We start from the raw sequence: 57,671 nt of genomic DNA, 5'->3' as shown, positions 1-57,671 counted from the left end.
CCGTGAATGCGATATCGGACTTCGGCACGTGCCGGTCGGCTACGAGGTGGCGTCGTACGCCCGTCGCCAGGTCGCTCTCGCCGGCGACGAACGCGTAGAACGGGCCCTCTGGCAGGTCCGAGAAATCGGCGTTCGTGATCGCGTCCAGAGCCAGCGCACCCGGACGCGCGGTCGGGGACTTGCGCACCAGCCAGTTCAGGTCGACGTTGTCGCTCACCGGGACGTCCCGGGCGGCCGCGATGTCGTCGGCGTGGGGGATCTCGACGTACACGCGCACCCGCAGTGCGGGGTCGACCGACCGGAGGATTCCGGCGATCGCGGGCAGTGCGCTCTCGTCGCCGACCAGCAGGTGCCAGCCGGCGTCGGGGGTGGGGTTGTAGACCAGCCCCTCGTCGAGCAGGCCCACGGGATCGCCCGCCGCGCACGAGTTGGCCCACGCCGACGCCGGACCCAGGTCACCATGCGAGGTGAAGTCGATGTCGAGCTCTGGGGCCTCACCGAAGACCCCACCTTCGGGGCGGAACTCGCTGACCGTGTAGTTCCGCAGCGCCGGCCGCACGTCCTTCGGGATCAGCTTGAACTGGGCGTACCAGAGGTTGCCGGTGGCGGTCGGCAGCCGGAAGCCCGTCTGTTCGGGTCCGGGAAAGAACATCCGGAACCACTGGTCGAAGCCCATGGGGGTGAACGCGTGAAGGCCGTCGCCGCCGATCGTGACCCGGACGAAGTTCGGGCTGATCTGCTTGCTGCCCAGCACATGCGCCGAGACGATCTCGCGCTGTTCGGGTTTTACGAACTTTGAGCGTTTGGCCATGGCGTTCCGTCCCGTGAATCCGGTGTGAGTTTAGCCAACCCTAATGCGCGAGGGTCGTCGATGTTCAGCCAGGTGGCCCCGGGCGTGGGATCCGCCGTACCGGTGGCGGCGTACCCCATTCGTCGCGTCCGAGTCGGCTCAGCGGGGCCAGCGCCGCAAAGTTTGGAAGTCCATCGTCGGCGATCGCCTCGGGCCGCACCGCGACCGCCAGCACGTCCCCCATCACTACGAACGAGTTCCCCACCTCTATCACCTGCCGCAGCCGACACTCGATCGCGATGGGGGAGTCCGCGACCCGCTTCGGACGGACCCGCTCACTCGGCTCGGTCGCGATGCCGAGAGCAGCGAACTCATCGGTGCCGGGCTCGTATGGAGCCGAGCTCGCATTGACGTGCTCGACCATCGGTTCGGACGCGAGGTTGACGACGAACTCGCCGGTGGCCTCCACGTTGCGCAGGCTGTCCTTGCGGGTGACCGACGTGAACTGCACCACCGGCGGCTCCGCGCTCGACACAGTGAAGAAGCTGTATGGCGCCAGATTCGGCACCCCATCTTCCGACAGCGTCGACACCCACGCGATCGGTCGCGGCAACACCGACGCGGTCAACACCGGGTAGAAGGTGCCCGGATCCATCTCTGCGGGGTCGAAGATCGTGCGCATCATGCCAACCATCGTGGCAGCCCCTCCCGACGCGCGGGCCGCAACACCTGGCACTCTGGAGGACGTGAATCCGTCCACCGCACAGGCCGCAGCCGTAGTCGACGAACTGATCCGCGGCGGGGTGCGCGAGGCCGTGCTCTGCCCTGGTTCGCGCAACGCGCCGCTCGCCTTCGCGCTGCACGCGGCCGCCGCCGCCGGGCGGCTCCGCCTGCACATGCGTATCGACGAGCGCACCGCGGGATTCCTGGCACTCGGTCTCGCGGTCGCCGGCGGACGTCCCGTTCCGGTCGTCATGACGTCGGGGACCGCGGTGGCGAACCTCGGCCCAGCCGTGCTCGAAGCGAACTACGCGCGGGTGCCGTTGATCGTGCTCAGCGCCAACCGCCCGTACGAGATGCTGGGCACCGGTGCCAACCAAACCGTCGAGCAGTTCGGCCTGTTCGGCAGCCAGATCCGGGCCGCGATCAGCCTCGGGCTCGCCGAGGAGGCCGGCGACGAGTCGCTGCGGGGGATCCGTTTCGACGAACAGAACAGCCAGTGGCGGTCGGCGGTGTGCCGCGTTCTCGCCGCAGCCCGCGGCACTCGCTCGGGCAACGCCGGACCCGTCCATTTCGACATCCCGCTCCGCGAGCCACTCGTACCCGACATCCACGCCCAAGGGCCGGTCCCTCAGGGTCGCCCCGACGACGCGGCGTGGACCACGACCGTGCATGCGACGCTCGACGTCCCGATGGAGGTCGACATCACGCCCGACACTGTCGTCATCTCCGGGCACGGTGCGGCGTATCGGGCCGAATTGGCTGAGTTGCCGACCGTTGCCGAACCCACTGCTCCGCTGCATGGACTGCCATTGCATCCGCTCGCGTTGTCGCAGCTCAAGCCGCGACAGGCGATCATCACCGGGCGCCCTACCCTGCATCGTCCGGTGTCGAAGCTGCTCGCCGATCCGGCCGTCGCGGTGTACGCGCTCACCACCGGGCCGCGCTGGCCCGACGTCTCCGGCAACGTCCGCGCGACCGGCACCCGTGCCGTGGTGTCCGGCGCCCCGGACCCAGCGTGGATCGACCGGTGCCGGCACCTGTCCGAGCACGCAGACAAGGCGGTTCGCTCACAGCTCGCCGCGCATCCCCAGACGACGGGCCTGCACGTCGCGGCCGCCGTCATGGATGCGCTCTCGAGCGGTGACCAGTTGCTGCTGGGCGCGTCGAACCCGGTTCGTGATGCTGCCCTGGTCAGCTATCCGCAGCCTGGCGTGAAGGTGCTATCGAACCGCGGTGTCGCCGGCATCGACGGCACCGTCTCCGCTGCGGTGGGTGCGGCACTCGCGTACGAGACCGAGGGCCGCACAGTCGCCCTCCTCGGCGATCTGACGTTCCTGCACGATGCGTCGGGCCTGCTCATCGGCCCCGGGGAGCCGCGCCCGGCCGATTTGACGATCGTCGTCGCCAACGACGACGGCGGCGGCATCTTCGAGCTGCTCGAACAGGGTGATCCACAGTATGCGGGGGTCTTCGAGCGAGTCTTCGGAACACCGCACGGCATCGATCTGGCCGCGCTGTGTGCTGCGTACCGGGTCCCGCACACCCGGGTCGCTCTGGCTGATCTCGGCGCGGCACTCATCGCGCCCGCGGAGGGTATCCGCGTGCTCGAGGTGACCACCGATCGTTCCGGGCTGCGGGAACTGCACGCCGCCGTGCGAGCGCAGCTGTGAGTCCGTCGTGAGCCCCCGGACTGCGCGCCGCGCGCTGGTCGGCGTCACCGCCGTGGCCACCGGCATCTCGGTGCTTGCGGTCCTGCTGGTGCTCGCGGCATGGCGCAACGACCGCACCATCGAGTCGGACATGGGTACCGCGACCGCCGAGGTGCTCTCGGCGGGTTCGCTGCGGTCGGCGGTCAGCTTCGTCACCCCTGACGGCATTACCCACAACCCGAGGCTCGGAGTGCTCTATCCGACCAGGCTCACCGCGGGGCAGCGGATCGAAGTCGAGTACGCGCGCAACGAACCGGATCTCGTGCGTGTCGCCGGTCGCGACGCTCGGGTCGCAATCGTGCCGAGCGGTTCGGTCGTTGTCGGGACATGGCTCGTCGCCCTGCCAGTCCTGCTCGTGTTACGTGGGCGATCCCGCACCGAGAGTTCCTGAGAAATTCACTCAGGAAGGTTTCCTATGCTCGGACGAATGCAAGCGAGTACGGGTAGCGCAGAGGCTTCCGAACGCGCCGGGATGATGCTGATCGGTGCCGCGGTCGTCGTCGTAGCGCTGTACCTGCTGAGGGACGTCAGCGCCGTGATCTACCGCGCGATCGTCCCGCACACGTCGAGCCTGCCGGGCGTCAGCCTGATCGCCGACGGCGGTCTGCTCGTGCTCGTCGCACTGTTCGGGGTCCTCGCTGTACAGATGTGGCGAACTCGCTCGCCCTATCTGGGCGACCTGCTGATGGGTGGCTTCGGCGTGGTCGTCGCGTACGCCCTCAGCGAGGTTGTCAAGGTCTTCGTCGGCGAGAACCGGCCGTGCCGTGCGGAACTCACGCTCCCGGACTGCCCCGCAGTCAGCGACTGGTCGTTCCCGAGCAACCACTCCGCCATCGCGTTCGGTATCGCGACCGCCATCGTGCTCGCCTCCACACGAGTGCTCTCACCAGTGCAGCGTGGACTCGTGATCGGTCTTGCGGCTTTGGTCGGGCTAGCCCGAGTCTTGCAGGGCGCGCACTACCCGCACGACGTCCTCGCCGGGGCCGTCCTCGGTTCCGCCGTCACGACCGCCGTCGTCGTCATGCTCGTGCCGTGGGCCCGGCGAAGGGCGCGCGCTCGTCGTCGGCCCGCGCCGAGGACGGAGCAGCCTGGGGCGGAGGATGCGGCTGAGGCCGTCGAGCAACGACCCGGTTGGTAGCGTCTTCGACCGTGGCAGAAACACACGGATCGCGGGCCTCACTCGACAAGAAGCCGCGTGAGGTCGCGTCGATGTTCGACGGCGTTGCCAAGCGCTACGACCTGACGAACACGGTCCTGTCGTTCGGTCAGGACCGCGGCTGGCGCAAGGCTACGCGGGCGGCCCTCGACCTGAAGCCCGGAGAGCGAGTCCTCGATCTCGCCGCCGGAACCGGCATCTCCACGGTCGAATTGGGGCGCTCCGGCGCGTGGGTGGTCGCCACCGATTTCTCCAAGGGCATGCTCGAGGCCGGCATCGGTCGCCGTGTCCCGATGGTCGCCGGAGACGCGATGCACCTGCCCTACGCCGACGGCGTGTTCGACGCCGCCACGATCTCGTTCGGGCTGCGCAACGTCTCTGACTTCGACGCCGGGCTGCGCGAGATAGCGCGAGTCACCAAGCCCGGCGGCCGTCTCGTCGTGTGTGAGTTCTCCACCCCCGTGTTCGGCCCGTTCCGCACCGTCTACATGGAGTACCTGATGAAGACGCTGCCGCAGGTCGCGCGCGCAGTCAGCAGCAACCCCGACGCCTATGTCTACCTTGCCGAGTCGATTCGCGAGTGGCCCGCGCAGGAGGAGCTCGCGCTTCGTATCGAGGCAGCCGGCTGGAAAGACGTGCAGTGGCGCAACCTCACCGGCGGTGTCGTGGCGCTGCACCGTGCGACTCGGTGAGGGTGCTTGCCTCCAACTGGTGACATATGAGGTGACCCCGCTCAGCTGAACGGCGGCCGGGGATCCAGCCGTAGCGACACCCCACCGGACGCCCGCCAGGCGCGAGCCACCACATCGGCGTCCTCCTCGGTCACGAGATTGCCCATCACCCGCACCGCGACGGTCATTATCCCGCGGGAGCGCATAGCGACCGGGCCCGACGCCGGCAGGAATCGGGCCAGCGTCAGCAGCCCCGCGAGGCGGCGTGCGATCGAGAACGCCCGACCGTAATGGTCACGCAGGATCGATGGCCACACCTGTGTCAAATCGTCTTCGGCGAGTGCCCAGGACACCAACCGCCCGCCCTCGAGCCCGTAGTCGATGCCCTCACCGTTGAGCGGGTTCACGCACGCGGCCGCATCGCCGATCAGTGCCCAATTGCGGCCGGCGACGTTCGACACGGCACCGCCCATCGGCAGCAGCGCCGACGCCACCGAATGCACTCGACCGTCCAACTGCCACTCCGCGCGGCGCTGCGCTGCATACAGTTCGAGCAGGGGTCGCAGCGCGCCCGCCGCCGGACGCTTGGCCGTCGCGAGTGTCCCGACACCGATGTTGACCGCGCCAGTGCCGAGCGGGAACACCCAGCCGTAGCCGGGCTGCAGGGCGCCGGCGTCGTCGCGCAACTCCAAGTGCGATGTGATCCATGGATCATCGTGACGGCCGGACGATACGTACGCGCGTGCAGCAACCCCGTACGTGGTGTCGCGGTGCCACTCCCGGCCCAGCTGCTTGCCGACAGGCGACCGCACGCCGTCGGCGACGATGAGCTTCTCGCACGTGACTGTGTGCGGGCCGGCGGCGGTCTTCAGCGTCACCGCCCGCACCCGGTTGCCGTCACGCTCGACTCCGACAGCCTTGGCGCCCTCTATCATTCGCGCACCCGAATCGATCGCCGCCAGGCGTAGTCGGTTGTCGAGTTCGGCCCGGGGGACTGCGCTGCCGACGGTTGGGAGGGTGCCTCCGGGCCACGGCAACCGCAACTCCCGGCCCCATCCGGTCAGTCGCAGACCCCGGTTGACGGTACGTTCGCGGACCCAGTCACCGAGGCCGAGACAGTCGAGTTCGCCGACCGCCCGCGGAGTCAGACCGTCACCGCACGTCTTGTCGCGCGGGAACGTCGCCGCGTCGGCGAGGAGAACGTCGCGGCCGTCGCGCGCCGCCCAGGCCGCTGCTGCGGAACCCGCCGGACCTGCGCCGACAACCAGCACCTCCGTGCTCGAGGGGAGCTCCGGGATGTCGCTGAACCCAGCGTTCGAGGAATGTTCGGCCACCACCCCAGTATGTTCTCAGGCGAGATGGCCGACTGCGGCGAGGGCAGGTGATGCGACGGCTGGTGATAACGCTAGGTTCACTACCGTGGTAACCGAGGCGTCACCGACTACAGGAATGAGTACTGGCATCGTGAGCACTGAGGAGTCGAGCACTGTCATTGCCGGAGTCGATCTCGGCGACCAGCAGCTTGCCGACTTGGTGCGTGACCGACTCGCCCGCGTCGAGGAGCTTCTGGTCGGTGAACTGTCCGACGGTGAGGACTTTCTCACCGAGGCGGCGCTGCACCTCGCCAAGGCCGGCGGCAAGCGGTTCCGCCCACTGTTCACCGTCCTGACCGCACAGCTCGGACCCAAGGGCACAGACCCGGCCGTGGTCACCGCCGCCACCGTCGTCGAACTCGTCCACCTGGCGACGCTGTACCACGACGACGTCATGGACGAGGCCGCAATGCGCCGCGGCGCGCCCAGCGCCAACGCCCGCTGGAGCAACAGCATCGCGATCCTCGCCGGCGACTACCTGTTCGCGCACGCCTCACGACTGGTGTCCACACTCGGCCCGGAGGCCGTGCGAATCATCGCCGAGACTTTCGCGGAGCTTGTCACCGGCCAGATGCGCGAGACGATCGGCGCCCGTGACAAGAAGGACGCGGTGGAGCACTACCTCCAGGTCGTGTGGGAGAAGACCGGATCGTTGATTGCCGCCAGCGGCCGGTTCGGCGGCACCTGCTCCGGCGCCGACGCCGACCAGATCGCCCGACTCGAGCGCCTGGGCGACGCCGTCGGCACTGCGTTCCAGATCGCCGACGACATCATCGACATCTCGTCGGTGTCCGCGCAGTCCGGCAAGACGCCCGGCACCGACCTGCGTGAGGGCGTCCACACGTTGCCCGTGCTGTATGCGCTGCACGAGGACGGCCCCGACGCCGATCGGCTGCGGGTGCTGCTCGACGGTCCGGTCACCGACGACGCAGATCTCGCCGAGGCGCTCGCCCTGCTCGAGCGATCGCCGGGCATGGCCGCGGCCAAGGCGAAGCTCGGCGAGTACGCCGACCGGGCTCGTGCCGAGCTCGCGCAGTTACCGCAGGGTCCTGCCAACGAGGCGCTGGTCCGGCTCGTCGACTACACCGTCGAACGCGTCGGCTGATCACCCGCTGAACAGTCTGTGAACCAGCGCGGGAACCGTGCTCGAGGGCTGGTTCGTTGTAGTGTCAGGGCCGTTCCCGCATTGGGGCGGTGCTGGACAGGGAAGAGGCGAGTGGTGCACGGCTACGCAAACGGTGCCAAGACGTTCGGCCTGCTGGTCGGCATGTCGGCGCTCATTATCTTCATCGGCTCACTGTTCCAGAACCAGACCATCTTGATCTTCGCGATCTTTCTGGCTGTGGCGACCAACGCGTGGGCCTACTTCAACAGCGACAAGCTCGCGTTGCGGGCGATGCGTGCCCAGCCGATTACCGAGGTTCAGGCACCCGTCATCTACAAGATCGTCCGCGAACTCGCGACCACCGCTCACCAGCCGATGCCGCGGCTGTACATCAGTCCCACCGCGGCGCCCAATGCATTCGCGACCGGTCGCAATCCTCGGCACGCGGCAGTCTGCTGTACAAGTGGCATCCTCGACATCCTCGACGAGCGGGAACTGCGCGCGGTGCTCGGCCACGAACTCTCGCACGTCTACAACCGCGACATCCTGATCTCGTCGGTTGCTGGTGCGATGGCAGCCGTCATCTCGGGCCTGGCGAACATGGCGATCTTCGCGAACCTGTTCGGTGGCGGGCGTGGACAGGGTGGTGCCAATCCGATAGCGCTTCTGGTGGTATCGCTGCTGGGTCCGATCGCGGCGACCATCGTCAAGCTGGCGGTTTCCCGTTCGCGGGAGTACCAGGCCGACCAGTCCGGCGCCGAACTCACGGGGGACCCGTTGGCGCTCGCGTCGGCGCTCCGCAAACTCGAACGCGGCACCCAGGCAGCGCCACTGCCGCCGGAACCGAAGATCGCGGCCCAGTCGCACATGATGATCGCCAACCCGTTCCGCGCCGGCGACCGGATGAGCAAGCTGTTCTCCACCCACCCGCCGATGGCGGAGCGCATCGAGCGGCTCGAGCGAATGGCGGGGATGCGCTGACCGACGGTGCGCGCTGAACCGTCACAGCCGGGGGTCGCGCACCGTGGCCGTCGCAGCTGCCCTAGCGATAGTTGACGAACTGCAGGGCGATACCGAAGTCCTCGTTCTTCAGGAGCGCGATGACGGCCTGTAGGTCGTCACGCTTCTTGCTTGTCACACGCAGCTCCTCGCCCTGAATCTGCGCCTTGACGCCCTTGGGGCCCTCATCGCGGATCTTCTTCGAGATCTTCTTCGCGTTCTCGCTGCTGATGCCCTGGACCAGGGATCCGCTCAGCTTGTAGACCTTGCCGGACTGCGAGGGCTCCCCAGCATCGAACGCCTTCAGTGAGATGTCGCGGCGGATCAACTTCTCCTTGAATACCTCGAGCGCCGCCAGGAGGCGCTCCTCGGTCTCAGCGCTCAGTGCGATCGTCTCCTCGCCGGACCACTCGATGCTCGCCCCGGTGTTCCGGAAATCGAACCGGGTGCCCAACTCCTTCGCGGCCTGATGCAGAGCGTTGTCTACCTCTTGACGGTCAACCTTGCTCACCACGTCGAAGGACGAATCAGCCACTTCACACTCCTAATTCACTAGCAGTCGAGCCCACCGCGGGCAGCGGCAGGTTGGTCACGACGCTATCGGTTCGCAACCACCCGTATCCACCTGGTTTGCGTATGCGGGGGGACTTCGTTGTATTCTTCGATACGCGTCAGGGCGCCGAGGTGCCCTGGTTGTGGTCTAGGCAGGTTGCCCGAGCGGCCAATGGGAGCGGACTGTAAATCCGTCGGCTTACGCCTACGTAGGTTCGAATCCTACACCTGCCACCAGCTCAGCCCCGGCACTGAAAAGTTCCGGGGCTGAACTGTTTTCGCTGCCCAGTCGTCGAGCTTCGGAGGCCTTTCTCGTAAGGTCGCCGGCGAGGGAGAAGTCGGGGTGGCGCCGTGGCGTTGTGGCGGGACAGGGATTCCCCTCTCTTGACCAGCAAATTTGGTGCTGGCGTGAAGGTCTGTGTAATCTTCTGGAGGCTTCAGCGCACAGCGGTGCGCAGTGGAGTCACGCCCCCTTAGCTCAGTCGGCAGAGCGTTTCCATGGTAAGGAAAAGGTCGACGGTTCGATTCCGTCAGGGGGCTCGCTGGATTGTGGTGCCGCCGGTTTAGCGCGACACTCGACACCGAGGCGGTGTAGCTCAGTTGGTAGAGCAAACGACTCATAATCGTTGCGTCGCCGGTTCAAGTCCGGTCACCGCTACACAAGATGAATGATCCATCCTGATCGATTTCTGATCAGATTCACGCGAAAGAAGGCGTCCAGTGGCCTCCTCGACAGATGTTCGGCCGAAGATCACCTTGGCCTGCGAGGTGTGCAAGCACCGCAACTACATCACCAAGAAGAACCGTCGCAACGACCCCGATCGTCTCGAGCTGAAGAAGTTCTGCCCGAACTGCGGAACTCACCAAGCCCATCGCGAGTCCAAGTAGTTTCTTCTCGGAGTTGACGCTCACGCGTCGCGTTCACTGACAGACTGCCCTAATGGATGGCGTCGACAGGGGGGTATTGCCGTGACAGAGACAGTCGTGAGAGAGGCCGAATTGACGGTCGATCCAGCCGCACATGCGGCCGCGATGGTTGGACACCACTATCGCGTGAGCGACTTCTACGAAATCGGCCGTGAGAAGATTCGCGAGTTCGCCCGCGCGGTGCTCGACGATCATCCCGCTCATCACGACGAGGAAGCGGCCCAGGGCCTCGGATACGACGGCCTCGTCGCACCGCTGACCTTCCTGTCGGTCCTGGGTATGCTCGCCCAGCGCAGGCTGTTCGAAGAGATCGTCACTGGCTACGACCTCAGTCAGATCATGCAGACCGATCAGCGGTTCGTGTTCCACAGGCCGCTCGAGGCCGGCGATCGCCTGATCGCTGACATCTACCTGGAGTCGTTCCGCCAGGTTGCGGGCAGTGACATCATCGTCACCAAGAACGTCGCCTCCGATCTGAATGGCGAACCTGTCCAGACCACCTGGACCACGCTCGTTGCGCGCTCCGGGGGTGAGGTGGACGAGAACATCGCCCACGCGGTCAAGGATGTGATGATGCATGTCGCTCCGTAGGTTCGAGGACATCGCTGTCGGTGACGAACTGCCCGAACGCGTCGTTACCCTGACTCGGGGCAACCTCGTCAACTACGCCGGCGTCTCGGGCGATCCCAACCCGATCCACTGGAGTGACCACGTGGCCCGTCTTGCCGGCTTGCCGGACGTCGTCGCGCACGGAATGCTCACGATGGGGTTGGGTGGCGGATTCGTCTCGTCCTGGCTCGGCGATCCCGGTGCGGTGACCGAGTACAACGTTCGGTTCACCAGCCCGGTCTATGTGGCGGCCGACAAGGCCGCCGAAGTGGAGTTCACCGGCAAGATCAAGTCGGTGGATGCCGAGAGCAAGACCGCGGTAATCGCGATCGTGGCCCGATCCGAGGGTCGTAGGATTTTCGGGCGAGCCACGGCAACGGTTCGCTTGGCTTGAGCGCCGAGCGGATTGGGTTTGATCCGGACGTTCAAGTACACTACTGTTTCTGGGGTTACTCAGGCGCTGCGCGCTGCCCTACAGTTCCGTCACAGGTTGTTGCTGCAGGCTGTGAACGGTTCGCTGCGGGGTGGCGCGCATGTCATGTGAACCCAGATTGGTCGGCCAGCTCTGGCGGTCGACCGAAGGGGCGTAGCTCAATTGGCAGAGCAGCGGTCTCCAAAACCGCAGGTTGCAGGTTCAAGTCCTGTCGCCCCTGCACCCGGATTGGCTAGCGACTGAGAGGAACGACGGTGAGCGAGGAGCGCGGCAGGCGCGACGACAGCACGACCGGGTCTTGGGACTCCAGCCCCGTCGACGAATCGGCCGTTTCCGATCAGTCCGCAAACGGCAAAGTTACTGCTGAAGAGAACCCCACGAGCGCGGTCCCAGCAGGAAGGCCGAGTGGCAAGCGCAGCGCGCGTCGAGCCGGTGCGGATACCGCGGAGGCGTCGAAGCCGGCGGCCGCGGCGTCCTCCGTCAGGTCTCCGAAGCGTTCCGGCGCCGTCTCGGAGCCGGCTGCGAAGAAGACCCGCAACGGGGACAAGCCCCGCACTGAGAACATCTTCAAGCGGATTCGCCGCTTCCTGCGTGAAGTGATCGCCGAACTCAGGAAGGTCATCTGGCCCAACCGCAAACAGATGATCACCTACACGACCGTGGTGCTCGTGTTCGTGACCTTCATGGTGACGTTCATCGCGGTCCTCGACGTTGTGTTCCTAAGGGGCGTCTCCTGGTTGTTCGGCTAACCCTGGTGCGCCCGCCTGCGCTCCTGAACGATGTGATTGACGAGAGGAAGAGTGCCTCCAGTGAGCACCCCCGAGAACGACTCTGGCGAGACTCTGGCCGATGAGCGTGTTTCGGCCGAGACCGTAGCCGAAGACGGTGTGTCTGACGACGTCGTGGTCGAAGGCGACGCTGCCGGTGGGCAGGTCGAGGACGGTGCCACGGCGGAGCAGGCTCCGGAGACTGCAGACGAAGAGGTCGATCCCGTCGCCGAGTTCAAGGCGGCGCTGCGCAGGGCTCCCGGCGACTGGTACGTCATCCACTCCTACGCCGGCTACGAGAACAAGGTGAAGGCCAATCTCGAGACGCGCGTCCAGAATCTCGACGTCGGTGACTACATTTTCCAGGTGGAGGTTCCCACGGAAGAGGTCACCGAGATCAAGGGCGGCCAGCGCAAGCAGGTCAATCGCAAGATCCTGCCCGGCTACATCCTCGTCCGCATGGACCTGAACGACGAGTCGTGGGGCGCGGTCCGCAACACCCCCGGTGTGACCGGCTTCGTCGGAGCCACCTCGCGTCCGTCGCCGCTGTCGTTGAACGAGGTCATGAAGTTCCTCATGCCGCAGGAGGGGCAGAAGAAGCCCGCGGCTGCTGCTGCCGCCGCCGGCGGCGAGGCCGCAGCTCCCGCTACGGCCAAGCCGGCAATCGAGGTCGACTTCGAGGTCGGGGAGTCGGTCACCGTCATGGACGGACCGTTCGCGACCCTGCCGGCGAGCATCAGCGAGGTCAATGCAGAGCAGCAGAAGCTCAAAGTCCTCGTCTCGATCTTCGGTCGCGAGACCCCGGTGGAGTTGTCCTTCAACCAGGTCCAGAAGATCTAGCGCACATCCCGCGTCGTTCGGTGCTCGACGTCGTGGGGCCGGATATCGGGACCCGCACACTTGCACGCAGTAGGCAAGAAACACACCCAGTAAGAACAAGGAACGAAGATGCCCCCCAAGAAGAAGAAGCTCGCAGGGCTCATCAAGCTTCAGATCCAGGCTGGTCAGGCCAACCCTGCACCGCCCGTGGGTCCGGCGCTCGGTCAGCACGGCGTGAACATCATGGAGTTCTGCAAGGCTTACAACGCGGCGACTGAGTCCCAGCGCGGCAACGTGATCCCTGTCGAGATCTCCGTCTACGAAGACCGAAGCTTCGATTTCAAGCTGAAGACCCCGCCTGCCGCCAAGCTGCTGCTCAAGGCTGCCGGTGTGCAGAAGGGCTCCGGCGAGCCGCACAAGACCAAGGTCGCGACCGTGACCATGGACCAGGTGCGGGAGATCGCGAAGACCAAGCAAGAAGACCTCAACGCGAACGACATCGACGCGGCCGCGAAGATCATCGCGGGCACCGCTCGTTCGATGGGCATCACCGTCGAGGGCTGATTCCGCCTGTGGGAGGGCCGGCCAGGTCCGCAACCACGACTGAACCATTCGCCCGGATCCGTACGCCCGGGTGAGAAGTAAGGACAGAAGAAATGGCAAAGCGAAGCAAGGCATATCTCGCCGCCGCAGAGAAGATCGACGCGACCAAGCTCTACAGCCCCCTGCAGGCTGCAAAGCTGGCCAAGGACACCTCGTCGACCAAAATGGACGCGACCGTCGAGGTTGCGATCCGCCTGGGCGTGGACCCCCGCAAGGCAGACCAGATGGTTCGTGGCACGGTCAACCTGCCGCACGGCACCGGTAAGACCGCGCGCGTCGTGGTGTTCGCGGTCGGCGAGAAGGCCGCAGAGGCCGAAGCCGCCGGCGCGGACGCTGTCGGCTCCGACGACCTGATCGAGCGCATCCAGGGCGGCTGGACGGACTTCGACGCCGCGATCGCCACCCCGGACCAGATGGCCAAGGTCGGCCGCATCGCCCGCGTCCTCGGACCGCGCGGCCTGATGCCGAACCCGAAGACCGGCACGGTCACCCCCGAGGTCTCGAAGGCTGTCTCCGACATCAAGGGCGGAAAGATCAACTTCCGTGTCGACAAGCAGGCCAACCTGCACTTCGTGATCGGCAAGGCGTCGTTCGACGACACCAAGCTGGTCGAGAACTACGGCGCGGCACTGGACGAGGTCCTGCGTGTCAAGCCGTCGTCGGCGAAGGGCCGTTACGTCAAGAAGATCACGGTTTCGACCACCACCGGACCGGGCATCCCGGTGGACCCGAACCGTACCCGTAACCTCCTCGAGGACGGCGAGTAAGTCGCGACACCCCGCAACCTGATCGACCCCGAAGGCCGGCACAGAGCGATCTGTGTCGGCCTTCGGCGTATTCATGCTCCGGGCGCGCGAACCAGTCGGTGATGGGCCGCCGAGGCCGTGCGGTGGTGGGCACGGTCGGCTGACAGGGCAGTGCCGCCGGTTTTGCGCTCGAGAGCCGACTTCGTTACGCTGCTCGGTGGAGTTCGGTGCTAGACGCGAACTCCGCCCCGAAAACTGTTCTACCCAAGACCGTTGGTCACCGTGCCCAGCAATGGAATCGGTTGAAGGTCCGGGATTGCCCGGCGGCCCACGCAGGAGGACGAGGTGGGGGATGTTTGTCTGCGCCCGGCTACGCCGGAAGATGGATCTCCTCGTGTACGCCCCGTGTGCCCTGCACCGGGGCGTTTTGCATGTCACGGCCCACGTCGGACGACTGTCGCGTCGGACGACCGTGTCAACAGTGGAACAACGACTGTCACGAGAGGAGGCGAAGTATGGCAAAGCCTGAGAAGGTCTCCGCAGTAGCGGAGATCACCGAGCAGTTCAAGGAGTCGACTGCCGCAGTGATCACGGAATACCGTGGTCTGTCGGTTACGAGCCTGACCGAGCTGCGACGCGCTCTCGGAGAGGGTGCCACCTACTCCGTCGCCAAGAACACCCTGGTCAAGCGTGCCGCCGCCGAGGCGGGCGTCGGGGGCCTTGACGACCTGTTCGTCGGACCGACCGCTATTGCATTTATCAAGGGCGAGCCGGTCGACGCTGCGAAGGCCCTGAAGGCCTTCGCGAAGGACAACAAGGCGCTCGTCATCAAGGGCGGCTACATGGACGGCGCTGCGCTGTCCGTGGATCAGGTCAACAAGATCGCGGACCTCGAGTCCCGCGAGGTGCTGTTGGCCAAGCTCGCCGGCGCGATGAAGGGCAACTTGGCAAAGGCTGCCGGCCTGTTCAACGCTCCCGCCTCGCAGGTGGCCCGCCTGGCCGCCGCGCTGCAGGAGAAGAAGGCTGCGGAGGGCGGGGCCGAGGCTCCCGCCGAGGCCGCCGCCGAATAGCTGATCCGCACCTGCGCATCACAACCATCACCACCTGTCCGGTCGCGGATCGGCGACACAGGACTTAGAAAGGAAGGACCGCCATCATGGCGAAGCTCACCACCGAAGAGTTGCTGGACGCGTTCAAGGAGCTCACCCTCCTCGAGCTCTCGGAGTTCGTGAAGGCTTTCGAGGAGACCTTCGAGGTCACCGCTGCCGCTCCGGTCGCAGTTGCGGCTGCCGCGGGCGCTCCGGCTGCTGCCGGCGAGGCCGAGTCCGAGCAGGACGAGTTCGACGTCGTCCTGGAGTCGGCTGGCGACAAGAAGATCCAGGTCATCAAGGTCGTCCGCGAGGTCGTGTCCGGCCTGGGCCTGAAGGAGGCCAAGGACCTCGTCGAGGGCGCGCCGAAGCCGATCCTGGAGAAGGTTGCCAAGGACGCTGCCGACGCTGCCAAGGAGAAGCTCGAGGCTGCCGGCGCGAAGATCACCGTCAAGTAAGACGATCTTCCGCTTCGCATGTTGGCGAAGCAACTTGTCTCGTCGAGGCAAAGACGAAAGGGCCGTTCCCGTTCTGGGGCGGCCCTTTCTGGATTCAGGCCTTGATCCGGTCGTGATGTTCGGACATAGTTCTGATCGCAAACCATCTGGTTGTGGATGAACCTTACTCACAGGTCAGGTTCGGTAGCAGGGATGACTGCGCCAATGCGATACAGTGACGCAACCCACAGTGAATCCCACGGTGGGGGCGACTTGCCTGACGCAGGAGGAAAAAGTGGGAGTCGAAGTAGCTGTCGAAGGGCTGACAAAGTCGTTCGGCTCTCAGAAGATCTGGCAAGACGTGTCGCTCACGCTGCCGGCTGGAGAGGTCAGCGCGCTGCTGGGGCCGTCAGGCACCGGAAAGTCGGTATTCCTCAAGTCCCTGATCGGTCTGCTCCGGCCCGAAGAGGGCTCGATCGTCATCGACGGCACCGATATTCTGCAGTGCTCCTCGCGTGATTTGTACGAGATCCGCAAGCTCTTTGGCGTCCTATTTCAGGACGGTGCGCTCTTCGGGTCGATGAACCTCTACGACAATGTGGCCTTCCCATTGCGTGAGCACACCAAGAAGTCCGAATCCGAGATCCGCCAGATCGTGATGGAAAAACTCGAACTCAACGGTCTGGTCGGCGCGGAGGGCAAGCTTCCCGGTGAGATCTCCGGCGGCATGCGCAAGCGCGCCGGGCTGGCCCGTGCGCTGGTGCTCGATCCGCAAATCATCCTCGTCGACGAGCCGGACTCCGGTCTCGATCCTGTTCGTACGACCTACCTGAGTCAGTTGCTGATCGACATCAACGCGCAGATCGACGCCACGATTCTGATAGTTACCCACAACATCAACCTCGCTCGTACCGTGCCCGACAACCTCGGCATGCTCTTCCGCAAGCAACTCGTCATGTTCGGCCCCCGAGAGGTGCTGCTGACGAGCGATGAGCCCGTCGTCCACCAGTTCCTGAACGGCAGCAAGATCGGTCCGATCGGCATGTCCGAGGAGAAGGACGAGGCGCAGATGGCGCACGAACAGGCTCTCGTCGACGCCGGACATCACCACGGCGGTACCGACGACGTCCGCGGCGTGGTGCCGCAGATGCAGGCGACCCCCGGGCTTCCCTTCCGGCAGGCTGTCGCGCGTCGCCAGGCGCGGGTCCGCCAGATCCTCCACACCCTGCCGTACGAGGCACAGCAGGGCATCCTGGCGAGCCTGGACGATGGTGACGACACCCAGGTGATCCCTGCGTACGACGACGGAGGACTCGGGCAGTCCACCTTCGAGCGCGGCTAGTGGGATCGCGTATGGGGGCCACCCGCACCTCGATACCGAAGCCGCTCACCGGGGCGCTGGCGCAGGCCGGCAACCTCGTCCAACTGTTCATCGACGTCGTCCGCAATACCTTCAAGCGGCCGTTCCAGTTCAAGGAATTCATCGAACAGGCCTGGTTCATCGCGAGCGTGACGATCCTGCCGACCGCGCTCGTTGCGATTCCGTTCGGTGCGGTGGTGTCCCTGCAGACCGGCTCGCTCATCAAGCAATTGGGCGCCGAATCGTTCACGGGTGCCGCCAGCGTCCTCACGGTGATCCAACAGGGCAGTCCGATCGTGACCGCACTGCTTATCGCCGGCGCAGCCGGATCCGCCGTCACCGCCGATCTCGGCTCGCGGACCATCCGCGAGGAGATCGACGCGATGGAGGTTCTGGGTATCAACCCGATCCAGCGTCTCGTCGTGCCGCGCGTGCTAGCGATGGTGCTGGTGGCGGTGCTGCTCAACGGCCTCGTGTCGGTCATCGGCATCGCGGGCGGCTACTTCTTCAACGTCGTCCTCCAAGGCGGCACTCCCGGCGCCTACCTCGCATCGTTCTCGGCGCTCGCCCAGCTTCCCGACCTGTTCGCCGCGGAGATCAAGGCCGCCATCTTCGGTGTCATCGCAGGTGTGGTCGCGGCCTACAAAGGCCTGACTCCGAAGGGTGGTCCCAAGGGTGTCGGCGAGGCGGTGAACCAGGCCGTCGTCATCACATTCCTGCTGCTGTTCTTCACAAACCTGATCCTCACGGCGGTTTACCTGCAGATTGTTCCGGCGAAGGGGGCGTGAGCGGATGACGATCGCGCGGAGCCGCAGCGACCAAGCACTGACACGGGTGCGGGGAGTGGTGCGCAAACCATTGGATGTGCTCGACACTGCCGGCGAGCAGATGTCGTTCTATGTGAGGGCCATCGCGTGGACACCGCGGACGCTGCGTCGGTACAGCAAGGAGGTACTCCGGCTACTGGCGGAGGTGACCTTCGGCAGCGGCGCGCTGGCGGTGATAGGCGGAACCATCGGCGTCATCGTCATGATGTCCGGTTTCACCGGCGTCGTCGTCGGGCTGCAGGGCTTCGCGGCTCTGGACCAGATCGGCAGTTCGGTGTTGACGGGCTTCCTGTCGGCGTACGTCAACACCCGTGAACTCGCGCCGGTGGTTGCGGCGCTCGCGCTGTCGGCCACGGTGGGCTGCGGGTTCACCGCGCAACTCGGCGCGATGCGCATCTCGGAGGAGATTGACGCACTCGAGGTGATGGCGGTACCGAGTGTGCCCTTCCTCGTCACCACCCGGATGATCGCGGGCTTCGTCGCGGTGATCCCGCTCTACATCGTGGGCCTGCTCGCGGCGTATCTTGCATCGCGCGTCGTGAGCACCGTTGTCAACGGCCAGTCCACGGGCTCGTACGACCACTACTTCAATCTGTTCCTGCCGCCCGAGGACGTGCTGTGGTCCTTCGGGAAGGTGCTGGTGTTCGCGTTCGTGCTGATCCTTGTGCACTGCTACTACGGATTCCATGCACAAGGCGGCCCGGCCGGCGTCGGCGTCGCGGTCGGTCACGCCGTGCGTACCGCCATCGTCACCATCGCCGTCCTGGACTTCTTCCTGAGCCTCGCGATCTGGGGCACGACGACCACAGTGCGGGTGGCCGGATGATCGAGCCTCCTTCGAAGCTGCGTCGTCGGGTCATGGGACTCGCGTTCTTCGTGGTTCTGGCGCTGTTCATCGGCGGAACCGTTGCGACCTACAACAAGACCTTCAAGCCCGTCGTCGAGGTCGACTTGGTGACAGACACGGTCGGCAACTCGCTGCCGCGCAACGCCGACGTCAAGGTGCGCGGACTGATCGTCGGGGAGGTGCGTGACGCGTCGACCGAGAACGGAGAAGTCACGTCGGTCATGGCGATCGATCCGGACAAGGTCGGGCTGATCCCGTCGAACGCCACCGCGAGGTTGTTGCCGAAGACGCTGTACGGCGAGCGGTACGTCGACATCGTCATCCCAGATGATCCAAGCCCCAACCCGATCCAGGCGGGCGGCACCATCCACCAAGACAAGAGCGGGAACGCGATCGAGCTCGGCCAGCTGTTCGACGACCTGCTGCCGCTGCTGCAGGCAATCCCGCCGGAGAGCCTCGCGTCGACCCTCGGCGCGCTGTCGCAGGCGCTCGACGGCCGCGGTGAGCAGCTCGGGGTCACACTCGACCAGCTCGACACGATCTTTGCGGGCGTGAACACTCGGATGCCGGACGTCGAGGCCGGTCTGCAGAGTTTCGCGACGTTCACACAGACGTACTCGGACGCCGCGCCGCAGTTGATCGACGCACTCGACGATCTGCGCACCACCAACGCCACCATCGTCGAGGAACGCAGCTCCCTCGACGCGCTGATGGCGTCGGTCACGTCGACCGGTGCGAGTACCACCGACCTGCTCACTACCAACCGCGACTCGCTCATCTCGATCGCCGCGGACTCGCGGGAGGCGCTCGAGATCCTGGCGCGATTCTCGGGGACCTTCGGCTGCACGTTCGAGAACTTCGCGGAGGTGATGGAGCGGTCCGGTGAGATCACCGGCGAGGGCACCGGCATGCCGGGCGCGCGGACCACGATCGAGTTGGTCAATCCGCGGGGTCGGTACCTGCCCAACCAGGACGAGCCGCGATTGATCGACACCCGAGGACCGCGTTGCTACGAGCCGCCACCGCTGGGCGTCGAGATCGGCCAGTATCCGGGCGGTTCGATTCATGACGGTTCGTACCAGATTCCGACCCGCAACCCGGGCGAGCAGAACATCCCCGAGGTTCCGGCCCCGCAGTACTCGGTGCTGCCGGCGGCGGCCTATGCCGGCTCGCAACTCGAGCGCGACACCCTGGCTGTCGTCTACGGCGAGGCGACCGGCACCGCTCCGGAGGACCTGGCCTCGTGGACGACGATGATCGGCGCCCCCGCGCTCCGCGGAAATGAGGTGAGCGTCAAATGAAGCGACACCTGCGAGGGGTGGCCGCCCCGCTCACCAAACTGCTGATCTTCGCGGTGATAACGACCGTTGCGACGAGCTTGCTGGCACTCACGATCGCGAATGCCGGTTCCGCGGGGGGAACCAAGTTCATCGCGCGCTTCACTGACGTCACGTCTCTGAACGAGGGTGACGAGGTCCGCATCGCCGGTGTCCGCGTCGGGCAAGTGACCAAGATCGAGATCGTGGACGATCGTGAGGCGCAGGTCGAGTTCACGGTCTCGGATCGAGACTGGTTGCCGGCCACTACGACGGCGACGATCCGGTTCCGAAACCTCGTCGGACAGCGGTACATCGCACTCGAGCAGGGCACCGGTCAACAGGGTCACAAAATGACCGCTGGGGAGACGATCCCGCTTGATCGGACCAAGTCGGCCGTGAACCTCACGACGCTGTTCAACGGGTTCCGCCCGTTGTTCCAGACTCTCAGCCCCGACGACGTGAACAGGCTGTCGTACCAGATCATCCAGGTGTTCCAGGGGGAGGGCGGAACCATCGAGGAGCTCGTGGCGAACACCGCGTCCCTGACCAACACGATCGCCGACAAGGACAGGGTGATCGGCGAATTGATCATCAACCTGGAGAAGGTGCTGGACACCGTCAACCAGCGTGACGAGCAGGTCGACCAGTTGATCGTGAACACCGAGCGCCTGGTCAGCGGCCTCAACGCAGATCGGGACATGGTTGGTCAGTCGGTGCAGTCGCTGTCGGAGCTGACCGCCGCAACCGCGGACCTCATCGTGCCCACGCGACCGTCGATCCAAGGCTCGATTGCCGGCCTCAACACCCTTGCCGGGCACATCAACGAGCGGAGCGACGACGTGAACCAGGTTCTCGCGAACCTGCCGGTGAAGATGGAGAAGCTGGGCCGGGTCGGCAGCTACGGCTCGTGGTTCCAGTTCTACCTGTGCGGGATCGACATCGTTGCCGGGCCCGGCTCCGCGCCTCAGTTGAACCTCCCGACGAATCTCCCGACCGTCAACCAGCCGATCTATACCAACGCGGCTCCGCGCTGCTACGCGGACGGTGAGCGATGACCAAGAAGCGCAGCCCAGCCGTCACTGGTGCCCTCGGCATGGTCGTGATCCTGCTCGCGACCCTGTCGGCGTTGTTCCTCGACAGTCTGCCGATCGTCGGCGCCGCGAACCGGTACACCGCCGAGTTCTCCGAGGCTGCGGGACTCCGGCCCGGCAATGAGGTGCGCGTGGCCGGCGTGAAGGTAGGCAAGGTGACTGACGTGGATCTCGCAGGTGACCGTGTCCTGGTGACATTCCGTACCCAGGACGCGTGGATCGGCGATCAGACCACGGCGTCGATTCAGATCAAGACGATCCTGGGACAGAAGTACCTTGCGCTCGACCCGCGGGGCACCGAGGTCCTCCACTCAGGGGTGCGGATCCCACTCGAGCGCACCACTTCGCCATACGACGTCATCGACGCGTTCAGCGACGCGGCGTTGACGCTCGAGCAGGTCGACAGCGACCAGCTGGCGTCGAGTTTCGAGGTGCTGTCGGAAGCGTTCTCGGGAACCCCTGACGAGATCCGCAGTTCGCTCGACGGTATCGCCCGGCTGTCGGAGACGTTGGCCAAGCGGGATCAGGAACTCGAGCAGCTGTTCGACGCCACCCGCCAGACTTCGCAGATCCTGGCCGACCGTAGTGACCAGTTCGATCAGATTCTGGCGAACGGGGGCACCCTGCTCGCCGAGCTCAACAGCCGGCAGCAGGCGATCGGTCAACTACTGAGGAGCACGCAGACCCTGTCTCAGGAGCTCACCGGGTTGGTCGCCGACAACGAAGAGCAGATCACCCCGGCCCTGACTCAGTTGCAGGGCGTGATCGACATCCTGAACGAGAACCAGGAGAACGTGAGCAAGGCACTCGAGTACGCGGGGCCGTTCTACCGGATCTACGCCAACGTTCTCGGCAACGGCCGATGGTTCGACACGGCGGTAACCAACCTGACCCCGCCCGGGCTGCCGGACATCCCCGGATACCGCGAGCCTTTCCGCACTTTGGGGGGACCCGATGAGTGAGACCCGAGCCGGTCGCCGCAGATGGATTCCGGTGGCCCTGATCACGGCATTCGCGGTCCTGGCCGTCGGAGTGCCGTGGTGGCTGTTCCAGAACCTGGGCACCACCAAGATCACCGCGTACTTCGACCGGTCGGTGGGCATCTACGCCGGCTCCGATGTGCGTGTCCTCGGCGTCAAGGTCGGCACGGTCGACTCAGTGGTGCCACTGGGCGGCGAGGTCGAGGTGAAGATGACCGTCGACCGGGGCATCGACATCCCCGCCGACGCACAGGCCGCGCAGGTGACACCGTCGGTGGTGTCCGACCGGTACATTCAGCTCACGCCCGTGTACACCGGCGGAGAGAAGATGGGCCGACAGGCGACCATCCCGCGAGCGCGGACGGCGACGCCGGTCGAGGTCGACCGGTTGTACGCGAGCGTCACTGAACTCTCGGAGGCACTGGGGCCCAACGGTGCCAACAAGAACGGTGCACTGTCCGACCTCGTCGATACCGCGGCCGCGAACCTTGACGGCAACGGCGAGGTGCTCGGCAACACGTTCGCGCAGTTGTCCGCGGCGGCCCGCAGACTGTCGGACTCCCGCGCCGACATCTTCGACACCGTCAAGAACCTGCAGGTGTTCGTCAGCGCTCTCGCGGCGAACGACGCGCAGGTGCGCCAGTTCAACACCCAACTCGCGGATCTGAGCGGATACCTGGCGGTCGAGAAGGAGAACCTCGGGCTGGCGCTCAACCAGTTGTCGCTCGCGCTCGGAGATGTCGCCCGGTTCGTCGAGAACAACAGGGACCTGCTCGATCAGAATCTCGACGGCCTGACAACCGTCACCGAGACCGTTGCCGATCAGCGGGATTCGCTCGCGGAGGCACTGGTGACGATTCCACTGGCGATCAGCAACCTCGTCAACGCCCACGACGCCGAGTCCGGCACCCTGCACATGCGCGTCGACCTGACCGATCTGCAGGATCCGCTGGGACTGGGCTGCAAGCTCATGGATGTGGCCAAGCTGATGCCGGGTGATCCCCGGTTCGAGGCGATCGGCGAGGAGATGAGGCCACTCATCGACAATTGCAAGCTCATCACGGACCAGATGACCGCGGGCGTGAAGACCCCGACGTTGAACCTGCCACTGGGCATCTTGAGTGGGGACAATCTGCAGCAGGGTGCGGTACCGGGCACGGTTCCGGGGACCGAGTCGCCGCGGTTGGGTGGCACGCCGTGAGGGCGATGAGGATGCGAGCGGCAGCGGTGGCGGCGGGCGTGTGTGCCGTCGCGTTGACGGCGAGCGCTTGCGGTTCGGGGGGTATCTATTCGATCCCGCTGCCTGGTGGTGCGGACATCGGCAGCGACCCGATCCAGGTGACGATCCAGTTCAGCGACGTGCTCGACCTGGTCCCGCAATCGAGCGTCAAGGTCGATGGCGTCCCGGTCGGGCGGGTCGAGAAGATCGAGGTGGCACCAGACGGCTGGACCGCCCAGGTCGACACCCTGATCAACGGTTCGGTCGATCTACCGGCCAACGCGGTCGCCGAGGTCGAACAGTCCAGCCTGTTGGGGGAGAAGTTCATCGCGCTTTCCGCACCGCCCGAGAACCCGTCCGCCGAGCGGCTGGAGAGCGGTGCCACGATCCCGATGGATCGAACCCGGCACGCCACCGACATCGAGCAGGTGCTTGGTGCGATGTCCTTGCTGCTCAACGGTGGTGGTGTCGCGCAGTTGCAGCCGATCGTCTCGGAGCTCGAGGTAGCGCTCGACGGCCGGGAGACCAAGGTTCGCAGTCTCCTCGAGCAGACGAACACCCTGATACGGGGGCTCGAGGAGCAGCGTGACTCGATCACTCGCGCACTGGACGGGCTCGGCACCCTCAATACCCGGGTCGGCGACCAGACCGCCAAGCTCGAGAAGATCCTCGACGAGCTGCCTGAGGGCATCGAGATCCTCGAGGAGCAACGCCCGCAGTTGGTGCAGATGCTCACCCAGGTGGATCGTCTCGGTCAGGTCGGTGCAGACGTCGTCAACCGGTCGAAGGACGACCTGATCGCGGACCTGCGCGCGCTGCGGCCGACGCTCCAGCAGCTGGGCGAGGCGGCACCGGACATCATCACGTCTGCGCCGATCGTTCCGACGTTCCCGTTCCCGGACTCGGTCATCCCGTCCATTCACGGTGGTCAGGCCAACGTGTTCCTGTCCATTGACCTGCAGATAGGGGAGGTTCTGTCGAACTTGGGCGTCGGTAAACCCGACCCGGTGTACTACCCGCCCCAATACGGTCCTCCGGTCCCGGTAGACCCGAGCAATCCGTACTACAACGGCAACGGCCCGCGCCCGGGTTGGCCGACGGTGTCGTTGCTGCCGCTGCCGCCGATCGTGCCGAACCCGGTGCCGGCGCCGGGCACGGCTCCGTTACCCGAGGCGACGAACACGCAGCAGAACCCGTTCGCTGCGTTCCTGCAGCAACTGAAGGTGGGTGGGTAATGGTCTCGCGGCTCGCCAGGTGGCAGTTGGTGGCATTCGTCCTCATCGCGGTGCTCGGTGTCGGCTTCGTCGGCGCCAAGTACGCGCGACTCGACACCCTGCTCGGGTTCGGCGAATACCAGGTGGATGCGCAGTTCGCGACCTCCGGTGGCATCTTCACCAACGCCGAGGTGACCTATCGGGGTGTGCCGGTTGGGCGTGTCGGCGACCTGACGCTGACCGAGGACGGGGTGTCGGTCGCGCTCATGATCAGCGACGGTGCGCCCCGGATTCCAGCGTCGGCCAAAGCGGTCGTCGCGAACCGGTCCGCAATCGGTGAGCAGTACGTGGACCTGCAACCGGATACCGACGAGGGGCCGTACCTGACCGACGGGTCGGAGATTTCCGAGAAGAACACGTTCACGCCGATCCCGGTCGAGGACCTGATCAGCAGCGTCGACCGGTTGGCCCGCTCGGTGCCGATCGATTCACTGCAGACGGCCGTCGTAGAGCTCGGCAAGGCCTTCTCCGGCAAGGGCGAGGACCTGCAGGTGCTCGTAGACTCGCTGAGCCGGTTCACAGACACGGCGAACGAGGCTTTGCCGCAGACGCTGACGCTCATCAGCGACGGCCGGGCCGTTTTCGACACCCAGGCCGCTCAGTCCGGTTCGATCCGCGAGTTCAGCAGTGGCCTACAACAATTGGCAGCGCAGCTGAAGTCGAGCGACCCGGATGTCAGAAGGCTGATCGGCACCGGCACCGATGCGTCGGACACGGTCGGCCTGGTGGTCGACGACAGCGGTGAAGCGTTGACCACGGACCTGACGAACTTGGCGACGACGCTCACCACAGTCGGCCCGAGGTCGATCACGCTCCAGCCGCTGCTCCAGTTCTTGCCTGCTCTACCCTCGGCCGCGTCCGCGGTTGCGCCCAACGACGGCACCATCCACTTCGGTCTCGTGTTCGAGACGAACAACCCGGTACCGTGCACACAGGGCTACGAGGGCACATACGAAATCCTCGAGCAGATGAAGGCCCAGAATCCGAACTTCGACGACACCGTTGACGATTTCCCGTTCAACACCAACGTGCGATGTGCCGTGGAGCAGGGCAACCCCACCGGCGTGCGCAGCGCCGAGCGCATCGTCTACGCCGACCCGCAGACCCCGCAACCGTGGGACAGCAAGCCCAAGACCGACCCCGACAAGCTCAATCTGAATCCGATCGCTACCCAAGTCGCGACGCTCATGGGCGTCGTGCCGATCCGGTAGCGTGCGGAAGCTCAACCACCCGAAAGTAGGGTTGCCGTGTGACGGACACCACGACCAATCGCAGCACCACCAAGAATACGAAAGCCCTGGTCGCGGCCACTACTGCGGTGATCGTCCTCCTCGCCGGCGCAGCGGGCGCGGCGATGGCCTTCGTCCCCGGCTGGTTCGGGGCCGCCTTCGTCGAGAAGCCGAAAGCCGATGCCCGTGAATCGGCGCTGTCCGACGCTCGTCAGGCCGCCATCAACCTCAACTCGTTCGACGCATCGAACCTGGACCAATCGTTCGAGAACATCGAGTCCTCGATCACCGGCGACTTGGTCGATGACCTGAACGCGACCCGGGACCAGCTCACGGAGCAGACGACGCAGACCGGCGCGCGTAGTAAGGCGGAGGTGCTCGGCGCGGCGCTGACGACCCTCAACACCGACGACGGCACGGCGGACGCGCTGGTCGTGCTCGCCACCACCACGACGTGGCCCGACGAGTCTTCACGCAAGGTGCGGGTGACGATGAGATTGACCATGGACGAGGGCGACGACGGGGTCTGGCGGGCCTCGAAGTCGGTGAACCTCGGCAACGTCGGGCTTCTCGACCAGACTGCGGCGCAACAGGCGGATCCGGGTGCCGGATCGGACCAACCGATGCCCGATGCCGGCGGCCGGTAGCGCCGAGATCCGAAGGAGTATTTGCAGTGCCCCCGATTCGCCGTAAGCCCGGGTCCATCACGTCCTCGCGGCGGCGGAAGATTGCCGGCAGTTCGGTTCGTCCGACATCCGAAACCAACTCGGCCACTTCCGAGGCCACGCCTGACGTCCCGGCCGACCCCCCAGTCGTTGCCGCGACGCCTGCTGTCGAGGGGCTCCCGGCTTCTGCGCGGAAGGCTCCGGCCGCGGGCGAGGTGGACTCACCGAAGGCTGGCAAAGCCGCTACGGCGGCAGCCCCGGAAACGGCCAAGGCTGCGGCAGCCGAGGAGTCTCCCGAGACCGCAGCTGACGAGCCTCCCGAGACGGCAGCCGACGGGACTCTCGAGACGGCAGCTGAACTCGCCCCGGCGGCGCCTCCTGGTCGGCTCAGCTGGCGACGTGTCGCCGTGCTCGGTGCTGCCACGGTGGTGATGGCTGCGATCGCGGCCGTTGCGATGTGGCGGCCGGGCACGCAGGTGAGCAACACCGCGTACGTCGACATCGCGGCCACGTCCGAGGTTGCCGAGGCGACCCGGTCCGCGCTGAACACCCTCTACGCGTATGCCCCCGACAACATCGATCAATACCCGGACCGGGCAAGGAGTGTGCTGACCGAAGGGATGCGCGCCGAGTTCGACATGACCGTCGATCCGACGGTATCGGCGGTCAAGCAGTCCGGGACGAGCACGGCCGTGCAGCTGACCGACGTCGGCGTCAAGGTCCTCGACGGCGACCGCGCCGAATTGATCGTGAACATGATCGTCAGCGCCGAGGCGAACGGCGTCGCGCAGGACAGCGCGTCGGGCCCGCTGATCGTTCAGATGGAAAAAGTGGGTGGTGTGTGGTTATTGTCTGATATCGCGGATCAGTAGTCGGGCGTTCGGCAGATCGGCCAGCACCCCGTCGACCGGCGAATGGTTCGAGATCTTCCTGGTGTTTCCGACATCCCTTCCGGTCGGAACATCGGGACCGGGCTTGACGCGGCGATCATCACGCGTCACTCTATGCGTGAACATTAACGCGGCAGCCTCCGCGCGGCACCCACGCGAAGTGTCTTTTCTGTGCCCTACTCGACATCGACTGAGTCTGGGTGTATGTTTGGACGTTGCGCTGGCTGCCTCCTGTCCACCTCTTGACCTCACTGCGGCGAAGTGATCCGCTTCCTGCTTCTGTGGCGAGGTTTCGTTCGGGTTGTGACCAGCGAATTCGCCCCACATGAAGAAGCAGATACAGCGGCGGTCGCACCAGCAGTAGCGACCCGCGTGAGGTGCTGGAAGGACGCATCTTGGCAGTCTCTAGCCAGACCAAGGCAGTTGCCGGAATCCCCGGAGCCCCCAAGAGGATCTCGTTCGCGAAGATTCGTGAGCCCCTCGAGGTGCCAGGGCTCCTCGACCTACAGACTGATTCATTCGAATGGTTGATCGGCGCGCAGGCTTGGCGTGAGCGTGCGGCCGCGCGTGGCGACGGAGCGATCATGGGGGGTCTCGAAGAGATCCTGGCTGAGCTCTCGCCCATCGAGGACTTCTCGGGGTCTATGTCCCTGTCCTTCTCGGACCCGCGCTTCGACGAGGTCAAGGCCCCGGTCGACGAGTGCAAAGAAAAGGACATGACCTACGCGGCGCCGTTGTTCGTCACCGCTGAGTTCATCAACAACAACACCGGTGAGATCAAGAGCCAGACGGTGTTCATGGGCGACTTCCCGATGATGACCGACAAGGGCACGTTCATCATCAACGGCACCGAGCGCGTCGTGGTATCGCAGCTGGTCCGTTCGCCGGGCGTCTACTTCGACGAGACCATCGACAAGAGCACCGAGAAGACCCTGCACAGTGTCAAGGTCATCCCGGGTCGTGGCGCGTGGCTCGAGTTCGACGTCGACAAGCGCGACACCGTCGGCGTGCGCATCGACCGCAAGCGTCGTCAGCCGGTGACCGTGCTACTCAAGGCCCTGGGGTGGACCACCGAGCAGATCACCAAGCGCTTCGGCTTCTCCGAGATCATGATGTCGACCCTCGAGAAGGACAACACTGCGGGCACCGACGAGGCGCTGCTCGACATCTACCGCAAGCTGCGTCCGGGCGAGCCGCCGACGAAGGAGAGCGCGCAGACGCTGTTGGAGAACCTGTTCTTCAAGGACAAGCGCTACGACCTCGCGCGCGTGGGCCGCTACAAGCTCAACAAGAAGCTGGGTCTGAACGCCGGTGCGCCCGTCGAGGCGTCGGTGCTCACCGAGGAAGACATCGTGGCGACGATCGAGTACCTCGTGCATCTGCACGCTGGTGACCCGGTGATGACCGCGCCGGGCGGCACCGAGGTTCTGGTCGAGGTCGACGACATCGACCACTTCGGCAACCGTCGGCTGCGCACCGTGGGCGAGCTCATTCAGAACCAGATCCGCGTGGGCCTGTCCCGCATGGAGCGCGTCGTCCGCGAGCGTATGACCACGCAGGACGTCGAGGCGATCACGCCGCAGACCCTGATCAACATTCGGCCCGTCGTCGCCGCGATCAAGGAGTTCTTCGGAACCTCCCAGCTGTCGCAGTTCATGGACCAGAACAACCCGCTGTCGGGTCTGACCCACAAGCGCCGCCTGTCGGCGCTGGGCCCGGGTGGTCTGTCACGTGAGCGTGCCGGCCTCGAGGTCCGAGACGTCCACCCGTCGCACTACGGGCGCATGTGCCCGATCGAGACCCCGGAAGGCCCGAACATCGGCCTGATCGGGTCGCTGTCGGTGTATGCGCGGGTCAACCCCTTCGGCTTCATCGAGACGCCGTACCGCAAGGTCGAGGCAGGCCGAGTCACCGACCAGGTCGACTACCTGACCGCGGACGAGGAGGACCGCCACGTCGTGGCACAGGCCAACTCGCCGGTCGACTCCAATGGTCAGTTCGTCGAGGCCCGCGTCCTGGTCCGCCGTAAGGGCGGCGAGGTCGAGTTCGTCTCGTCCTCCGACGTCGACTACATGGACGTCTCGCCGCGTCAGATGGTCTCGGTCGCGACCGCGATGATCCCGTTCCTCGAGCACGACGACGCCAACCGTGCCCTGATGGGTGCGAACATGCAGCGTCAGGCGGTGCCGCTGGTGCGCAGCGAGGCCCCGCTTGTCGGTACCGGCATGGAGCTGCGGGCCGCGGTAGACGCCGGCGACGTCATCGTCAGCGAGAAGGGCGGCGTGGTCGAGGAGGTCTCCTCGGACTACGTCACCGTGATGGCCGATGACGGCACCCGCAAGACGTATCGCCTGCGCAAGTTCGCCCGCTCCAACCAGGGCACGTGCGCGAACCAGCGTCCGATCGTGGACGAGGGGGACCGTGTCGAATTCGGTCAGGTGCTGGCCGACGGCCCCTGCACCGCCAACGGCGAGATGGCGCTGGGTAAGAACCTGCTCGTGGCGATCATGCCGTGGGAGGGCCACAACTACGAGGACGCGATCATCCTGTCGCAGCGCCTCGTGGAGGAGGACGTCCTCACCTCGATCCACATCGAAGAGCACGAGATCGACGCCCGCGACACCAAGCTCGGTGCCGAGGAGATCACCCGGGACATCCCGAACGTCTCCGACGAGGTCCTCGCCGACCTCGACGAGCGTGGCATCGTCCGCATCGGTGCCGAGGTTCGCGACGGCGACATCCTGGTCGGCAAGGTCACGCCGAAGGGCGAGACCGAGCTGACCCCGGAGGAGCGCCTGCTGCGTGCGATCTTCGGTGAGAAGGCCCGCGAGGTTCGCGACACCTCCCTGAAGGTGCCCCACGGTGAGTCCGGCAAGGTCATCGGCATCCGCGTGTTCTCGCGCGAGGACGACGACGATCTGCCTCCCGGCGTCAACGAGCTGGTCCGCGTCTACGTTGCCCAGAAGCGCAAGATCCAGGACGGCGACAAGCTCGCCGGCCGCCACGGCAACAAGGGCGTCATCGGCAAGATCCTCCCGCAGGAGGACATGCCGTTCCTGCCCGACGGCACCCCGATCGACATCATCCTGAACACCCACGGTGTCCCGCGTCGTATGAACATCGGCCAGGTGCTCGAGACACACCTCGGCTGGATCGGCAAGTCCGGCTGGAATGTGCAGATCGCAGGTGACGGTTCGCGTCCGGACTGGGCGCAGAGCCTGCCCGAGGAGATGCTGTCCGCGCCGGCCGAGTCGAACATCGCGACCCCGGTGTTCGACGGAGCGAAGGAGGACGAGCTCAACGGCCTTCTCAGCTCGACGCTGCCGAACCGCGACGGCGAGCGGATGGTGGGTACGGACGGGAAGGCGACACTGTTCGACGGTCGCTCCGGCGAGCCGTTCCCGTACCCGGTGTCGGTCGGCTACATGTACATCATCAAGCTGCATCACCTGGTCGACGACAAGATCCACGCGCGTTCGACCGGCCCGTACTCGATGATCACCCAGCAGCCGCTCGGCGGTAAGGCCCAGTTCGGTGGCCAGCGCTTCGGTGAGATGGAGTGCTGGGCGATGCAGGCGTACGGCGCCGCCTACACCCTGCAGGAACTGCTCACCATCAAGTCCGACGACGTCGTCGGCCGCGTGAAGGTGTACGAGGCCATCGTCAAGGGCGAGAACATCCCCGAGCCGGGCATCCCCGAGTCCTTCAAGGTGCTCCTCAAAGAGCTCCAGTCGTTGTGCCTCAACGTGGAGGTGTTGTCCTCGGACGGCGCCGCCATCGCGATGGCCGACGGCGATGACGAGGACCTCGAGCGTGCCGCCGCGAACCTGGGCATCAATTTGTCCCGGAACGAGGCCGCGACCGTGGACGACCTCGCCAACTAGGTTTCCGGTCCTCGGGTCGTGTGGAAAGCACGGCGCACACGGCCCGGGGGCGCTAGAGCACATTTGAATTGGCAGTCAGGAAAAGCGGACCTCCACCGCTGATCCGCAATCCCTCTGGGGAAAGGAAGTTACGTGCTCGACGTCAACTTCTTCGATGAACTCCGCATCGGTCTCGCGACCGCCGAGGACATCCGCAACTGGTCCTACGGCGAGGTCAAGAAGCCGGAGACCATCAACTACCGCACCCTCAAGCCCGAGAAGGACGGCCTCTTCTGCGAGAAGATCTTCGGCCCCACCCGGGACTGGGAGTGCTACTGCGGCAAGTACAAGCGTGTCCGGTTCAAGGGCATCATCTGCGAACGCTGCGGCGTCGAGGTGACGCGCGCGAAGGTTCGTCGTGAGCGCATGGGTCACATCGAGCTCGCGGCCCCGGTCACCCACATCTGGTACTTCAAGGGCGTACCGAGCCGGCTCGGCTACCTGCTGGACCTGGCTCCCAAGGACCTCGAGAAGATCATCTATTTCGCGGCCTACGTGATCGTCGGTGTCGACGATGAACTGCGCCACAACGAGCTCACGACGCTCGAGGCGGAGATGGAGGTCGAGAAGAAGACCGTCGCCGACCAGCGTGACGCGGACCTCGAGGCCCGCGCCCAGAAGCTGGAAGCCGACATTGCCGAGCTCGAGGCCGAGGGCGCGAAGTCCGACGTCCGCCGGAAGGTCAAGGACGGCGGCGAGCGCGAGATGCGTCAGATCCGCGACCGGGCTCAGCGAGAGCTGGACCGACTTGAGGAGATCTGGAACACGTTCACCAAGCTGAGCATCAAGCAGCTCATCGTCGATGAGTCGCTGTACCGCGAACTGGTCGACCGCTACGGCGAGTACTTCACCGGGGCGATGGGCGCCGAGTCGATCCAGAAGCTCATCGAGAACTTCGACATCGACGCCGAGGCCGATGCGCTGCGCGAGGCCATCCGCAGCGGCAAGGGGCAGAAGAAGCTGCGCGCCCTCAAGCGCCTGAAGGTGATCGCTGCTTTCCAGCAGTCGGGCAACTCGCCGATGGGCATGGTGCTCGACGCCGTCCCGGTGATCCCGCCGGAGTTGCGGCCGATGGTTCAGCTCGACGGCGGCAGGTTCGCCACGTCCGACCTGAACGACCTGTACCGCCGCGTCATCAACCGCAACAATCGCCTCAAGCGACTGATCGACCTCGGCGCTCCCGAGATCATCGTCAACAACGAGAAGCGGATGCTGCAGGAGTCCGTGGACGCGCTGTTCGACAACGGTCGTCGCGGCCGGCCGGTGACCGGTCCCGGCAACCGCCCGCTGAAGTCGCTGTCCGACCTGCTCAAGGGCAAGCAGGGCCGGTTCCGGCAGAACCTGCTCGGTAAGCGCGTCGACTACTCCGGCCGCTCCGTCATCGTCGTCGGCCCGCAGCTGAAGCTCCACCAGTGCGGCCTGCCGAAGCTGATGGCGCTCGAGCTGTTCAAGCCGTTCGTCATGAAGCGCCTGGTCGACCTGAACCACGCGCAGAACATCAAGTCCGCCAAGCGGATGGTCGAGCGTCAGCGCCCGCAGGTGTGGGACGTCCTCGAAGAGGTCATCAACGAGCACCCCGTGCTGCTCAACCGCGCTCCCACGCTGCACCGCCTCGGCATCCAGGCGTTCGAGCCGCAACTCGTCGAGGGCAAGGCCATCCAGCTGCACCCGCTCGTGTGTGAGGCCTTCAACGCCGACTTCGACGGTGACCAGATGGCCGTGCACCTGCCGCTGTCGGCGGAGGCGCAGGCCGAGGCGCGCATCCTGATGCTGTCGTCGAACAACATCTTGTCGCCGGCGTCGGGCCGGCCGCTCGCCATGCCGCGTCTGGACATGGTGACGGGTCTGTTCCACCTGACCCGCCAGGTCGACGGCGCGCTGGGCGAGTACCAGCCGGGCACGGCCGATCAGGCGGAGCAGGGTGTGTACTCGTCGCCGGCGGAGGCCCAGATGGCCGTCGACCTCGGCGTGCTGTCGGTACAGGCGAAGATCAAGGTCCGTCTGACCCGTCAGCGCCCGCCGCGCGATGTCGAGTCCGAACTGTTCCCCGAGGGCTGGAACTACGGCGAAGGCTGGACCAGCAAGACCACGCTCGGTCGCGTGATGTTCAACGATCTGCTCCCGGCGGACTACCCGTTCGTCAACGAGCTGATGCCGAAGAAGCGTCAGGCGGCGATCATCAACGACCTCGCCGAGCGCTACCCGATGATCGTGGTCGCGCAGACCGTCGACAAGCTGAAGGATGCCGGCTTCTACTGGGCCACTCGATCCGGCGTGACGGTTTCGGTCTCCGACGTCCTGGTGCCGCCGGAGAAGTCGCAGATCATGGAGAAGTACGAGGCGGACGCCGACCAGATCGAGAAGAAGTACCAGCGCGGTGCCCTCAACCACGACGAGCGCAACGCCGCTCTGGTCAAGATTTGGTCGGAGGCCACCGACGAGGTCGGCAAGGTCATGGAGGCCCACTTCCCCGACGACAACCCGATCCCGATGATCGTGAAGTCGGGCGCGGCGGGCAACATGACGCAGGTTCGCTCGCTCGCCGGCATGAAGGGCTTGGTGACGAACCCGAAGGGTGAGTTCATCCCGCGTCCGATCAAGTCCTCCTTCAAGGAGGGCCTGACCGTTCTCGAGTACTTCATCAACACCCACGGCGCTCGCAAGGGCCTGGCCGATACCGCGCTGCGCACCGCCGACTCGGGTTACCTGACCCGTCGTCTGGTGGACGTCTCACAGGACGTCATCGTCCGCGAGGTCGACTGTGGCACCGAGCGCGGCATCGTCACGCACATCGCGGAGAAGCAGGCCGACGGCACGATCATCCGTGACGCGCATGTCGAGACCTCGACGTACGCTCGCACTCTCGCCGCGGACGCGGTCGACGAGAAGGGCAACGTCATCGTCGAGCGTGGTCACGACCTGGGCGATCCGGCCATCGACGCGCTTCTCGAGGCGGGGGTCACGGAGGTCAAGGTCCGCTCGGTCCTCACCTGCACCACCGCGACCGGTGTGTGTGCCACCTGCTACGGCCGCTCGATGGCGACCGGCAAGCTCGTCGACATCGGTGAGGCGGTCGGTATCGTCGCCGCGCAGTCGATCGGCGAGCCCGGCACCCAGTTGACCATGCGCACGTTCCACCAGGGCGGTGCGGCCGGTGCGGCCGACATCACCGGCGGTCTGCCGCGTGTCCAGGAGCTGTTCGAGGCTCGCGTCCCGAAGGGCAAGGCGCCCATCGCGGATGTGTCCGGCCGGGTGCAGCTCGAGGATGGCGAACGCTTCTACAAGATCACCATCATCCCGGATGACGGTGGCGAAGAGATTGTCTACGACAAGCTCTCGAAGCGTCAGCGTCTGCGCGTGTTCCAGCACGAGGACGGCACCGAGCGTCTGCTGGCGGATGGCGACCACGTCGAGGTTGGTCAGCAGCTCATGGAAGGCGCTGCAGACCCACACGAGGTGCTGCGTGTGATGGGCTCGCGTCAGGTGCAGATCCACCTCGTCAACGAGGTCCAGGAGGTGTACCGGAGCCAGGGTGTGTCGATCCACGACAAGCACATCGAGGTCATCGTGCGCCAAATGCTGCGCCGCGTGACGATCATCGATTCGGGCTCGACGGAGTTCCTGCCCGGTTCGCTGGTCGAACGCAGCGAGTTCGAGGCCGCGAACCGGCGCGTCGTATCCGAGGGCGGTGAGCCTGCGGCCGGCCGTCCTGTGCTGATGGGCATCACGAAGGCGTCGCTCGCGACGGACTCGTGGCTGTCGGCCGCGTCGTTCCAGGAGACCACCCGCGTGCTGACCGATGCGGCGATCAACTGCCGCTCGGACAAGCTGGTCGGTCTCAAGGAGAACGTGATCATCGGAAAGCTGATCCCGGCGGGTACCGGCATCAACCGGTACCGCAACATCCAGGTTCAGCCCACCGAGGAAGCGCGGGCTGCCGCGTACGCGGTGCCGTCCTACGAGGACCAGTACTACACGCCGGACGGCTTCGGCCAGGGCACCGGTGCTGCGGTTCCGCTCGACGACTACGGGTTCAGCAACGACTACCGGTAGTCGTTCGGCTCGCGTGGGTCGTTGACGAGTCCCGGGACTCGTCGACTTCACGCCGCAGGCAAAGGCCCCACCCCTTTCTCTTCGGGGGTGGGGCCTTCTCCTGTTTCCGTGGCTTGGCGCCGCGACTACCCTCGACGACACCCGCCCGATTTGGGTGGTACGACGAATGGAGACGAGATGGCCGGTAAGAAGATCGATCGAACCAAGGCCGAGTCGGCACTCGAAGTTGTGCGGGAGAGCCCAACGATCGCGCTGATCACCGCGGCACCCGCCCTGGTCGTGTTCGGCGTGCTGTGGTGGCTGCTCGGCTTCGGGACCGCGCTAGTGTTCGCGGTGGTGGTCGCGCTGATCGCCTTTGTCGCCAAGAAGGTGATCTGAGGCCTCGGCGCGGTACGTCGAGTGCCGGTGGGGTCGCCGTGAGCCGAGGGCGGGTGAAGTCACTCGGAGCGCGCCTCCAAACGCTCGACCCGAGCCGTCGCCCGCACCTCGCCGTCGACGAGGAACCACAGTGCTAGCGACGAGTCGTCAGTTCTCGAGTGGAGCATGACCTGATCACGCGCGAAGATGGGGCTCAGGTGCTCGACGACCGCCCGGTACGGCGCCTCGAGCAGATCCGGTCGCTCAGCCAGGCATTCCTCCACCGCGTGCCAGTAGGCAGCGTTGTTGACGTGATTGAACGGGTCGATGTCGGTGACCCGGAGGTGGAAGATCTGGTCACGATCTTCCCGCTCGTCCGTTTCGGGGGGCATCGAGGGTAGCCACGGCTTCCATCGGAGTCGGTGTTCGTTGGAAGTGAGTGCCAGGCGCTCGAGTAGGCCGTCACTGATCCGCGCTGGCATCCCGGTCTCGGTCCCGATGTTGATCCAGAAGGCCTCGGTCTCGATCAGGGCGTTTTCGTCGTTGTTCAGCTGGACCCGCATCGACGACCATCGGGTGGAGTGGGCGGCACACCAGCGGCGCAGGCGGACCCGATCGGGCCACACCGCGGGGCGGTGCACGTCGATCACGGTGCGTCGGACCACCCACAAGGGGTCGGTCTCCTCGAATCCGAAGGCAGCCAGGTTGTCCGTGCCCATGTCCTGCAAGTAGCGGGCGATGCCATCCAGTCGCAGGCGGTACTCGGTGTCGACGTCTCCGGTGCGGATGGGGCGGGACGTCTCGAAACAGAGCTCAGGTGGTGGCGAAGGCGCGAGAACCTGCGCTGCGGTGACGGTCTGCGTTACGGGGGCGATCTGCTCGGAAGCCACGGTTTTCCCATCAGTCTCTGTGGTTGTCGCCAGCGATTGTGGCAGCTGATCGGCCGGCCGTCACCCCGTTCGGTCGCGGGCTGCCCGGCTAGGTAGCGTCGTCGGGAGGGCATCCGGGCCCTACAGATTCGGAGGTGGAAAGTGCGCGCAGTGGTGGTGACGGAGCTGAAGGGGCCGTCGGCGATGGAGGTGCAGGATCTGCCCGAACCGGATTCGGACGGGCTGGTCCTGATCGATGTAAAGGCCAGTGGCGTGTGCTTCCCGGACCTGCTCATCAGCTATGGCAAGTACCAGCATGCCCCGCAGCCGCCGTTCGTGCCCGGTACTGAGGTGGCCGGCGTCGTCATGAGCGCACCGGAGGGCAGCGGGTTCGAACAAGGTCAGCGGGTGCTGGCGGTGTCCAGTCTCGGCGGATACGCCGAGCGCGTTGCGGTCCATCCCGCGGTGGTGCTGCCGATCCCCGACGACCTGAGCTTCGAGGAAGCGGCTTCGCTGATCATCAACTATCAGACGATGGAGTTCGCGCTCGGACGCCGCGCCAACCTGCGGCGGGGGGAGACCGTTGTGGTCCTCGGCGCGGCGGGAGGCGTCGGGACGTCGACGATCCAGCTGGCGAAGGCGCACGGCGCCCGGGTGATCGCGGTGGTGCGCCGTGATGGTGCCGACGACTTCCTGCGTGAGATCGGCGCCGACGACGTCGTCCGGCTGACCGAAGGATGGGCCGGTCGGGTCCGGGAACTCACCGGGGGTCGCGGCGCCGACGTCGTCGTCGACCCCGTTGGCGGGGACGCCTTCGACGACGCCGTCCGGACCCTCGCGGCCGAGGGGCGACTGGTCGTGATCGGTTTCGCGGGCGGGGACATCCCGTCGGTCAAGCTGAATCGGGTCCTGTTCCGGAACATCAGCATCGTCGGCGCCGCGTGGGGTGAATTCCTGCCGCACGATCCGTCCGCACTCGCCAAGACGCATGCTGCACTGCTCGAGCACGTCAGCGCGGGGCTGCGCCCGGTCGTGAAAGCTCGGTATCCGCTGGCGTCGGCCGCGCAGGCTCTCGCGGATCTCGAGGCCGGTCGTGTGCTCGGAAAGGCCGTCCTCGTCCAGGAGTGAGTGTGCTCCTGCTCACGTAGGGATTCGGATCCCGCGAAAATCCGTTGCTGCTTGTCACAGTGGCATGGTGTCGTGAACGGGCCACGGCGGGGTCGCCGAGGGCAAACATGACGATTTCCGAGTGTTCGGTGGGCTGAGCGAGCCGAACCGAAGGCGGTTGCTCGGGATCATTCAACCCTCTCGCGGGCGACGCCTCGCGGGCCCGAAGTCAGGAACTCTGCACATGACGACGCCCAACTCGACGTCCGAGCCCCGATCGGGGGCACGGGAGTCGGACAAGATCGACGGCGCGGTCTTGAAGATCTCATCCGTGGTGGTGCTCGGAGCCATCATGTCCATCCTCGACGTGACCGTCGTCAGCGTCGCATTGACGACGTTCTCGCAAGAGTTCGACGCGACCATGGCTGCCGTCGCTTGGACCATGACCGCCTACACGCTCGCACTGGCCACGGTCATCCCGGCCACGGGCTGGGCGGCCGACCGCTTCGGCACCAAGCGGCTGTACATCACCGCGCTGATCTTGTTCGTGATCGGCTCGGTGGCCTGCGCGTTCGCATGGGACATCACGTCGCTCATCGCCTTCCGGGTGATCCAGGGCCTCGGCGGAGGCATGCTGATGCCGCTCGGTATGACGATCATGACCCGCGCGGCCGGCCCGGATCGGGTCGGTCGGGTCATGGCGGTGCTGGGGATTCCGATGCTCCTCGGCCCGATCGGCGGCCCCATCCTGGGCGGCTGGTTGATCGACGTCGCCAGCTGGCACTGGATCTTCCTCATCAACCTGCCCGTCGGTCTAGTTGCTCTGGCTGCTGCGGTGAGGCTGCTGCCCAAGGACGAGCCGAGCCCGTCCCAGACCTTCGACGTCGTCGGCATGCTGCTGCTCTCGCCGGGTCTGGCGCTCTTCCTCTTCGGAGTCTCGTCGATCCCGGAGGTGGGCACGATCGCCTCGGCTCGGGTGCTGGTCTCGGCGGGTCTCGGACTCGCGCTGATCCTGGGTTTCGTCTTCCACTCACTCAGCAAGGACCACCCGCTGATCGATCTGCACCTGTTCGAGAACCGGCAGCTGACGATTGCGGTCACGACCACGACGATGTTCATCATCGCGTTCATGGGTGCGGGCCTGTTGTTCCCGAGCTACTTCATCCAGGTGCGCGGTGAGTCCGCATTGGCCGCGGGTCTGTTGTTGGCCCCGCAGGGCATCGGTGCGATGGTGACGATGCCGATCGCCGGGCGGCTGGTCGACAAGATCGGCTCGGGCAAGATCGTCCTGACGGGTTTGCCGCTGATCGCGCTCGGCCTGTCGACGTTCACCCAGCTGACTGCGGATTCGTCGTACCTGCTGTTGACCGGGTCGCTGTTCGTGATGGGTCTCGGCATGGGCTGCACCATGATGCCGCTGATGACGGCTGCGCTGGTCACCCTCGAGAACGAGATGATCGCCCGTGGTTCGACCCTGATGAATATCGTCCAGCAGACTGCCGGCTCGATCGGTACCGCGACGATGTCCATGGTGCTGACGAACCAGCTGCTGGACCGGCCCGATGCCGGCACGGCGATCGCCTCCCGCGAGGAGCCGGCGATTGCGGAGCAGGTTCCACAGCCGATGCTCGAACAGGGATTCGGCGCTGCGGCGGATGCGTTCGCAGGCACCTTCACGGTGGCATTCTTAATCGCCGCGGTGACGTTGGTTCCGGCGTTCTTCCTCCCCCGCCGGCGCTCCACGCCGACGACCGAGGACGTTCAGCCAGCGATGATGCATTGACACTGCGGACTCTCACGCGGACTCCCTAGGGCCCCCGAGCGATTCCTCGCCCGGGGGCCCTAGGGGTGTTCGAGCCAGCCTCGGCGTGCCACGTCGATCCTGTCGGCGGCCGGTCCTATCCTGGCCACAGGAGCCTCGAACAGGGAAGGGGCGCATCATGGCTGCAGAGCCTGGCGTCACACACAACCCGGACAATGCTTCGCACTGGCACTACTACGCGGTGGTGGGCACCACCATCGGCGGCGGTCACACGCTCGCCGAGTTCGGCCCGCACGACACCGCACTCTCTGCGCTGCAGGTCGCTGTCAATTCGGTCAACCACACAGCGTTCTCGGTCTTCGAACAGGGCGTCGCGGGGAACATGCTCGCCGAATCGACCACAGTGGAGCGTCTGCCGATCACAAACTTCACCGTCGAGCGGCACGATCGGGTCACCCATGTGCCGGATCTGCAGTGGTCGCTTTCCGGCGGCCGCCGCACCTGGCCCACCACTGCCAACATGACGGCGTGACCCGCACCGTTCGCGAGGAGAGGGTGCGGGCAACAGGATAAACAATCAGCACTGCTTGATTTTTGATCACCCCGGTGTGATGCTGGTCAAGGCATTCGAGGAGGGGTGTGTGGCTGACCTGAACAAGATCGTCGATGACCTGAGCGCAGAAGGCGCAGCGCTCGATGCGCTGGTCGCGGACCTGCCCGACGAGCAGTGGACCCTGACGACACCAGCGGAAGGCTGGACCGTCGCGCATCAGATCGGACATCTCGCGTGGACCGACCGAGCTGCACTGATCGCGGCTACCGATGAGGACGCCTTCGCGGCACAACTCGCCGAGGCATGGAAGAACCCGCTCGGCTTTGTCGACGAGGGCGCCGAAGTAGAGGCGCGGAGGCCTCCGAACGAGCTCCTGGCCGACTGGCGAACCACCCGCGAGAAGCTCGCCGAGGTGCTGCTGAGCGTCCCGGCCGGAACCAAGCTGCCCTGGTTCGGGCCGCCGATGAGTGTGGCATCCATGGCGACCGCTCGGTTGATGGAGACATGGGCTCACGGGCGCGACGTGGCGGACACTCTCGGGTTGACGGTCGAGCCGACCGGCCGGCTCAAGCACATTGCGCGCCTGGGTGTCCGGACCCGCAACTTCGCGTACACCGTCCACGAGCTCACCCCGCCCGCCGACGAGTTCCGGGTGGAGTTGAACGCACCGGACGGAACCATCTGGGCGTGGGGCGAGGAGGAGGCGCCGCAGCGGGTGACCGGTCCGGCAGAGGACTTCTGTCTGCTCGTGACGCAGCGCGTCCACCGCGTCGACACCGCCTTGCAGGCGGTGGGCGCCGATGCAGACCGATGGCTCGACATCGCGCAGGCTTTCGCTGGTCCGCCCGGCTCGGGCCGCAGTGAACACGCTGCGCAGACCGGCGGGTTCGAGGCAGCAGGGGCAGAGGCCGCGCAGTGAGTGTGCGCATCGGCAACTGCTCGGGGTTCTACGGCGATCGGTACTCCGCGATGCGCGAGATGCTCGAGGGTGGCGACCTCGACTACCTGACTGGCGATTACCTCGCCGAACTCACCATGCTGATCCTGGGTCGCGACCGGATGAAGGACCCGTCGCGCGGTTACGCGAAGACGTTCCTGCGCCAGGCCGAGGACTGCCTCGGGCTCGCCCTGGACCGTGGGGTGAAGATCGTGACCAACGCCGGTGGAGTGAACCCGGTCGGGCTCGCCGACGCCCTACGGGAGGTCGCGGACCGGCTCGGGCTCAGCGCACGAATCGCCCACGTCGAGGGCGACGACCTGATCGCGCGGGCTGCGGAACTCGGACTCGACCGCCAGGGCGACCCGGCGACGCCGCCGCTGACCGCCAATGCCTACCTCGGAGCGTGGGGCATCGTGGAGTGCCTGAACGCCGGCGCAGACGTCGTCGTCACCGGTCGGGTCACCGACGCGTCGGTGATCGTCGGACCCGCGGCGGCGCACTTCGGCTGGGCGCGAGACGAATTCGACAAGTTGGCGGGGGCCGTGGTCGCCGGGCACGTGATCGAGTGTGGCACGCAGGCCACCGGCGGCAACTACTCGTGGTTCACCGAGATCCCCGACCTCACGCGCCCCGGCTTTCCGATCGCGGAGATCGACGCCGACGGCTCCTCGGTGATCACCAAGCACGCAGGGACCGGGGGAGCGGTGACCGTCGACACGGTCACCGCACAGTTGCTGTACGAGATCGCGTGTGGGCGCTACGCCGGACCCGACGTCACCGCGCGGATGGACTCGGTCCAGGTGTCCAACGACGGACCCGATCGGGTCCGGATCTCCGATGTCACCGGTGAAGCGCCACCGCCGCAGTACAAGGTGTCTCTCAATGCGCTCGCCGGCTTCCGGAACGAGGCCACGTTCGTACTCACTGGCCTGGACATCGAGGCCAAGGCCGAACTGGTTCGGCAGCAGATGGATTCGTGGCTTGGGCGCAAGCCCCAAGAACTCGAGTGGACGCTCGCGCGGACCGATCACCCGGACGCCGACACCGAGGAGGCCGCGAGCGCGCTGCTTCGCTGCACCGTCCGTGACACCGATCCCAACGTCGTCGGGCGCGCGTTCTCGTCGGCCGCGGTCGAACTCGCGCTCGCGAGCTACCCGGGATTCACGCTCACGGCGCCGCCGTCGAATGGTCAGCCGTATGCGGTGTTCACACCCGGCTACGTCGATGCGGACCAGGTGCCGCACGTGGCGGTCCTGCCCGACGGCACCCGCGTCGACATCGCCCCCAGCCCACAGACACGAGCCCTCGAGGAAGTGCCCGAGCCCGCGGTTCCCGAGGCGCCCACCTCGTCCGAGACCGTGACCGTCCCGCTCGGGACGATCGCGGCCGCCCGCAGCGGTGACAAGGGCGGCAACGCCAACGTCGGCGTGTGGGTCCGTACCGACGAACAGTGGCGCTGGTTGGTCGACGCCCTCACCGTCGACGAGGTGAAGCGGATGCTGCCGGAGGCGAAGGAACTCGACGTCGTTCGACACGTACTGCCGAATCTTCGGGCCGTCAACTTCGTGATCGAGGGCATCCTCGGCCGCGGTGTCGCGTCGCAGGCCCGGTTCGATCCGCAGGCCAAGGGCCTCGGCGAGTGGCTGCGCAGCCGGCACATCGAGATCCCCGCCGACCTGGTCCCCAGTGCCGCCGGAGCCCACCAGGAAGGACACGTATGAGTGTGTGGGAGACGCCCGAGCGTCGGCAGTTGCGCAAGACCGTCCGCGGTTTCGTCGAGCAGGAGATCCTCCCGCACCTCGACGACTGGGAGCGTGACGGCGAGATCCCACAGGAGTTGCATCGCAAGTCGGCCGGGTTGGGCCTGCTCGGCGCAGGCTTTCCCGAGGCCGTCGGAGGCGATGGTGGCGATTTTGTCGATGCCATGCTGATCTGTGAGGAGATGCACGAGGCCGGCGCTTCCGGCGGGTTGTTCGCGTCCTTGTTCACCTGCGGAATCGCCTTGCCGCATCTCATTGCGGCGGGTGACGAGCGCCAGATCGACCGATGGGTACGGCCCACCCTCGCGGGCGAGAAGATCGGTTCGCTGGCGATCACCGAACCGGGAGGCGGCTCGGACGTCGGGCACCTGCGGACGACGGCGGTGCGGGACGGCGACCACTACGTCGTCAACGGCGCCAAGACGTTCATCACCTCGGCCGTTCGCGCAGACTTCGTCGTCACCGCGGTCCGCACTGGCGGTGCGGGCGCCGCCGGGGTGTCGTTGCTGGTGATCGAGAAGGGCACACCGGGGTTCGAGGTGGCTCGCAAGCTGGACAAGATGGGCTGGCGGGCATCGGACACCGCGGAGCTGGCGTTCGTCGACGCCCGGGTTCCGGTACAGAATCTAGTGGGCGAGGAGAACACGGGGTTCGCGCAGATTGCGCAGGCGTTCCTCACCGAACGTATCGCTCTGGCCGTCCAGGCGTACGCGAGCGCGCAGCGGTGCTTGGACCTGACCCTGCAGTGGTGCCGCGACCGGGAGACGTTCGGGCGTCCGCTGATCTCTCGGCAGGGCGTGCAGACCACCCTCACCGAGATGACGCGGCGTGTGGACGTCGCCCGCGTCTACACCCGTACCCTCGTGGAACGTTCGCTCACATCGAACGAGGACTTGGTCGCGGAAGTGTGTTTTGCCAAGAACACCGCTGTCGAGGCGGGCGAGTGGGTGGCCAACCAGGCGGTGCAGTTGTTCGGCGGCATGGGCTACATGGCAGAGTGTGAAGTGGAGAGGCAGTACCGAGACATGCGAATTCTGGGTATCGGGGGCGGGACGACGGAGATCCTTACCTCGCTGGCGGCCAAGCGTCTGGGGTACCAGTCATGACGATTCTGAAGTCGGCGCTGGATACGAACTCGCCGGAGTACCAGTCGGCGGCGGAGTCGATGACGACCAAGCTCGTCGAACTCGAGGCCGAGCACGCGAAAGCCCTTGCCGGAGGCGGGGAGAAGTACATCGAGCGGCACCACGCCCGGGGCAAACTGCTCGCCCGGGAGCGAATCGAACTCCTGCTCGATCCGGACTCTCCCTTCCTGGAACTGTCTCCGCTCGCCGCGTGGGGCACCGAGTTCCCCGTGGGTGGGTCCACTGTCGTCGGCATCGGCGTCGTCAGCGGTGTCGAGTGCCTGATCGTCGCGAACGATCCCACGGTCCGCGGTGGTACGTCCAACCCCTGGACGCTCAAGAAGGGCTTCCGAGCTAACGACATCGCGCTCCAGAACCGGCTGCCGGTGATCTCGCTCGTCGAGTCCGGTGGTGCCGACCTGCCGACGCAGAAGGAAGTATTCATCCCGGGTGGACGGATGTTCCGTGACCTGACCCAGTTGTCGGCGGCCGGCATCCCGACCATTGCGCTCGTCTTCGGCAACTCCACCGCGGGTGGCGCCTACATCCCGGGCATGTCCGACCACGTCGTGATGATCAAGGAACGCTCCAAGGTCTTCCTGGCCGGGCCCCCGCTGGTGAAGATGGCGACCGGCGAGGAGTCCGACGACGAATCGCTCGGCGGTGCCGAGATGCACGCCCGGACCTCCGGTCTGGCCGACTACTTCGCGGTCGACGAGCAGGACGCGATCCGCATCGGCCGCAGCATCGTCCGGCGTCTCAACTGGAAGAAGCAGGGGCCGGCGCCGCGGGCCGAGGTGATCGAACCCTTGGAGGACCCCGAGGAGCTGCTCGGCATCGTCCCGCCGGACCTGAAGATTCCGTTCGATCCGCGCGAGGTGATCGCACGCATCGTCGACGGCTCCGACTTCGACGAGTTCAAGCCGCTCTACGGCTCGTCGCTCGTGACCGGGTGGGCCGAGTTGCACGGCTACCCCATCGGCATCCTCGCCAACGCGCGCGGCGTCCTGTTCAGCGAGGAGTCACAGAAGGCCACACAGTTCATCCAGCTGGCCAACCGATCGAACACGCCACTTCTGTTCCTGCACAACACCACCGGTTACATGGTGGGCAAGGAGTACGAGGAAAGGGGCATGGTCAAGCACGGCTCGATGATGATCAATGCGGTCGCCAACTCGACCGTCCCGCACATCTCGATCCTGCTCGGTGCGTCATACGGCGCCGGCCACTACGGCATGTGCGGGCGCGCATTCGATCCCCGCTTCCTGTTCGCATGGCCCAGTTCCAAGTCCGCAGTTATGGGCGGTGCGCAACTCGCGGGCGTGATCTCGATCGTCGGGCGCGCGTCGGCCGAGGCGCGCGGCCAGGTCTTCGACGAGGAGGCCGACGCGGGTATGCGAGCGATGATCGAGAACCAGATCGAGGCGGAGTCGTTGCCGACGTTCCTGTCCGGGCGCCTGTACGACGACGGCGTCATCGATCCCCGCGACACCCGCACGGTGGTGGGAATGTGCCTGTCGGCCATTGCCAACGCCCCGATCGAGGGCACCGAGAACTTCGGTGTCTTCCGGATGTGAGTAGGACCAGCGTGAGCAATTCAGACATCACTTCCGTTCTGGTCGCCAACCGCGGCGAGATCGCCCGCCGGGTCTTCGCGACGTGCCGCCGCTCGGGCGTCGGAACCGTAGCCGTGTTCTCCGACCCGGACGCCGACAGCCCACACATCGCCGACGCGGACGCGGCGGTCCGACTGCCGGGTGCGGTCCCCGCCGATACGTACCTACGGGCCGACGCGATCATCGCTGCGGCCAAGGCATCCGGAGCCGACTCGATCCATCCCGGATATGGATTCCTCTCGGAGAATGCCGATTTCGCTCAGGCCGTTCAGGCCGCCGGGTTGACGTGGATCGGGCCGCCCGCCAAGGCGATCGAGCTGATGGGCTCGAAGGTCGAGTCCAAGCGCATCATGGCCGAGGCCGGTGTTCCGGTTCTCGCGGAACTCGATCCCGACGCAGTGACCGAGGCCGACCTGCCGGTGCTGGTCAAGGCATCCGCCGGTGGTGGCGGCCGCGGCATGCGCGTCGTGCGCGATCTGTCGAAACTGTCTCACGAGATCGACGCGGCCCGCCGCGAAGCGCAGTCCGCGTTCGGTGATCCGACGGTGTTCTGCGAGCGCTACCTCGAGACGGGACGTCACATCGAGGTCCAGGTGATGGCCGACCAGCACGGCACGGTGTGGGCCGTCGGGGAGCGCGAGTGCTCGATCCAACGTCGGCACCAGAAGGTGGTCGAGGAAGCACCGTCGCCACTCGTCGAGCGGCTTCCGGCCATGCGTGCCAAGCTGTTCGAGGCTGCGCGGCTCGCGGCCGGGGCCATCGAATACCAGGGAGCCGGAACCGTCGAATTCCTCGCCGACGAACAGGGTGACTTCTTCTTCCTCGAGATGAACACCCGCCTCCAGGTGGAGCACCCGGTCACCGAGTGCACCACCGGACTCGACCTCGTGGAGTTGCAGCTTCAGATCGCCGGTGGTGCCGAGCTGCCGGCCGAGCCACCGGCATTTCGAGGACATTCGATCGAGGTCCGCCTCTACGCCGAGGACCCCGCACATGGCTGGCGCCCCCAGAGCGGAACCGTCGAACGCATCGAAATTCCCGGCAACGTAGCCGAATTCGAGATCCTCGACCGGACCGGTGTGCGTCTGGACTCGGGCGTCGAGGACGGCTCGGTAGTAAGCGTCTTCTACGACCCGATGCTCGCCAAGGTCATTTCCTACGCGCCCACTCGCGCACAGGCCGCGCAGGTCCTCGCGTCGGCGCTGACCCGCACCCGCCTGCACGGGTTGCAGACCAATCGCGACCTGCTCGTGAACGTCCTGCGGCATCCGGCGTTCCTGGCTGGCGACACGGACACCGCGTTCTTCGACACCCACGGGCTCGACGTCCTGTCGCGTCCGCTTGCCGACGCGACCGCCGAGTCGTTGTCCGCGTTGGCCGCCGCTCTTGCCGACGCCGCCGCCAACCGAGCTGTCGCCCCCGTCGTCGGTGGACTGCCGAGCGGCTGGCGGAACCTGCCGTCGCAGCCACAGATCAAGCGGTACAGCGGTATTCACGGCGATCACGACATTCGCTACCTGCTGACCCGATCGGGGATGCGAGCCGAGGACTTCGAGGACGTTTCACTGATCTCGTCTGCGCCCGATCGAGTCGTGCTGGACCTCGCCGGAGTGCGGCGTCAGTTCGACGTCTCCAACTACGGCGACGTAGTGTGCATCGACTCGCCGCTCGGTCCGGTGACGCTCACGGCGGTTCCCCGGTTCGTCGACCCGGCGACGTCCGTCGCCGAGGGCTCGCTGTTGGCACCCATGCCCGGCGCGGTCATCCGCCTGGGTGCCGCACAAGGGGACCTGGTCGAGGTCGGTCAGCCGATTCTGTGGCTCGAGGCGATGAAGATGGAGCACACCGTGAAGGCGCCGACGTCGGGTGTGCTTGCCGAACTACCTGTCGTCGTCGGCCAGCAGGTCGACGTAGGGTCTGTCCTGGCAGTTGTGGAAGTCCCCGCGTCGAACGAGGCACGGGCAGAAGGAGAGAGAGCATGAGCAGCTTCATTGAGACGGAGGAACAGAAGGACTTGCGGGCGGCGGTGTCCAAGCTCGCAACGCGCTTCAACTACGTCGACTACGTCCTGCCGAAGGCGCGCAAGGGCGAGCCGCTGACCGAACTGTGGAACGAGGCCGGCAAGCTCGGCTTCCTCGGGGTGAACATCTCGGAGGAGTACGGCGGCGGGGGAGCGGGCATCTACGAGCTCGCGCTCGTGCAAGAGGAACTCTCCGCGCAGGGCGCCGGGCTGCTGCTCGTCGTGGTTTCGCCCGCGATCTGCGGCAGCATCATCGGCAAATACGGCACCGACGCCCAGAAGCAGGAGTGGCTCACCGGGCTGGCGGACGGCTCGAAGATCATGGCGTTCGCCATCACCGAACCCGACGCGGGCTCGAACTCGCACCAGATCACCACGACGGCCCGACGCGACGGCGAGGACTGGATCCTCCGGGGCAACAAGGTCTTCATCTCCGGTGTCGACCAGGCAGATGCCGTCCTCGTGGTCGCACGCACCGAAGACCACAAGACCGGCAAGCTGAAGCCGGCGCTGTTCATCGTCCCCACCGACTCCGAGAACCTCGTCTCGACGCCGATGGAGATGGACATCGTCGAACCCGATCACCAGTTCACCCTCTTCCTCGACGACGTGCGGCTTCCGGCGGATGCCCTCGTCGGTTCCGAGGATGCGGCGCTGATGCAGCTGTTCGCCGGCTTGAACCCCGAACGGATCCTGGGTTCGGCGATGGCGATCGGGATGGGGCGATGGGCCCTCGAGGCGGCAGCGAAGTACGCGAAGGAGCGCACGGTGTGGAAGGCGCCGATCGGCGCGCACCAGGGCATCGCGCATCCGCTCGCGCAGTGCAAGATCGAACTCGACCTGGCGAAGCTGATGATGCAGAAGGCAGCAGCCCTCTACGACAGCGGCGATGACTTCGGGGCCGCCGAGGCCGCGAACATGGCGAAGTACGCAGCAGGCGAGGCCTCGATCAAGGCTCTCGACCAGGCGATCCAGACGCACGGCGGTGGCGGACTGACCAAGGAGTACGGCCTGTCGGCAATGCTCGGAGCTGCCCGCATCGGGCGGATCGCACCGGTGAGCCGCGAGATGATCCTCAACTTCGTTGCCCAGCATTCGCTGGGTCTGCCGAAGTCCTACTAGAGGCAGGGAAGATGACCGATCGTCTGGTTCGCTACGAGGTCGCAGACGGCGTGGCGACTCTGACCCTCGACTCACCGCACAATCGCAATGCGATCTCGACCAGGCTCGTCGAGCAGTTGCGGCAAGGGTTGGCAGACGCGGCGACCGACGCTGCGGTCCGGGCTGTCGTGCTGACCCATACCGGTGGCACGTTCTGTGCGGGTGCGGACCTGTCGGAGGCGAGTGCCGCGACACACTCGACCCCGGAAGGACTCGCCGCCGAACGTACCAAGCAAATGACTGACTTGCTCCGAGCAATCGTCGAGTTGCCGAAGCCGGTGATCGGACGGATCGACGGACACGTCCGGGCCGGCGGTATGGGACTGGTGGGCGCGTGCGACCTGGTCGTCGCCGGGCCTGAGAGCACGTTCGCGCTCACGGAGGTGCGTCTCGGGCTCGCAGCGTCCATCATCTCGCTGACCGTCATCCCGAGGCTCACACCCCGCGCCGCTGGGCGCTACTTCCTCACCGGGGAGAAGTTCGGTCCGCGCGAGGCTGAGGCGATCGGGCTCATCAGTCAGGCCGTCGGGGATTCGAGTGAGGCGGTACGCGAGTTGGCCGCAACGTTGCGGGCGTGTTCACCGCAGGGGCTGGCTGAATCGAAGAAGCTCACAACCATGCGGATGCTGGCCGACTTCGACAACTACGCGAAAGTGCTGGCGGAGCAGTCGGCGGGGTTGTTCGGGTCGGAGGAAGCCATCGAGGGAATGTCGGCGTTCCTACAGAAGCGATCACCGAGGTGGGCGGTCGACAGCTGAGACGCGTCGACAGCTGAGACGAGTGCGGGGCCTGTTCCGATACCGGAACAGGCCCCGCACCCTTGGAGGCTCGATCAGATAGCCGCGAGCGAGCCAGCGATGAAGCTAAGGCCAGCGAGGACGTCACTCATGCCCTCCGCGAAGTCAGCAACTTCTCCGAGGGTGGGGATTTCGGCAGCAGAACCCATAATCTTGCTCCTGTGAGGTGATGTGGTGTGATGGGGCTAAGACGGACGTCCCTTCCCGACACCTTTTGTAATAGGTTTGAGATGCATCCGCAATCGTCATGTGGGCGGGATCACCTCATTTTGCACACTGTTAACCTGCGGAATGTCGGCTGTTCGCTCAGGGGGTAGGCAGCCGCAGCGGATGTGACCACGGGAACGTGGAGAAGACACCGGAGAGGAGGACGACCGAGTGATGCGCGCACCACAACAGGACCGGAGCCGCGTGACCCGGCAGCGGCTCCTCGAAGCGACCCTCGACAGTCTGGTCGAGTTCGGTTGGTCGGCTACCACGGTAGCCGTGGTCGCTCAGCGTGCGGGTGTCTCGCGCGGGGCGGCGCAGCATCATTTCCCTACCCGTGAGGATCTCATCACCGCGGCGCTCGAGTTCATGTTCGACGGCCGCATGGAACAGGCGCGCCGCGAGGTCACCGAACTGCCTGAAGGGGACGGGCGAACCGAGGCGGTGGTTAGCCGGCTCGTCGACTACTACACGGGAACGCTGTTCAAAGCCGCACTGCAGGTATGGACCGCGGCGGCCGCCGACCCCGAACTACGGGCGCGCATCCTTCCGCTCGAGGAGCGGTTCGGCCGGGTTGCCCACCGCGCCGCCGTCGAGAGCCTCGGCGTCGACGACTCGGACCCCGCCGTCCGGCGGCTCGTGCAGGCCACCCTCGACCTCGCTCGCGGTCTCGGGCTCGCCGATATCCTGACCGACGACTCGCGCCGCCGCACCGAGATCGTTCGGTGCTGGGCGGCTCAGCTCGACGCCGCGCTGGGATCGCTCGGAACGTCGAAATCACCCGCGTCCCCCGCGCTCTGACAGGTACGGTTCGTCTCCGTGTCGCGCAGGCGGGTGGGCGTCCCAGCGGGTGTCCTAGTGTGCGTCTCCGTGCTCGTCGGCTGCGGTGCCACCGACGTCGACGCCGAGGCCGATGCGGCCACGACCGCCACCGCCGATGTACAGGGTTCCGGTCCGTTCGTCGGGGAATGCGGTTCGGTCACCGACGGGGAGGTAGCCGCGGCATTCGGCGTCTCAGGGTTCGCGACCGTGATCCGCAATTCAGTGGGCTGCGAGTGGCAGATGTCGGCGCAAGGCAGCCAGGGCGCTCCGCACGTGTCGTTTTCCTGGTACCGGGGCAGTCCGATCGGACGCGAGCGGGCCGGGAGCGAACTGATCGGCCGTCCGGCAACGGACATCGAGATAGGCGGCCAACCCGGGTTCGTCGCCTCCAGTTCGAGCCGGCTGTGCGAACTTGGTGTCCAGTTCGATGACGATTTCGTGCACTGGTCGATCGCGTACGCCGGCCAGATTCCGACGGCCGATCCCTGTGAAGCAGCCCGACGGCTCGCGGAACTGACCGTGGCGAGGGCCGTGCCGTGAGCGGGTCGGGAAGCAAGACCGAGTGAGAACGGCGTAGAGGGACAGGGAGTGAGAAGGATGTCGGGGTGCGCAATCGCGTCGGCGGTTACCTGGCGTGTGGACAGGACTGCTCCGCGCCCGCCGCACACGCTCGGCTCGGTCAACTCGAAGAGAATATAGTGATACCGCGGACGACTATCGGTTCGGCGCCAAAGTGTGCACGCTCCGGACGGAAAGCGTTACCGCGAAGTCTATTTCGTCTTCTTCCCCGGTGTGTGGCGCCATGGCGCCTGGACCACGATCACCGAAAGGGGCGCCGTTCCAATGCACGGGAAATCTGATTCCATCTGAACCGCCACGGAATCCGAATGGGAAGTGCGGACACTTTCCACGTTGGACAAGATTCCAGAGATCGCGGACGCGTTGGTGGTCGGCGTGGATCTTGCGGACGGCGCACATTGGATGCCGCTCGTCGCGGTTCTGTTGGGCGGCACGGAACTAGCCGAAGGCCTGAAAGACCGGATTCGCGGGCAGATTCGCGAGCGGGTGTCTCCCCGGCATCTGGTTCGCTCCCGTCCGCCGCCACTAATGGTTCGGGCCTAGCTCGTTCGACCAGACAAGCGCTTCCAAAGAGGTCGTGTGAGAACTTGCTCTGCTGGCATCAAGACGTGACAGCGCACCGCGCGTAAACTCTCGGAGAGACTGTCGCGTGCTGCGGGGATGCGTGCCCGACGCGGCCGCATGACAACCATGGGGGGCAGCATGGTCACCGACTACAACGAAGGCCTCATCGCCGAGAAGTACGAGAAGACCAAGACCTTTCCTGTCCGATCCCGAATCGAGGCGTATTCGTTCCTGAAGCACGTCGGCGACGTGAAGGGCAAAAAGGTTCTCGATGTCGCGTGCGGTTCCGGGGATTTCACCCGAATCTTGCGCCGGGCCGGTGCGGCCCCCATGGTGGGGCTAGACATTTCCGAGAAAATGATCGGCCTGGCCCGAAAACAGGAGGAGCGGGAGCCGCTGGGCATCGAATACATCGTTGCCGACGCCCGCTCGGTTGTGCCGCAACAGGATTTCGACGTCGCGGTCGCCGCTTACCTGCTGATGTACGCGCGAGACCGCGACGAACTTGGGCGCATGTGTCGCGGATTGGCGTGCCGCGTCAAGTCGGGAGGACGGTTCGTCACCATCACCACCAATCCGGACTTGTACTCGTTTGGGCAGGTGCCCAACTACCGCAAGTACGGATTCGAGATAGAGCTGGCCGAGTCCGTGTTCGAGGGAGCACCGATCCAGTTGACGGCACTCCTGGGTGATTCCCCCCTTGTCATCGACAACTACTACCTGCCGATCGACGCGTACGAATCAGCTTTCCGTGATGCTGGCTTCCGTGATTTCGCGGTGCACATGCCCGAACTGTCGCCCGCGCCCGAGGCCGGCGACGAAGGCGACTACTGGGACGACTACCTGAACTATCCACCCGCGGTCGTCATGGAGTGTGTCCGGGAGTGACGCGGTACGGCACCTGCCCATAGCTGCGCGATAGTGAGGTAGTGGGGGTGAGGAAATGGAAGAAATCGATCTGTGCTACGCCTCGATCTCCGATCTTTCCCGGGACTTCGGCAGCGGGGCATTGTCGCCAGTTGAGGTGACCCGAGCCCACTTGGAGCGTATCGATCGGCTCAACCCTGATCTCGAGGCCTACCTGACGGTCTTGGCCGAGAGTGCTCTCGCCGACGCACAGCGAGCCGAGGAGGAGCTCTCCCGCGGCGAACACCGGGGACCCCTTCACGGCATTCCGATTGGCGTGAAGGACCTTGTCTACACAGAGGGCATTCCGACCACCGCTGGTATGTCAATCCACCGAAACTTCATACCCGCCTTCGACGCAACGGTCGTTTCTCGCCTGCGTCGTGCCGGAGCAGTGCTGCTCGGGAAGCTGAACCTGTGCGAGGCTGCCGGAGGCGAGTACCACCCCGACTTTCCGGCGGTTGTGAACCCGTGGAACGCGAGCTACTGGGCCGGAGCGTCCTCCAGCGGCTCAGCCGTCGCGACCGCAGCCGGGATGTGTACGGCCAGCCTCGGTAGCGACACAGGCGGCTCGATCCGCACCCCGAGCACCATGAACGCAGTCACCGGCATCAAGCCGACATGGGGACGCGTCAGCGTCCATGGCGTGTTCGCGATGGCGCCGTCGCTGGACACTGTCGGGCCGATGGCGCGAAGCGCCGAGGACGCCTACCACGTGCTGCGAGCCATCGCCGGGCCCGACGTGAACGATCCGACCGCCGTCAGAGCGGAGGTGCCCGACTACGCCGTGGCTCCGTCGGACATGCAAGGAATCCGGATCGGGTTCGACCCCACGGCTACGTTCGACGTGGTCGAGCCACCGGTGGCGGAGGTTTTTCGCGATGCGCTGGCAACGTTCGAGAGCCTGGGCGCGGACGTTTGCCAGGTGTCGCTGCCGTCCACGATGGGGTTGGCAGCCGGATGGGGCGCTTACGCGGGGCCAGAGGCGGCAGTCGTGCACGAAGAGACGTTTCCGTCGCGGGCCGGAGAGTACGGTCGGTGGATACGGGAGCTCCTGGGTTCCGCGTACGCAGTGTCGGGCATAGATATAGCCCGTATCGAAGACGAGAGGCGAGTCTTCTCGGGCACGTTCGAGGCACACTTCGAGGATCTTGACCTAGTTGTTCTTCCTGTCCTGCCCGTGGCGGACTTGACGCTCGATCGCTTCGCACAGCTGCTGTACAGCTCCGACGACCTGCCGAACGTCTTCCGGTACACCGCCCCGTTCAACTTTTCCGGAAATCCGACGATCACCCTGCCGGGCGGCTTCGACGGCGCCGGCGTGCCGATCGGCTTTCAACTCGTGGCGCGCCACCTCGACGAGCTCCTCCTGGCCAGAGCGGGAAGCGCCTTCCAGAGTGCAACCGACTGGCATCTTCGGCGCCCCCCTGTCTGAGCCGGTAGATGAGTCGTTGCTGCTGGGTCGACGCCGCCTTCGCAGAGGCGAAACTCGCCGGTGAGACCGACGGGGACGCGACTGCCGCCGCCATCGACACTATGGATGCGGCGGCAGATCACCTGACAGCCGACTTCTGTTGGTCAGATTGCGTGTGGGGATGCGCGTGATCTCGACTGCGAACCGGCCGTCGGGCGTCTCTGTAACCCTGGCCCCTGACGCGCGAACCAAACTTCCGAATAGCCACTGCCCTCAATCGGTGTTGCTGCGCTCCGTTCGAAGCACGGGACCGCAGCTCACCTGCAGGGGAGCCCAAATGTGCACTCCTCCAACAGAACACCTATAGTCCAATACGGGGTCCGATCACGAACGACGTCCACTCCTCCAATGCAACGTCCAGCACACGATTGACAAATGTGTTGTAGATCACAGTCCACTTCCTGTTCCGAGGAGAGCGAGAGGCGGGGGCGCGCTTGCGCGCGCCGTACTGCGGACTGTCGCGCTGCCCTCAATCGCTATCGCTGCGCTACGCTCGAAGCGCGAGACCACAGCTCACGGACAGTAGAGCCCACGGTCGTCGATCGCACACGTGCGAATGGCCGGTCCAAACATCAACTTCTGCAACAGAACACCCAGCCGTCAACCTCCTTCTCGAGTCAACCGGGGAGAGTGCGAGGCGGGGGCCTGTCACACTGGCCCTCAATCGGTGTTGCTGCGCTCCGTTCGACCCGGGGACCGCAGCTCGCTGGCAGGGGAGCCCAAACGTGCAGTCCTCCAACGGAACATCTAGAACGCGAATGGCAGAGATAATCCAATGCGGGGCCCGAACGCAAGCGTCCACACCTCCAATGGAACGTCTAGCACACGATTGATGAATATGTAATTCATAGTCCACTTCTTTCTCCGAGAGGAGTGAGAGGCGGGGGGCACGCTTGCGCGCCGCACCGCGTCCTGTCACGCCGCCTTCAATCGGTGTTGCTGCGCTCCGTTCGAAGCGCGGGACCGCAGCTCACCAGGTAGAGAGCTGAAACGTGCACTCCTCGAACACAACACCTAGCACACGACATATCCACTGTCGTTGATAGCGCACGGGGTCCGCGCAAACGTCCACTCCTCCAACAGAACACCTAGCACACGATTGGCAGAGAGAATCCAAGTCACCGTCCGTCCACCTCCTTCTAGAGTCAATCTTGGGGAGTAAGAGGCCGGGGCGTGCTCACGCGCGCCGCACCGCGGCCTGTCACGCTGCCCTCGATCGGTGTTGCTGCGCTCTGTTCGAGATGCGCGACCGTAGCTCACTAACAGGGGAGCCCGACATTGGGATTACAGTGTTGGGCCCGTCCAAACATCCACTCCTCCAACAGAACACCCAGCACACGACCAATAAGAAGATCCACGGTCAACCTCCTTCTTGAGTCAACCTTGGGGAGCGAGGGGCGAGGGGGCGCGCTTGCGCGTGGCGCTCCGCGGCCTTTCACGCTGCCCTCGATCGGTGTCGCTGCGCTCCGCTCGAAACCCGGGACCGCAGCTCACCAGCTAGAGAGAAAGTAGTCGCCTTACAGAGAGAGACGAGGTCCGTACACAAACGTCCACTCCTCCAATGCAACGCCAAGCACACGATTCAAGAAAAAAATGCAACACATAGTCCACCTCCTTTTCGAGTCAACCGGGGGGAGCGAGAGGCGGGGGCCTGTCACACTGGCCCTCAATCGGTGTTGCTGCGCTCCGTTCGAAACGCCGGACCGCAGCTCGCTGGCAGGGGAGCCCAAACGTGCAGTCCTCCAACGGAACACCTAGAACGCGAATGGTAGAGAAAGTCCAATGGTGTCGCGCCCGGTGGCAACCGGGCCGATCGCAAGCGTCCACACCTCCGATGGAACGTCTAGCACGCGATTGATGAATATGTAATTCATAGTCCACTTCCTTCTCGAGTCAACCTTGTGAACACCAAGAACAACAAATAAGAATCTCCACAGTCCACCTCCTTTCCGAGTCAACCGGGCAGAGCGAGGCACGGGGGCCTGTCGCCCTGCCCTCAATCGGTGTTGGCGCGCTCCGTTCGAGGCGCGGGGCCGCAGCTCAACTGCAGGAGACCCCAAATGTGCACTCCGCCAACAGAATACCTAGCACATGATTGATTGGGGAACGATAAGACGGTCGCTGTACGCGGAAAGATGAGGTCCGGACACTAACGTCCACTCCTCCGATGCAACGCCTAGCGCATGATTGATGATAATAGACTCGTTCACAGTCCACCTCCTTCTCGGGTCAACCGGGGGAGCGTGAAGCGGGGCTCGCTTGTGTGCGCCGCTCCGCGGCCTGTCACGCCGCCCCTAATCGGTGTGCTGCGCTCCCTAATCGGTGTGCTGCGCTCCGCTCGAGATGCGATCCCGCAGCTCACCGGTAAGGGAGGCGAAACATGCACTCCCCCAACACAACAACTAGAACGCGACCAAAATTGGGAACACGGTACTCACCGCCAGCTTCCTCGAAGCCAACCGGGAGGAGCGAGAGGTGGGGCGCGCTTGCGCGCGCCGCATCACGGCCTGTCACGCTGCCTTGGACCGGTGGCGCCGCTGCGATCCTCTCGAAATGCGAGACCACAGCTCACCAGCTAGAGGGCCGAAAGGTACACTCCTCCAACACAACACCTAGTGCACGGCTAAGATTGGGGCACGGTATTCACCGCCAGCTTCCTCGACGCCAACCGAGGGGAGCCAGAGGCGGGGGCGCGCTTGCGTGCGCCGCGCCACGGCCCGTCACAATGCCCTCAACCCGTCCCAAAAACATGCCGCCATGATACCCCGGGACACCCAAAGCGTAAATAGCCCAAACATGGACCGTAACAACCACACTCAGTTCGACGACCACCCTCCGAGAACGGCGGACCCGGTCCGCTCTGCGGCCGACTCGGCTTCCGCTTCCTTGGACTTGCGATCAGCCTTGCGCAGGCTTCGTGGGGACGCGGTTCGGGATCGGTCGACTCCTGGAACCGGTGCCCGAGCCGAACCGGCGGCCAGTTCATATTCCCGCTCCACAGGCAAGCGAACCCCGGACTGCCAGCTTCGAATACCAAGCCGAACAAACCAATCGAGCTCGGAGTCAGTTTCCCGAGACCCTGATCGCGGCGATGCTTCTATCGGGCCTGGTTGCTCCAATGGAGTGGCGAAAACGTTGCTCCACACCGACAGCGCAACCTAGCGGTCTGGAACGCCGACCGTCTCAATGCCGGGGCCTGCGTGAACCATCGCGTCCGCAGGCGGGTGGGGGTACATGGGAAGCTTCGGCTATGACGACCAGGTCCGGCGACTTCGAGCTGACCATCGAGGAACTGCGCGCTGTCGCACGCTACGTGGCGGAAAGCGCTCAGGAAGTCCTACCGGTGTTCGAGGCCGTGAGTCCTGATGATCCTCGGCCCCGCGCCGCCATCGATGCTGCGTGGGAGTTCGTGAACGGCGCGAGAAGGACCGAGCTGCAGCGCGTAGCTTCGGTGGACGCACACCGAGCTGCGAAGGAGGCACCCACCGAGGCTGCGCGTCTCGCTGCACGCTGCGCTGGCGATGCGGCGTCCGCTGCCTACCTTCACCCGATCGCCAAGGCCCACCAGGTCGGTCACATCCTGCGCGCTGCGGCAAGTGCAGCGCGCATCGCCGAGTTGAACGCAGGCGACGATCACGCTGTCGGGAACGAGCTGGTCGCGCAGGCTCGGCAGCGCGCCACACCGACGTTGGCTGATGTACTCAGCCGCTATCCCCTGGCGCCGGCTGGCAAGGGTCGCCTCGCGCAGCTCATGAGCTCGCTCGACGCTTCTCTCCGCGCAGTGAGTGAGTAGGGGTTTCTTCGCCGGTAGCACTTGCTTGGAGGAGCAGCATCGGGGCGCCTCGCTGTGTGATGGTCGTCCGGGGCGA

Annotated in this window: 50 protein-coding genes and 4 tRNA genes (1 of these 54 only partly in view); 49 read left to right on the top strand and 5 right to left on the bottom strand. The window is 65.6% G+C overall.

What is annotated here, in order from left to right; translation table 11 throughout:
* Nucleotides 1-811, bottom strand: the 5' portion of a protein-coding gene (locus EGT50_RS12720; RefSeq protein WP_127955027.1) for a siderophore-interacting protein. The gene continues 32 nt to the left of window position 1, outside the view; 811 of the gene's 843 nt are visible here — the first part of the coding sequence; it begins with the start codon at nt 809-811; the stop codon falls past the left edge of the window.
* 64 nt (nt 812-875) lie between these two features.
* Entirely contained in the window at nt 876-1,472 is a 597-nt protein-coding gene (locus EGT50_RS12715; RefSeq protein WP_127955294.1) for a flavin reductase family protein, read from the bottom strand.
* Nucleotides 1,473-1,536: 64 nt separating this feature from the next.
* Here EGT50_RS12715 and menD point away from each other — a divergent pair, with 64 nt between their 5' ends.
* Genes menD through EGT50_RS12695 form a run of 4 tightly spaced genes read left to right on the top strand, consistent with a single transcriptional unit; the run spans nt 1,537 to nt 5,070 of the window.
* The gene (gene menD, locus EGT50_RS12710) at nt 1,537-3,183 is read left to right on the top strand and encodes a 2-succinyl-5-enolpyruvyl-6-hydroxy-3-cyclohexene-1-carboxylic-acid synthase (RefSeq protein ID WP_127955293.1); all 1,647 of its coding nucleotides are present in this window, start codon (nt 1,537-1,539) and stop codon (nt 3,181-3,183) included.
* Nucleotides 3,184-3,190: 7 nt separating this feature from the next.
* Complete coding sequence (locus tag EGT50_RS12705) at nt 3,191-3,613, top strand: DUF3592 domain-containing protein (protein WP_127955026.1); 423 nt, start codon at nt 3,191-3,193, stop codon at nt 3,611-3,613.
* A 36-nt stretch (nt 3,614-3,649) separates the two neighbouring features.
* Nucleotides 3,650-4,360, top strand: a complete 711-nt coding sequence (locus EGT50_RS12700) for a phosphatase PAP2 family protein (RefSeq protein WP_235870739.1) — start codon at nt 3,650-3,652, stop codon at nt 4,358-4,360.
* An 11-nt stretch (nt 4,361-4,371) separates the two neighbouring features.
* Nucleotides 4,372-5,070 carry a demethylmenaquinone methyltransferase gene (locus tag EGT50_RS12695; protein ID WP_127955025.1) on the top strand — a complete coding sequence of 233 codons (699 nt, stop codon included), beginning with the start codon at nt 4,372-4,374 and terminating at the stop codon, nt 5,068-5,070.
* Between the two features lie 41 nt (nt 5,071-5,111).
* Here EGT50_RS12695 and EGT50_RS12690 read toward each other — a convergent pair whose 3' ends face one another.
* Nucleotides 5,112-6,386: a geranylgeranyl reductase family protein gene (locus EGT50_RS12690; RefSeq protein ID WP_127955024.1), complete on the bottom strand. Its 1,275-nt coding sequence runs from the start codon at nt 6,384-6,386 to the stop codon at nt 5,112-5,114.
* A gap of 112 nt (nt 6,387-6,498) precedes the next feature.
* Here EGT50_RS12690 and EGT50_RS12685 point away from each other — a divergent pair, with 112 nt between their 5' ends.
* Together EGT50_RS12685 and htpX are read left to right on the top strand one after the other, a co-directional pair.
* The gene (locus EGT50_RS12685; RefSeq protein WP_127955023.1) at nt 6,499-7,527 is read left to right on the top strand and encodes a polyprenyl synthetase family protein; all 1,029 of its coding nucleotides are present in this window, start codon (nt 6,499-6,501) and stop codon (nt 7,525-7,527) included.
* 114 nt (nt 7,528-7,641) lie between these two features.
* Nucleotides 7,642-8,508, top strand: a complete 867-nt coding sequence (gene htpX, locus EGT50_RS12680) for a zinc metalloprotease HtpX (protein WP_127955022.1) — start codon at nt 7,642-7,644, stop codon at nt 8,506-8,508.
* 61 nt (nt 8,509-8,569) lie between these two features.
* Here htpX and EGT50_RS12675 read toward each other — a convergent pair whose 3' ends face one another.
* The gene (locus EGT50_RS12675; RefSeq protein ID WP_127955021.1) at nt 8,570-9,061 is read right to left on the bottom strand and encodes a YajQ family cyclic di-GMP-binding protein; all 492 of its coding nucleotides are present in this window, start codon (nt 9,059-9,061) and stop codon (nt 8,570-8,572) included.
* A gap of 168 nt (nt 9,062-9,229) precedes the next feature.
* Here EGT50_RS12675 and EGT50_RS12670 point away from each other — a divergent pair.
* From EGT50_RS12670 to EGT50_RS12540, 27 genes are all read left to right on the top strand, one after another.
* Nucleotides 9,230-9,315 (top strand) — tRNA-Tyr (locus tag EGT50_RS12670).
* 230 nt (nt 9,316-9,545) lie between these two features.
* Nucleotides 9,546-9,618, top strand: a tRNA-Thr gene (locus EGT50_RS12665).
* A 45-nt stretch (nt 9,619-9,663) separates the two neighbouring features.
* Nucleotides 9,664-9,736: transfer RNA gene (locus tag EGT50_RS12660), tRNA-Met, on the top strand.
* Between the two features lie 62 nt (nt 9,737-9,798).
* Nucleotides 9,799-9,966, top strand: a complete 168-nt coding sequence (gene rpmG / locus EGT50_RS12655) for a 50S ribosomal protein L33 (protein WP_031937658.1) — start codon at nt 9,799-9,801, stop codon at nt 9,964-9,966.
* A gap of 144 nt (nt 9,967-10,110) precedes the next feature.
* Nucleotides 10,111-10,596: a (3R)-hydroxyacyl-ACP dehydratase subunit HadA gene (hadA, locus tag EGT50_RS12650; RefSeq protein ID WP_127955291.1), complete on the top strand. Its 486-nt coding sequence runs from the start codon at nt 10,111-10,113 to the stop codon at nt 10,594-10,596.
* Nucleotides 10,583-11,008 (top strand): (3R)-hydroxyacyl-ACP dehydratase subunit HadB, encoded by a 426-nt coding sequence (hadB, locus tag EGT50_RS12645; protein ID WP_127955020.1) that lies wholly within the window; start codon nt 10,583-10,585, stop codon nt 11,006-11,008. Before hadA ends, hadB begins: the two co-directional genes overlap by 14 nt.
* A 186-nt stretch (nt 11,009-11,194) precedes the next feature.
* Nucleotides 11,195-11,267 (top strand) — tRNA-Trp (locus EGT50_RS12640).
* A 34-nt stretch (nt 11,268-11,301) separates the two neighbouring features.
* Complete coding sequence (gene secE, locus EGT50_RS12635; protein WP_127955019.1) at nt 11,302-11,796, top strand: preprotein translocase subunit SecE; 495 nt, start codon at nt 11,302-11,304, stop codon at nt 11,794-11,796.
* 60 nt (nt 11,797-11,856) lie between these two features.
* On the top strand, nt 11,857-12,654 hold the full coding sequence (gene nusG, locus EGT50_RS12630; protein WP_127955018.1) for a transcription termination/antitermination protein NusG: 798 nt from the start codon (nt 11,857-11,859) through the stop codon (nt 12,652-12,654).
* A 108-nt stretch (nt 12,655-12,762) separates the two neighbouring features.
* On the top strand, nt 12,763-13,197 hold the full coding sequence (gene rplK, locus EGT50_RS12625; RefSeq protein WP_127947831.1) for a 50S ribosomal protein L11: 435 nt from the start codon (nt 12,763-12,765) through the stop codon (nt 13,195-13,197).
* A 92-nt stretch (nt 13,198-13,289) separates the two neighbouring features.
* Complete coding sequence (gene rplA, locus EGT50_RS12620; RefSeq protein WP_127955017.1) at nt 13,290-14,003, top strand: 50S ribosomal protein L1; 714 nt, start codon at nt 13,290-13,292, stop codon at nt 14,001-14,003.
* 494 nt (nt 14,004-14,497) lie between these two features.
* Nucleotides 14,498-15,052 (top strand): 50S ribosomal protein L10, encoded by a 555-nt coding sequence (gene rplJ, locus EGT50_RS12615; RefSeq protein WP_127955016.1) that lies wholly within the window; start codon nt 14,498-14,500, stop codon nt 15,050-15,052.
* Nucleotides 15,053-15,138: 86 nt separating this feature from the next.
* Nucleotides 15,139-15,528, top strand: a complete 390-nt coding sequence (rplL, locus tag EGT50_RS12610; RefSeq protein WP_127955015.1) for a 50S ribosomal protein L7/L12 — start codon at nt 15,139-15,141, stop codon at nt 15,526-15,528.
* A gap of 274 nt (nt 15,529-15,802) precedes the next feature.
* Entirely contained in the window at nt 15,803-16,849 is a 1,047-nt protein-coding gene (locus tag EGT50_RS12605; protein WP_127955014.1) for an ABC transporter ATP-binding protein, read from the top strand.
* Nucleotides 16,850-16,860: 11 nt separating this feature from the next.
* A complete protein-coding gene (locus EGT50_RS12600) occupies nt 16,861-17,655 on the top strand; it encodes an MlaE family ABC transporter permease (protein ID WP_127955013.1) in 795 nt (264 codons plus the stop codon).
* Nucleotides 17,656-17,659: 4 nt separating this feature from the next.
* Nucleotides 17,660-18,520, top strand: a complete 861-nt coding sequence (locus tag EGT50_RS12595) for an MlaE family ABC transporter permease (protein ID WP_127955012.1) — start codon at nt 17,660-17,662, stop codon at nt 18,518-18,520.
* Nucleotides 18,517-19,842 carry an MCE family protein gene (locus tag EGT50_RS12590; RefSeq protein WP_127955011.1) on the top strand — a complete coding sequence of 442 codons (1,326 nt, stop codon included), beginning with the start codon at nt 18,517-18,519 and terminating at the stop codon, nt 19,840-19,842. The genes EGT50_RS12595 and EGT50_RS12590 overlap by 4 nt, the downstream gene beginning before the upstream one ends.
* Before the next feature lie 8 nt (nt 19,843-19,850).
* The gene (locus EGT50_RS12585; protein ID WP_127955290.1) at nt 19,851-20,915 is read left to right on the top strand and encodes an MCE family protein; all 1,065 of its coding nucleotides are present in this window, start codon (nt 19,851-19,853) and stop codon (nt 20,913-20,915) included.
* Entirely contained in the window at nt 20,912-21,913 is a 1,002-nt protein-coding gene (locus EGT50_RS12580; protein WP_127955010.1) for an MCE family protein, read from the top strand. The genes EGT50_RS12585 and EGT50_RS12580 overlap by 4 nt, the downstream gene beginning before the upstream one ends.
* On the top strand, nt 21,906-23,132 hold the full coding sequence (locus tag EGT50_RS12575) for an MCE family protein (RefSeq protein ID WP_127955009.1): 1,227 nt from the start codon (nt 21,906-21,908) through the stop codon (nt 23,130-23,132). Before EGT50_RS12580 ends, EGT50_RS12575 begins: the two co-directional genes overlap by 8 nt.
* Before the next feature lie 5 nt (nt 23,133-23,137).
* Nucleotides 23,138-24,385 carry an MCE family protein gene (locus tag EGT50_RS12570; RefSeq protein ID WP_235870756.1) on the top strand — a complete coding sequence of 416 codons (1,248 nt, stop codon included), beginning with the start codon at nt 23,138-23,140 and terminating at the stop codon, nt 24,383-24,385.
* On the top strand, nt 24,385-25,635 hold the full coding sequence (locus EGT50_RS12565; protein WP_127955007.1) for an MlaD family protein: 1,251 nt from the start codon (nt 24,385-24,387) through the stop codon (nt 25,633-25,635). The genes EGT50_RS12570 and EGT50_RS12565 overlap by 1 nt, the downstream gene beginning before the upstream one ends.
* Before the next feature lie 38 nt (nt 25,636-25,673).
* Nucleotides 25,674-26,300, top strand: a complete 627-nt coding sequence (locus tag EGT50_RS12560; RefSeq protein WP_235870737.1) for a mammalian cell entry protein — start codon at nt 25,674-25,676, stop codon at nt 26,298-26,300.
* A 26-nt stretch (nt 26,301-26,326) separates the two neighbouring features.
* On the top strand, nt 26,327-27,190 hold the full coding sequence (locus tag EGT50_RS17265) for a mammalian cell entry protein (RefSeq protein ID WP_235870736.1): 864 nt from the start codon (nt 26,327-26,329) through the stop codon (nt 27,188-27,190).
* Between the two features lie 395 nt (nt 27,191-27,585).
* Entirely contained in the window at nt 27,586-31,092 is a 3,507-nt protein-coding gene (gene rpoB, locus EGT50_RS12550; RefSeq protein WP_127955006.1) for a DNA-directed RNA polymerase subunit beta, read from the top strand.
* Between the two features lie 132 nt (nt 31,093-31,224).
* Nucleotides 31,225-35,184, top strand: a complete 3,960-nt coding sequence (locus EGT50_RS12545; RefSeq protein WP_127955005.1) for a DNA-directed RNA polymerase subunit beta' — start codon at nt 31,225-31,227, stop codon at nt 35,182-35,184.
* Between the two features lie 177 nt (nt 35,185-35,361).
* On the top strand, nt 35,362-35,562 hold the full coding sequence (locus EGT50_RS12540) for a hypothetical protein (protein WP_127955004.1): 201 nt from the start codon (nt 35,362-35,364) through the stop codon (nt 35,560-35,562).
* A gap of 59 nt (nt 35,563-35,621) precedes the next feature.
* On the opposite strand, the gene EGT50_RS12535 is transcribed toward EGT50_RS12540, so the two are convergent.
* Complete coding sequence (locus EGT50_RS12535; protein ID WP_127955003.1) at nt 35,622-36,431, bottom strand: acyl-[acyl-carrier-protein] thioesterase; 810 nt, start codon at nt 36,429-36,431, stop codon at nt 35,622-35,624.
* Between the two features lie 141 nt (nt 36,432-36,572).
* Here EGT50_RS12535 and EGT50_RS12530 point away from each other — a divergent pair, with 141 nt between their 5' ends.
* The 16 genes from EGT50_RS12530 (at nt 36,573) to EGT50_RS12455 (ending at nt 57,595) form a co-directional block, all read left to right on the top strand.
* Nucleotides 36,573-37,538 carry an NADPH:quinone oxidoreductase family protein gene (locus EGT50_RS12530; protein WP_127955002.1) on the top strand — a complete coding sequence of 322 codons (966 nt, stop codon included), beginning with the start codon at nt 36,573-36,575 and terminating at the stop codon, nt 37,536-37,538.
* Between the two features lie 223 nt (nt 37,539-37,761).
* Nucleotides 37,762-39,300: a DHA2 family efflux MFS transporter permease subunit gene (locus EGT50_RS12525; protein ID WP_127955001.1), complete on the top strand. Its 1,539-nt coding sequence runs from the start codon at nt 37,762-37,764 to the stop codon at nt 39,298-39,300.
* Between the two features lie 157 nt (nt 39,301-39,457).
* Nucleotides 39,458-39,811 (top strand): hypothetical protein, encoded by a 354-nt coding sequence (locus EGT50_RS12520; protein WP_127955000.1) that lies wholly within the window; start codon nt 39,458-39,460, stop codon nt 39,809-39,811.
* Nucleotides 39,812-39,920: 109 nt separating this feature from the next.
* Nucleotides 39,921-40,751 carry a TIGR03084 family metal-binding protein gene (locus EGT50_RS12515; RefSeq protein ID WP_127954999.1) on the top strand — a complete coding sequence of 277 codons (831 nt, stop codon included), beginning with the start codon at nt 39,921-39,923 and terminating at the stop codon, nt 40,749-40,751.
* Nucleotides 40,748-42,493 carry an acyclic terpene utilization AtuA family protein gene (locus EGT50_RS12510; protein WP_127954998.1) on the top strand — a complete coding sequence of 582 codons (1,746 nt, stop codon included), beginning with the start codon at nt 40,748-40,750 and terminating at the stop codon, nt 42,491-42,493. The genes EGT50_RS12515 and EGT50_RS12510 overlap by 4 nt, the downstream gene beginning before the upstream one ends.
* The gene (locus EGT50_RS12505) at nt 42,490-43,638 is read left to right on the top strand and encodes an acyl-CoA dehydrogenase family protein (RefSeq protein ID WP_127954997.1); all 1,149 of its coding nucleotides are present in this window, start codon (nt 42,490-42,492) and stop codon (nt 43,636-43,638) included. Before EGT50_RS12510 ends, EGT50_RS12505 begins: the two co-directional genes overlap by 4 nt.
* Entirely contained in the window at nt 43,635-45,233 is a 1,599-nt protein-coding gene (locus tag EGT50_RS12500) for an acyl-CoA carboxylase subunit beta (protein WP_127954996.1), read from the top strand. Before EGT50_RS12505 ends, EGT50_RS12500 begins: the two co-directional genes overlap by 4 nt.
* A gap of 11 nt (nt 45,234-45,244) precedes the next feature.
* A complete protein-coding gene (locus EGT50_RS12495; RefSeq protein WP_127954995.1) occupies nt 45,245-47,254 on the top strand; it encodes an acetyl/propionyl/methylcrotonyl-CoA carboxylase subunit alpha in 2,010 nt (669 codons plus the stop codon).
* The gene (locus EGT50_RS12490; protein ID WP_127954994.1) at nt 47,251-48,414 is read left to right on the top strand and encodes an acyl-CoA dehydrogenase family protein; all 1,164 of its coding nucleotides are present in this window, start codon (nt 47,251-47,253) and stop codon (nt 48,412-48,414) included. Before EGT50_RS12495 ends, EGT50_RS12490 begins: the two co-directional genes overlap by 4 nt.
* 11 nt (nt 48,415-48,425) lie before the next feature.
* A complete protein-coding gene (locus EGT50_RS12485) occupies nt 48,426-49,211 on the top strand; it encodes an enoyl-CoA hydratase family protein (protein ID WP_127954993.1) in 786 nt (261 codons plus the stop codon).
* Between the two features lie 417 nt (nt 49,212-49,628).
* On the top strand, nt 49,629-50,258 hold the full coding sequence (locus EGT50_RS12480; protein ID WP_164873405.1) for a TetR/AcrR family transcriptional regulator: 630 nt from the start codon (nt 49,629-49,631) through the stop codon (nt 50,256-50,258).
* A 33-nt stretch (nt 50,259-50,291) separates the two neighbouring features.
* Nucleotides 50,292-50,819 carry a DUF3558 domain-containing protein gene (locus EGT50_RS12475; protein WP_127955289.1) on the top strand — a complete coding sequence of 176 codons (528 nt, stop codon included), beginning with the start codon at nt 50,292-50,294 and terminating at the stop codon, nt 50,817-50,819.
* A gap of 372 nt (nt 50,820-51,191) precedes the next feature.
* Complete coding sequence (locus EGT50_RS17260; RefSeq protein ID WP_235870735.1) at nt 51,192-51,401, top strand: hypothetical protein; 210 nt, start codon at nt 51,192-51,194, stop codon at nt 51,399-51,401.
* A 138-nt stretch (nt 51,402-51,539) separates the two neighbouring features.
* On the top strand, nt 51,540-52,310 hold the full coding sequence (locus tag EGT50_RS12465; protein WP_235870734.1) for a class I SAM-dependent methyltransferase: 771 nt from the start codon (nt 51,540-51,542) through the stop codon (nt 52,308-52,310).
* A gap of 55 nt (nt 52,311-52,365) precedes the next feature.
* Entirely contained in the window at nt 52,366-53,763 is a 1,398-nt protein-coding gene (locus EGT50_RS12460) for an amidase (protein ID WP_127954991.1), read from the top strand.
* A gap of 3,289 nt (nt 53,764-57,052) precedes the next feature.
* Nucleotides 57,053-57,595, top strand: coding sequence for a putative immunity protein (locus EGT50_RS12455; protein ID WP_127954990.1), 543 nt, complete (start codon nt 57,053-57,055; stop codon nt 57,593-57,595).
* Nucleotides 57,596-57,671: the final 76 nt, after the last annotated feature.

The organism is Rhodococcus xishaensis, from assembly GCF_004011825.1.
Classification (GTDB): Bacteria; Actinomycetota; Actinomycetes; order Mycobacteriales; family Mycobacteriaceae; genus Prescottella; species Prescottella xishaensis.
This window is presented reverse-complemented; position numbering and strand designations above follow the sequence as displayed.

What these genes read in the sequence shown, in the direction of transcription:
- EGT50_RS12580 (WP_127955010.1), top strand. Translation starts at nt 20,912, where the DNA reads ATGACCAAGAAGCGCAGCCCAGCCGTCACTGGTGCCCTCGGCATGGTC.
- EGT50_RS12575 (WP_127955009.1), top strand. Translation starts at nt 21,906, where the DNA reads ATGAGTGAGACCCGAGCCGGTCGCCGCAGATGGATTCCGGTGGCCCTG.
- EGT50_RS12460 (WP_127954991.1), top strand. Translation starts at nt 52,366, where the DNA reads ATGGAAGAAATCGATCTGTGCTACGCCTCGATCTCCGATCTTTCCCGG.
- hadA (WP_127955291.1), top strand. Translation starts at nt 10,111, where the DNA reads ATGGTTGGACACCACTATCGCGTGAGCGACTTCTACGAAATCGGCCGT.
- EGT50_RS12485 (WP_127954993.1), top strand. Translation starts at nt 48,426, where the DNA reads ATGACCGATCGTCTGGTTCGCTACGAGGTCGCAGACGGCGTGGCGACT.
- EGT50_RS12600 (WP_127955013.1), top strand. Translation starts at nt 16,861, where the DNA reads ATGGGGGCCACCCGCACCTCGATACCGAAGCCGCTCACCGGGGCGCTG.
- rplL (WP_127955015.1), top strand. Translation starts at nt 15,139, where the DNA reads ATGGCGAAGCTCACCACCGAAGAGTTGCTGGACGCGTTCAAGGAGCTC.
- EGT50_RS12520 (WP_127955000.1), top strand. Translation starts at nt 39,458, where the DNA reads ATGGCTGCAGAGCCTGGCGTCACACACAACCCGGACAATGCTTCGCAC.
- EGT50_RS12570 (WP_235870756.1), top strand. Translation starts at nt 23,138, where the DNA reads ATGAGGATGCGAGCGGCAGCGGTGGCGGCGGGCGTGTGTGCCGTCGCG.
- EGT50_RS12455 (WP_127954990.1), top strand. Translation starts at nt 57,053, where the DNA reads ATGACGACCAGGTCCGGCGACTTCGAGCTGACCATCGAGGAACTGCGC.
- EGT50_RS12500 (WP_127954996.1), top strand. Translation starts at nt 43,635, where the DNA reads ATGACGATTCTGAAGTCGGCGCTGGATACGAACTCGCCGGAGTACCAG.
- EGT50_RS12525 (WP_127955001.1), top strand. Translation starts at nt 37,762, where the DNA reads ATGACGACGCCCAACTCGACGTCCGAGCCCCGATCGGGGGCACGGGAG.
- EGT50_RS12490 (WP_127954994.1), top strand. Translation starts at nt 47,251, where the DNA reads ATGAGCAGCTTCATTGAGACGGAGGAACAGAAGGACTTGCGGGCGGCG.
- rplA (WP_127955017.1), top strand. Translation starts at nt 13,290, where the DNA reads ATGGCAAAGCGAAGCAAGGCATATCTCGCCGCCGCAGAGAAGATCGAC.
- rplK (WP_127947831.1), top strand. Translation starts at nt 12,763, where the DNA reads ATGCCCCCCAAGAAGAAGAAGCTCGCAGGGCTCATCAAGCTTCAGATC.
- EGT50_RS12590 (WP_127955011.1), top strand. Translation starts at nt 18,517, where the DNA reads ATGATCGAGCCTCCTTCGAAGCTGCGTCGTCGGGTCATGGGACTCGCG.
- rplJ (WP_127955016.1), top strand. Translation starts at nt 14,498, where the DNA reads ATGGCAAAGCCTGAGAAGGTCTCCGCAGTAGCGGAGATCACCGAGCAG.
- hadB (WP_127955020.1), top strand. Translation starts at nt 10,583, where the DNA reads ATGTCGCTCCGTAGGTTCGAGGACATCGCTGTCGGTGACGAACTGCCC.
- EGT50_RS12685 (WP_127955023.1), top strand. Translation starts at nt 6,499, where the DNA reads ATGAGTACTGGCATCGTGAGCACTGAGGAGTCGAGCACTGTCATTGCC.
- EGT50_RS12565 (WP_127955007.1), top strand. Translation starts at nt 24,385, where the DNA reads ATGGTCTCGCGGCTCGCCAGGTGGCAGTTGGTGGCATTCGTCCTCATC.
- EGT50_RS12595 (WP_127955012.1), top strand. Translation starts at nt 17,660, where the DNA reads ATGACGATCGCGCGGAGCCGCAGCGACCAAGCACTGACACGGGTGCGG.
- EGT50_RS12715 (WP_127955294.1), bottom strand. Translation starts at nt 1,472, where the DNA reads ATGCGCACGATCTTCGACCCCGCAGAGATGGATCCGGGCACCTTCTAC.
- EGT50_RS12700 (WP_235870739.1), top strand. Translation starts at nt 3,650, where the DNA reads ATGCAAGCGAGTACGGGTAGCGCAGAGGCTTCCGAACGCGCCGGGATG.
- EGT50_RS12465 (WP_235870734.1), top strand. Translation starts at nt 51,540, where the DNA reads ATGACAACCATGGGGGGCAGCATGGTCACCGACTACAACGAAGGCCTC.
- EGT50_RS12540 (WP_127955004.1), top strand. Translation starts at nt 35,362, where the DNA reads ATGGCCGGTAAGAAGATCGATCGAACCAAGGCCGAGTCGGCACTCGAA.
- EGT50_RS12505 (WP_127954997.1), top strand. Translation starts at nt 42,490, where the DNA reads ATGAGTGTGTGGGAGACGCCCGAGCGTCGGCAGTTGCGCAAGACCGTC.